The organism is Collinsella sp. TM06-3 (assembly GCF_003436395.1).
Taxonomy (GTDB): Bacteria; Actinomycetota; Coriobacteriia; order Coriobacteriales; family Coriobacteriaceae; genus Collinsella.
Genome location: NZ_QSPG01000009.1, coordinates 1 through 57,671, shown reverse-complemented (window position 1 = coordinate 57,671; position 57,671 = coordinate 1). Strand labels below are relative to the sequence as shown.

39 protein-coding genes, 1 tRNA gene and 1 other RNA gene are annotated in these 57,671 nt (G+C 60.2%); 29 read left to right on the top strand and 12 right to left on the bottom strand.

Annotation, left to right across the window (positions count from 1 at the left end; translation table 11 throughout):
• Window positions 1–148: 148 nt before the first annotated feature.
• Window positions 149–367: a helix-turn-helix domain-containing protein gene (locus tag DXD56_RS05425; protein ID WP_117640451.1), complete on the bottom strand. Its 219-nt coding sequence runs from the start codon at window positions 365–367 to the stop codon at window positions 149–151.
• An 89-nt stretch (window positions 368–456) separates the two neighbouring features.
• On the opposite strand from DXD56_RS05425, the gene DXD56_RS05420 reads away from it, so the two are divergent.
• Window positions 457–1,116: a hypothetical protein gene (locus DXD56_RS05420; RefSeq protein ID WP_117640450.1), complete on the top strand. Its 660-nt coding sequence runs from the start codon at window positions 457–459 to the stop codon at window positions 1,114–1,116.
• Window positions 1,117–1,301: 185 nt separating this feature from the next.
• On the opposite strand, the gene DXD56_RS05415 is transcribed toward DXD56_RS05420, so the two are convergent.
• Entirely contained in the window at window positions 1,302–2,003 is a 702-nt protein-coding gene (locus DXD56_RS05415; RefSeq protein WP_117640449.1) for a GntR family transcriptional regulator, read from the bottom strand.
• A gap of 193 nt (window positions 2,004–2,196) precedes the next feature.
• On the opposite strand from DXD56_RS05415, the gene DXD56_RS05410 reads away from it, so the two are divergent.
• The 3 genes from DXD56_RS05410 to DXD56_RS05400 all read left to right on the top strand — a co-directional run bounded on the left by DXD56_RS05410 (window position 2,197) and on the right by DXD56_RS05400 (window position 5,382).
• Complete coding sequence (locus DXD56_RS05410) at window positions 2,197–3,231, top strand: YeiH family protein (protein WP_117640448.1); 1,035 nt, start codon at window positions 2,197–2,199, stop codon at window positions 3,229–3,231.
• A gap of 273 nt (window positions 3,232–3,504) precedes the next feature.
• Complete coding sequence (locus DXD56_RS05405) at window positions 3,505–4,722, top strand: helix-turn-helix domain-containing protein (RefSeq protein ID WP_117640447.1); 1,218 nt, start codon at window positions 3,505–3,507, stop codon at window positions 4,720–4,722.
• A gap of 84 nt (window positions 4,723–4,806) precedes the next feature.
• Entirely contained in the window at window positions 4,807–5,382 is a 576-nt protein-coding gene (locus DXD56_RS05400) for a hypothetical protein (protein ID WP_147325183.1), read from the top strand.
• Window positions 5,383–5,603: 221 nt separating this feature from the next.
• On the opposite strand, the gene DXD56_RS05395 is transcribed toward DXD56_RS05400, so the two are convergent.
• Complete coding sequence (locus DXD56_RS05395; protein WP_117640445.1) at window positions 5,604–6,131, bottom strand: nitroreductase; 528 nt, start codon at window positions 6,129–6,131, stop codon at window positions 5,604–5,606.
• A gap of 295 nt (window positions 6,132–6,426) precedes the next feature.
• Here DXD56_RS05395 and DXD56_RS05390 point away from each other — a divergent pair, with 295 nt between their 5' ends.
• The 4 genes from DXD56_RS05390 to DXD56_RS05375 all read left to right on the top strand — a co-directional run bounded on the left by DXD56_RS05390 (window position 6,427) and on the right by DXD56_RS05375 (window position 11,130).
• Entirely contained in the window at window positions 6,427–6,717 is a 291-nt protein-coding gene (locus tag DXD56_RS05390) for a CDP-alcohol phosphatidyltransferase (protein ID WP_199409023.1), read from the top strand.
• Between the two features lie 180 nt (window positions 6,718–6,897).
• Complete coding sequence (locus DXD56_RS05385) at window positions 6,898–7,398, top strand: MarR family winged helix-turn-helix transcriptional regulator (RefSeq protein ID WP_117640444.1); 501 nt, start codon at window positions 6,898–6,900, stop codon at window positions 7,396–7,398.
• Window positions 7,398–9,122 carry an ABC transporter ATP-binding protein gene (locus DXD56_RS05380; RefSeq protein WP_117640443.1) on the top strand — a complete coding sequence of 575 codons (1,725 nt, stop codon included), beginning with the start codon at window positions 7,398–7,400 and terminating at the stop codon, window positions 9,120–9,122. Before DXD56_RS05385 ends, DXD56_RS05380 begins: the two co-directional genes overlap by 1 nt.
• A gap of 1 nt (window position 9,123) precedes the next feature.
• The gene (locus DXD56_RS05375) at window positions 9,124–11,130 is read left to right on the top strand and encodes an ABC transporter ATP-binding protein (protein ID WP_117640442.1); all 2,007 of its coding nucleotides are present in this window, start codon (window positions 9,124–9,126) and stop codon (window positions 11,128–11,130) included.
• Window positions 11,131–11,238: 108 nt separating this feature from the next.
• Here DXD56_RS05375 and cysE read toward each other — a convergent pair whose 3' ends face one another.
• Window positions 11,239–11,943 (bottom strand): serine O-acetyltransferase, encoded by a 705-nt coding sequence (gene cysE / locus DXD56_RS05370; protein ID WP_117640441.1) that lies wholly within the window; start codon window positions 11,941–11,943, stop codon window positions 11,239–11,241.
• 224 nt (window positions 11,944–12,167) lie between these two features.
• Here cysE and DXD56_RS05365 point away from each other — a divergent pair, with 224 nt between their 5' ends.
• Both DXD56_RS05365 and DXD56_RS05360 read left to right on the top strand, forming a co-directional pair.
• Window positions 12,168–12,806, top strand: a complete 639-nt coding sequence (locus DXD56_RS05365) for a VTT domain-containing protein (protein ID WP_117640440.1) — start codon at window positions 12,168–12,170, stop codon at window positions 12,804–12,806.
• A gap of 298 nt (window positions 12,807–13,104) precedes the next feature.
• Window positions 13,105–14,157 (top strand): branched-chain amino acid aminotransferase, encoded by a 1,053-nt coding sequence (locus tag DXD56_RS05360; protein WP_117640439.1) that lies wholly within the window; start codon window positions 13,105–13,107, stop codon window positions 14,155–14,157.
• Between the two features lie 628 nt (window positions 14,158–14,785).
• On the opposite strand, the gene DXD56_RS05355 is transcribed toward DXD56_RS05360, so the two are convergent.
• Entirely contained in the window at window positions 14,786–15,337 is a 552-nt protein-coding gene (locus DXD56_RS05355; RefSeq protein ID WP_199411166.1) for a LemA family protein, read from the bottom strand.
• Between the two features lie 211 nt (window positions 15,338–15,548).
• Here DXD56_RS05355 and DXD56_RS05350 point away from each other — a divergent pair, with 211 nt between their 5' ends.
• Window positions 15,549–16,133: a TetR/AcrR family transcriptional regulator gene (locus tag DXD56_RS05350; RefSeq protein ID WP_158549345.1), complete on the top strand. Its 585-nt coding sequence runs from the start codon at window positions 15,549–15,551 to the stop codon at window positions 16,131–16,133.
• A gap of 3 nt (window positions 16,134–16,136) precedes the next feature.
• Here DXD56_RS05350 and DXD56_RS05345 read toward each other — a convergent pair.
• A tRNA-Ser gene (locus DXD56_RS05345) sits at window positions 16,137–16,226 on the bottom strand.
• A 51-nt stretch (window positions 16,227–16,277) separates the two neighbouring features.
• Between DXD56_RS05345 and tadA the strand changes: the two genes are divergently transcribed.
• The 3 genes from tadA (at window position 16,278) to ffs (ending at window position 26,220) form a co-directional block, all read left to right on the top strand.
• Complete coding sequence (gene tadA / locus DXD56_RS05340; RefSeq protein ID WP_117640437.1) at window positions 16,278–18,059, top strand: tRNA adenosine(34) deaminase TadA; 1,782 nt, start codon at window positions 16,278–16,280, stop codon at window positions 18,057–18,059.
• Window positions 18,060–18,461: 402 nt separating this feature from the next.
• Complete coding sequence (locus DXD56_RS05335; protein ID WP_117640436.1) at window positions 18,462–26,030, top strand: Spy0128 family protein; 7,569 nt, start codon at window positions 18,462–18,464, stop codon at window positions 26,028–26,030.
• A 94-nt stretch (window positions 26,031–26,124) separates the two neighbouring features.
• An RNA gene (gene ffs, locus DXD56_RS05330) (signal recognition particle sRNA small type) lies at window positions 26,125–26,220 on the top strand.
• Between the two features lie 348 nt (window positions 26,221–26,568).
• Here the strand turns inward: ffs and DXD56_RS05325 are convergent.
• Both DXD56_RS05325 and DXD56_RS05320 read right to left on the bottom strand, forming a co-directional pair.
• Window positions 26,569–27,537: an LPXTG cell wall anchor domain-containing protein gene (locus DXD56_RS05325; RefSeq protein ID WP_117640435.1), complete on the bottom strand. Its 969-nt coding sequence runs from the start codon at window positions 27,535–27,537 to the stop codon at window positions 26,569–26,571.
• Window positions 27,538–27,840: 303 nt separating this feature from the next.
• The gene (locus DXD56_RS05320; RefSeq protein ID WP_117640434.1) at window positions 27,841–28,827 is read right to left on the bottom strand and encodes an LPXTG cell wall anchor domain-containing protein; all 987 of its coding nucleotides are present in this window, start codon (window positions 28,825–28,827) and stop codon (window positions 27,841–27,843) included.
• Between the two features lie 210 nt (window positions 28,828–29,037).
• Between DXD56_RS05320 and DXD56_RS05315 the strand changes: the two genes are divergently transcribed.
• From DXD56_RS05315 to DXD56_RS05275, 9 genes are all read left to right on the top strand, one after another.
• Window positions 29,038–30,900 (top strand): ABC transporter ATP-binding protein, encoded by a 1,863-nt coding sequence (locus DXD56_RS05315; RefSeq protein ID WP_117640433.1) that lies wholly within the window; start codon window positions 29,038–29,040, stop codon window positions 30,898–30,900.
• Window positions 30,901–32,760: an ABC transporter ATP-binding protein gene (locus DXD56_RS05310; protein WP_117640432.1), complete on the top strand. Its 1,860-nt coding sequence runs from the start codon at window positions 30,901–30,903 to the stop codon at window positions 32,758–32,760.
• Between the two features lie 127 nt (window positions 32,761–32,887).
• Window positions 32,888–33,439, top strand: coding sequence for a flavodoxin family protein BilS (bilS, locus tag DXD56_RS05305; protein ID WP_117640431.1), 552 nt, complete (start codon window positions 32,888–32,890; stop codon window positions 33,437–33,439).
• A gap of 808 nt (window positions 33,440–34,247) precedes the next feature.
• Window positions 34,248–34,805: a signal peptidase I gene (locus DXD56_RS05300; protein ID WP_370446007.1), complete on the top strand. Its 558-nt coding sequence runs from the start codon at window positions 34,248–34,250 to the stop codon at window positions 34,803–34,805.
• 70 nt (window positions 34,806–34,875) lie between these two features.
• Window positions 34,876–35,589, top strand: coding sequence for a SipW-dependent-type signal peptide-containing protein (locus tag DXD56_RS05295; protein ID WP_117640429.1), 714 nt, complete (start codon window positions 34,876–34,878; stop codon window positions 35,587–35,589).
• 90 nt (window positions 35,590–35,679) lie between these two features.
• Window positions 35,680–36,327, top strand: a complete 648-nt coding sequence (locus DXD56_RS05290) for a hypothetical protein (RefSeq protein ID WP_117640428.1) — start codon at window positions 35,680–35,682, stop codon at window positions 36,325–36,327.
• A 3-nt stretch (window positions 36,328–36,330) separates the two neighbouring features.
• A complete protein-coding gene (locus DXD56_RS05285; protein ID WP_117640427.1) occupies window positions 36,331–41,826 on the top strand; it encodes a hypothetical protein in 5,496 nt (1,831 codons plus the stop codon).
• A 1-nt stretch (window position 41,827) separates the two neighbouring features.
• Window positions 41,828–42,409, top strand: a complete 582-nt coding sequence (locus tag DXD56_RS05280) for a hypothetical protein (RefSeq protein WP_117640426.1) — start codon at window positions 41,828–41,830, stop codon at window positions 42,407–42,409.
• 2 nt (window positions 42,410–42,411) lie between these two features.
• A complete protein-coding gene (locus tag DXD56_RS05275; protein WP_117564342.1) occupies window positions 42,412–43,110 on the top strand; it encodes a hypothetical protein in 699 nt (232 codons plus the stop codon).
• Between the two features lie 704 nt (window positions 43,111–43,814).
• Here DXD56_RS05275 and DXD56_RS05270 read toward each other — a convergent pair.
• Entirely contained in the window at window positions 43,815–46,115 is a 2,301-nt protein-coding gene (locus DXD56_RS05270) for an LTA synthase family protein (protein ID WP_117640425.1), read from the bottom strand.
• Between the two features lie 214 nt (window positions 46,116–46,329).
• On the opposite strand from DXD56_RS05270, the gene DXD56_RS05265 reads away from it, so the two are divergent.
• From DXD56_RS05265 to DXD56_RS05250, 4 genes are all read left to right on the top strand, one after another.
• Complete coding sequence (locus tag DXD56_RS05265) at window positions 46,330–47,202, top strand: nitroreductase family protein (RefSeq protein ID WP_117640424.1); 873 nt, start codon at window positions 46,330–46,332, stop codon at window positions 47,200–47,202.
• A 159-nt stretch (window positions 47,203–47,361) separates the two neighbouring features.
• Complete coding sequence (locus tag DXD56_RS05260; protein ID WP_117640423.1) at window positions 47,362–49,389, top strand: KUP/HAK/KT family potassium transporter; 2,028 nt, start codon at window positions 47,362–47,364, stop codon at window positions 49,387–49,389.
• A 136-nt stretch (window positions 49,390–49,525) separates the two neighbouring features.
• Window positions 49,526–51,151 carry an ATP-binding protein gene (locus DXD56_RS05255; RefSeq protein ID WP_089573157.1) on the top strand — a complete coding sequence of 542 codons (1,626 nt, stop codon included), beginning with the start codon at window positions 49,526–49,528 and terminating at the stop codon, window positions 51,149–51,151.
• Window positions 51,152–51,155: 4 nt separating this feature from the next.
• On the top strand, window positions 51,156–51,869 hold the full coding sequence (locus DXD56_RS05250; RefSeq protein WP_197032188.1) for a response regulator: 714 nt from the start codon (window positions 51,156–51,158) through the stop codon (window positions 51,867–51,869).
• A 94-nt stretch (window positions 51,870–51,963) separates the two neighbouring features.
• On the opposite strand, the gene rlmKL is transcribed toward DXD56_RS05250, so the two are convergent.
• Window positions 51,964–54,531: a bifunctional 23S rRNA (guanine(2069)-N(7))-methyltransferase RlmK/23S rRNA (guanine(2445)-N(2))-methyltransferase RlmL gene (rlmKL, locus tag DXD56_RS05245; protein ID WP_117640422.1), complete on the bottom strand. Its 2,568-nt coding sequence runs from the start codon at window positions 54,529–54,531 to the stop codon at window positions 51,964–51,966.
• A 251-nt stretch (window positions 54,532–54,782) separates the two neighbouring features.
• Between rlmKL and DXD56_RS10040 the strand changes: the two genes are divergently transcribed.
• Window positions 54,783–54,932, top strand: a complete 150-nt coding sequence (locus DXD56_RS10040; RefSeq protein ID WP_158549343.1) for a hypothetical protein — start codon at window positions 54,783–54,785, stop codon at window positions 54,930–54,932.
• A 52-nt stretch (window positions 54,933–54,984) separates the two neighbouring features.
• On the opposite strand, the gene DXD56_RS05240 is transcribed toward DXD56_RS10040, so the two are convergent.
• Both DXD56_RS05240 and DXD56_RS05235 read right to left on the bottom strand, forming a co-directional pair.
• On the bottom strand, window positions 54,985–55,812 hold the full coding sequence (locus tag DXD56_RS05240; RefSeq protein WP_117640421.1) for an HAD hydrolase family protein: 828 nt from the start codon (window positions 55,810–55,812) through the stop codon (window positions 54,985–54,987).
• Window positions 55,813–55,861: 49 nt separating this feature from the next.
• On the bottom strand, window positions 55,862–56,725 hold the full coding sequence (locus DXD56_RS05235; protein ID WP_117640420.1) for a MurR/RpiR family transcriptional regulator: 864 nt from the start codon (window positions 56,723–56,725) through the stop codon (window positions 55,862–55,864).
• A 327-nt stretch (window positions 56,726–57,052) separates the two neighbouring features.
• Between DXD56_RS05235 and DXD56_RS05230 the strand changes: the two genes are divergently transcribed.
• Entirely contained in the window at window positions 57,053–57,643 is a 591-nt protein-coding gene (locus DXD56_RS05230; protein WP_158549341.1) for an MFS transporter, read from the top strand.
• Window positions 57,644–57,671: the final 28 nt, after the last annotated feature.

Genomic DNA, 57,671 nt, shown 5'->3' with positions numbered 1-57,671 from the left:
GTCTGTCCGCGCATCTTAAACGCGCCTTCCACGCATTGTCTCGTGCGTTGACATAAGCGGGAAAAGGGCCCGTCTATTTGCTATTTCAAATGATTAATTAATCAATTATTTGCTGGATGAATACTAATCGTTAGCTAATCGACACTATTTACATATCGGAGAAAAACTCTTCGAAGGTAATTCCAAACCCTTCAACGATTTTCGTTAATGTATCGACCCCAAAGTTTCGATTGCCCATTTCGATATCAGCTAAATAGCTGCGGTTGAGATTAATCATGGTGGCAAAACGGCTTTGCGTGATGCCTTGGTTATGCCGGAGGGCTTTAATGCGTAGCCCAATTTTGTTTCTGATATCAGTCTTTTCCATTTGCCTAGCGTAGGGAGCGCGCTAGACTTACATGTATGCTATCAGAAACATTCTGAGCTGATTTCATGGTCAGGAGGGAGACGCGCAAAATGAAACAGGAAACGCAGAAGGTGAAATACTCCATTAGCATGTTTATACACATTGCGGGGATATTATCAGTGCTGTATTTTGCCTTCCAGCTGAATATGGACTCCGATGCCAGAGAGCTATTTGCTACCGCGTTGTGGGCCGGCAATTCAGCCCTTGATGCTGAAACCCAAGGTATATGGGCCGTAATTAGCTATCTGCTCTTCAATGGCTTGCCTATTGTGCTTCCTCTGCTCGTAGTTGGCATTTGTCCGCTTTCGCATATCTGGTCCTCCGCACAAGTGTTGCTATTTATTATTCAATGGGTCGTTATTCTGACCTGCAACGTGTCTGTCGAACCAGGAGTTATGTGCCGATATGCTGGCTGGTTTCTCTATATTCCCATAGGGATTGGAGAACTTCTTCCAGCATCCTTTGCTATGAATATCGTTAAACTAATAATCGTTTTGATTTTCTGGGGAATGGTAATTACTGCTGCTGCGGATCCTGCTGGCTACTTTGAAGGTGCTTTCTCGTCCTCTTCTGGTTCTACCCACGGGTTTAGTGGTGGAGATATTCAAGATGACCTTGATCGTATTGAACAGAGGTCACAGCATAAGCAGGTCATGGATGAGTTGAACAGTATCCATACCGATGCGTTAAATGGTAGGTTCCGAAAATAGATTTGAGCGGCAGATTGGCCGAATGGCGTTCGCTCGCTGACTGCGCCAAGTATGCGGTGTTGCCGTTATTGGTGCAATTTAAACCATTTAACAATCAAGGCCCGGCTCCGCATCAAACGGAGCCGGGCCTTGTTGCGTTTGCCCAGATAAAACCTGCCAAAATAAACCTGTCCCTTTTTGGCAGGTTAGCGGAGCTTGCTGGTCTCGAAGTACTTGGGATATTGGTCCAGGACCTCGGTCTGGTTGCGGAACATCATATGCAGGTGCTTGCTCACCAAGAAGCTCGCCTCGATGGGGTCGCGACCGGCGATGGCGCGGCGGATTTTCTTGTGCTCGTTAACAATCTCCTGATTGTCGAGCCTCTGCGTGGCGGCGCGCAGCCAGCGGAAGCGCTCCAGGTCGGCATTGGTCGCCTCGAGCCACGACCACACGGTGCTGCGGCACGCGATGCTAAAGATCATGCGGTGCATGAGGTTGTCGCTTAAAAAGAAGCCGATGCGATCCTCCTCGGCCATGGTCTTTTCCTGCAGCGCGATGGCTCGGTCGAGCTGCTCAATGCCTGCCGAGGTGGCACGGGCGCAGCACTCCACAATTACCTGCTTTTCCAGGTGCTCGCGAATGTAGCAGGCGCTCTCGGCAAGAGTGAGGTTGATGGGCGAGACATAGGTGCCGCTTTGGGGCACGGTACGCACCAGGCCCTCTTGCGCCAGACGCACCAGCGCCTCGCGCACAGGGGTGCGCCCCATATCCAGGTCGTCACAAAGCTGCTTGACGCCTAGCTTTTCGCCCGGCTTGTAGTCCAGGTAGACGATTTTGCGTCGAATGGTGTGGTAGGACTGGTCCTGTAGGCTTGTTTCCTGCTCGCCGATGTGCATCGATTCTTCCATAGTGCCTCGCAACCATTCTATCACACTGATATGTCAGCTGTTAATTATGCCGCGAATCGGCTCTCCGCGGTGGGTAATTCGGCTGTTGTCCAAGAACTATTGCGGCATCTTAGTCTGTATTTGCGCAAGGCTGTGCTCAATGTTGCCGTATCATAAGCCGTCGCAAACGTGAAATAGAAAGAAGGAATCCCATATGCAACTGGCGAATATCGTACGCGAGCGCTGGAAGGGCGTATTGTTCTGCCTGATCGTCGCCATCCCCGCGACGTTGCTCGGCAAACAGGTTGAGGTGGTCGGCGGGCCGGTGTTTGCCATCCTCTTTGGCATGGTCCTGGCGCTCGTCTTTCCCAAGAATCGTCGCGAACAGCTCGCCGCCGGTGTCACCTATACGTCTAAAAAAGTCTTGCAGTACGCGGTAATCCTGCTTGGCTTTGGCATGAACCTCTCGCAGATTCTGTCCAAAGGCGCTCAGTCGCTGCCGATTATCGTGGCGACGATTTCGACCTCGCTTGTCATCGCCTTCGTGCTCTGCCGCGTTATGAACGTGCCGGGCAAGATCGCGACGCTTGTGGGTGTGGGTTCGTCGATTTGCGGCGGTTCTGCCATTGCCGCGACCGCGCCCGTCATTGATGCCGACGATCGCGAGATTGCCCAGGCTATTTCGGTCATCTTCCTGTTTAACGTTATCGCGGCGCTCGTGTTTCCGACGCTCGGCGGCATGCTCGGGCTGACCAACGAGGGCTTTGGCCTGTTTGCCGGCACCGCCATCAACGACACCTCGTCGGTAACGGCTGCGGCGAGCGCCTGGGACAGCATGCATCCCGGCGCCAATGTGCTCGAGAGCGCCACGGTGGTCAAGCTCACTAGGACGCTGGCCATTATTCCCATTACGTTGGTTCTCGCATGCTGGCAGATGCATCTGGCGCGCAAGGCCGGCGGCGACGCCAAAAGCACGTTCTCGCTTAAACGCGCGTTTCCCATGTTTGTGCTGTTTTTTGTGCTGGCGAGCGTGATCACTACGGTGCTTCAGCTTCCTGCATCCATTACGGCGCCCATCAAGGAGCTGTCGAAGTTCTTTATTGTGATGGCCATGGCGGCTATTGGTTTTAATACCGATATCGTCGAGCTGGTCAAAAAGGGCGGCAAGCCCATCGCGCTGGGCTTTTGCTGCTGGATTGGCATTGCGTGCATGAGTTTGGGGATGCAGCACGTGCTGGGAATCTGGTAGAGAAGTAGCTTATTTGCGTGCTGCGTGCTGCGTGCTGGTGAGCGCATTCTCACGGTGGAGCGATAGGAGCTCTTGCGGGTATGGCTTGTCCGCAGGTTTATAAGTCCCGAAGAGCTCTTATCGCCCCGCCAGGATGGCGATGCGGGGCAACACCTATACTCGCAGGACGGCGCTTTCTGCCCTATAGTGTTTGGTGAGCAATATCGTTCAATTTTGAAACACTCGGTCGTGCGACCGTCGGCGGCTGCACGTCGCCGCGGACAGGGGCAAATCATGGATAGCGATGCCAAGCTGAACATCTTGACCGAGGCCCTGGCTGCTGCTGGGGCCTCGGCATTGGCAATCGATGCGCGTGGGGACGTCGCGATCTCGACCATGAATGACGCGGCGCTTGAGCGGGGTGTGGCGACTTTTGTCGCTGAGCGCCTCGACCGTTTAGGAGACGGCGCGCGTCTGGTTATGGGGCATGCGGGTACGCGCCTGAGCCTGACCGTTCGCCCCACCGACAAAGAGGGCGGGGGCCTTTGGGTCGTCGTGGTCCGCGAGGTGCGCGGCGCCGCGGCGCATGCGGGCATCGAGTGGCTCAACGCCGACGAAGTTGAGGCCCGCTACGAATCGAGCGCGTACGGCATCGTTGAAGGCGCCGCTGCGGTAGCCGCACCGGTTGCCGAGAGCTATGCGCGCGGGGTGCCCCTTATGCTCGAGGGCGAGCTGGGAGCGGGTCAGGTCGAGATTGCCAAGCGCCTTTATCTGGACGGTCCTTTTGCCGATCAACCCTTTGTTGCCGTTGCGCTCGATGAGCTCACCGATCGCGGTTGGCGCCACGTGCTCAAAAGCGCCGAATCGCCGTTGTTCCAAACGGGGCTGACCCTTTGCATTGAGGGCTGGAATGCGGTTGGCCCTCAGCGCCTCCGCGAGCTCGTTTCCACGATGGCCGACACCGCGTTGGCGACGCGCTGCCATGTGGTGCTGACGGCGAATGACATGCCGGGCGGCAGCGAAAGCGATCAGGCTGCTTTTGTGACCGAGCGCTTCGCCTGTGCGGTGAGCGTGGCGCCGGCAATCGCCGAGCAGGGAGCCGCGTCGACGAAGGTCGCGCGCTATTTGGAATATCTCGCTGATGCATTTGGGACGGCAGCGCCCACGCTGTCTGCCGCGGCGACGAAGGCGCTCGATGCTTACCGCTGGCCGCGCAATTATCTGCAGCTCCGCGAGGTCTCGGAACGACTGTATATATTGGTGGGGGCGGGCACGGTGGACCGCGCTGTGGCGGAGGAAGTACTCGCCCAAGAGGACGTGATTAAGACCGCAACCTTTGGCGCCCCGACGCTCGAAAGTGACCTGTATATCCTGCGACCGCTGGCCGATACCGAGCGAGATATCGCGCATTTGGTTGTAGACCATCTCCACGGCAACCGAACCCGTGCGGCGGAGGTGCTGGGCATAAGCCGTACAACGCTGTGGCGCTTGCTGAAGGACGATGACCGTTGAGCGAGGCGCCCGTGACCGCGCGCGACGCGTGTGCTACAGTCCAAAGCGTTATTGTTTCGATTTGGTTACGGCGTGCGAGGGCATATGGCTGAGACTTCAAAACCGAGCCGCAGAAGGCGGAGCGCCGCGCCGGTCAACCGACGCACGACATCGGTGACGTGGGGCAAACACGCCTCGGGGTTTGATGGCTCGTTCAAGCGCACTAAATATGGCTATCCTTCGGCAAGCGCCCGCTTGGCAATGCAGGCAGAGTCCTCACTGTGGCGCCGCAAACGCGTGGTGGGCTCAAAACTCAAGCACGACGGAACGCTCGGTTACATCAGCCGCGGGGCGGCTCGCCGCAGCGGACTCAACCCGGCTGGTTGGCATCGTTATGTGCCGATCGTGGCCGTCGTTGCAGTGATCGTCATCGCACTCGCCGCGCTCGGATATGCCGGCGGTGGCGCCAACTTGGACGCAATGTTTAAATCGCCCGAGCTCGCGCATGCAGGCACAGAAGTTGTCGAGGGCGCTCAGGTCCAGACGGGCGTTGCGCCCCAACGCGGTATCGTCGCGGCAGCTTCCACCATCGCCGACGCGCAAAAGGACGAGGACGAACAAGGCAGCGAAGCCGAAACGACTCACACGAACGAAACGACGACAACGGCGACGTCAATATAAGTTGCGAGTGGGACAGCAAATTTTGGACGGGGCCTTTCAGCTGCCCAAGTGCCGAATGCCAGCAGTGGCGCACCCGATGTCAGTCACCAACAGCGAGCGAGCCGCATTTGCGCCAAGGTGACGTGAAATGAGAGGGCGCTGACCTTCTGGTCGCGCCCTCGAAATTGAACGTCAGATTGGCGTGAATGCGGCCCGCGCAGCGTCAACGGGTCCGCCGTTCGTTAGAACGGCGGAACATACACCACGTTGTCGCGGCGCGGCTTTGCCTCGGGTAGCGTGTCCTCGGCGTAGCCCAGAATGCAGTGACCGACACCGCGCAGGCTGCCGTCGGCGGGCAGGCCCCAGCTTGCCAGCAGTTCCAAGCCTTCGGGCGAGTCGAAGACCTCGTGTGCGCGATGAATCCAGCACGAATCAACGCCCAGCGCATAGGCAGCATTGAGCAGGTTGCCCATGGCGAGCGAACCGTCTTCCAGATGCGTTGGCATGCTGCGGTCAACCAGCACCACCACAACGGTCTTGGCGCCATAGAAGGGGTCACCGTTGCTGCCCATGACCTGGGCGTTGAGCTGTGAGAGACGCTCAACGGTTGCGGGGTCGGTGACGGCGACAAATGTCACCGGCTGGCGGCCCATGCCGCTCGGTGCATATTGGCCGGCTTCGATAATACGTGCAAGCTTTTCGGCCTCGACGGGACGATCGCTGTATTTGCGGCAGCTGCGGCGGTGAATGAGCGCTTCGATAGTCTCCATGGTGTCTCCTTGCGGTGGCGTTGCAGATGCCCCGTTCATACCCGTCGGGCTCAAACGATAGACGGTCAATTGCCCGGCCAAAAGGATAGATTCCAATTGGGAAAGTAGGTTTGCATAAAAGTGCCTTCAGAATGTGACAAACAAATGGGATGGTTAAACGTTTTATCCCGTCTACCCTGCGGTTTTTTACCACTTGCCTAAATGACGAACGCATAACCTCTGATAAAGGTTTTACTAAAGGAGTACCAACGTTTATCAACGCGCCGTGGTGGCGCCGGGCCAGGAGGTAACTATCATGTTCCAGGCTGGAGATGTCATCGAGACCGATTTCGAAGGATTTCTGAAGCTGCTGCGTTCCAAGACGCGCGCTTTCGTGTCGATCAACGATCACGAGTACTACATCACGCACACCGATGGCTATTGGCGTGTTCAGGATTGCGAGGCCCTCAACGACAAGGGCCACTTTACTGACTGCTCCGAGCTGGTCAACACGGTCTGCGAGGTTGTCGAGCTGCCGTGGATTGCCGGCAAGAGCCTGCATGACAGCTTCTCGGGCGCTACGGTCTATGAGGCCGTCGCCGCTTAACAGGCAATAAAACCCGATTTTCACGTGACCGCTGGCGCTGCCCCCGCGCCGGCGGTCTTTTTCTGCCGATAGGCCATAAAAGTGCAAACATTTGCGGAGCGCCTGTTGACGATAGTCAAAACTCGGACTAATCTAGAGGCATAAATTGGTCAAAAATCGGACAATCGAATGGTGGGATAGATGAATAGTGCGGTTACACTGGTCGACTTCGACCGGTTGCTCAATGGACTCGACCATATCTATTCGGAGTTCTCGCGCGCCTGCGGTCTTTCGGACTGCGCTTACTGGATGCTCGTCGATACCAGCACGGCGGGCGGCAGTGTTGCCGTAAGCCGTCTGACAAGCGAATGGTTCTACAGCAAGCAGACTATCAACTCGGCAATTAAAACCTTGACGGCGCGGGGCTTCGCAACGTTGGGGTTTGCCGAAGGCAGCCGTAAGAACAAGGTTGTGAGCCTGACCGAAGAGGGCAGGCGATTTGCCGAGCGTTATGCGCTGCCGGCACTCAAGGCCGAGCAGCGAGCCTTTGGCGCGCTTGAGCCGTGTGAGCAGCGCGAAATCATGCGCTTGATCGGCAAATTCTCTCAGGTGCTCGGCGAGGAGTGCGATGTCTTTAAGCAGCATATCGCTGCCGAGAGCCAGGCCGAGAATCAAGGTGAGGGGGAGTCGTGCGACTGCTAATGAGGTTTTTGAAGCCCTATCGAGGGCTTGTCGCAGTGACGCTGCTGGTGCTGCTGGTGGATAACGTCGGTACGCTGTTGGTTCCCACGATGCTGGCGAACATGGTCAACACCGGTATTACCACGGGCGATGTCGACTACATCCTGCGCAACGGTCTGTACATGCTCATCGCGACCGGCATGGCCAGCGGCGGCGCGGTGCTGGGCTGCTACCTTTCGGCGCGTCTGGCGGCTAACGTGGCTTGCGATATCCGCAATGCCGTGTACGACAAATCGCTCGAGCTCGCGGCCAGCGATTTTGAGCGCTTTGGCACCGGATCGATGGTCACACGCTCGCTCAATGACATCAACGTGATTCAGCAGGCTATCCTGCAGACGATTCAGCTGGTGCTGCCCGTGCCGTTTTTGGCGGTGGCGGGCATCATCTTCGCTTGGTTTATCGATCCTGCCATGGGCACGCTTCTGGGCGTAGTCGTTGCGATTGTGCTGGTGGCGGCGGTCTTTACGGTTGCCAACGCGGCTCCGATCTTTATGCGCTTGCAGAGCTTTATCGACCGCATGAACGTGGTGCTGCGCGAGAACATCGTGGGCGTGCGCGTCATCCGTGCTTTCAATAAGGAGCGCCACGAGGAGCAGCGCCTGGACGAGGTATTTAGCGATTACGCAGCCAACGCCATCAAGGTTAACCACCTGTTTGTGGGTCTCGACAGCTCCACCTTCTTTTTGATGAACATCGCCGAGGTGGCGGTGCTGTGGGTTGGCGGCAACCGCGTGGGCGCCCACGCCATGCAGATCGCGAGCATCTCGGCGGTGCTGGAGTACGCGCTTCTGATCCTGTTCTTTGTGATGATGGCGCAGATGGTGGTGCTGACGCTTCCGCGTGCCGCGGCATGCCTAAGCCGTGCACAGCAAGTGCTGGAGATTGAGCCGAGCATCGTCGATGGCCAGCGTACGCTTGATGCGGCCGCGTCCGACTCAAAGGACGGAGCCGATGCGGTCGCCGTGTTCGATCACATGTCGTTTCGCTTTGACGATGCCGACGAGGACACCCTGTACGACCTGAGCTTTGCCTGTCGCCGCGGTCAGACGACTGCGATCGTCGGCTCGACCGGTTCGGGTAAGTCGACGGTGGCAAAGCTTTTGCTGCGCTTCCACGATGCCACCAAGGGCGCCATTCGCCTGGACGGCGTTGATCTGCACGACCTTTCGCAAGACGAGATTCGCGGGCATATCGCTTACGTGCCGCAGAAGGCGTGGCTGTTCTCGGGCACCGTGGCAAGCAATTTGCGCTTTGGCAACGAAGACGCGACTGAGGCCGACATGCTTCATGCGCTGCAGGTTGCCCAGAGCACCTTTGTGCTCGATCAGCCGCAGGGGCTCGATACCCCGGTGGCGCAGGGCGGCACGAACTTTTCGGGCGGCCAGCGCCAGCGTCTGGCCATCGCCCGTGCACTCATGAAGCATGCCGATCTATATATCTTCGATGACAGTTTCTCGGCCCTGGACTTTAAGACCGATGCCGCCCTGCGCCATGCGTTGCAAGACGAGACGCGTGACGCTGCGGTGCTCATCATCGCGCAGCGCATCTCGACGATCTTGCACGCCGACCAGATTGTCGTGCTCAAGGATGGTGAGGTCGTGGGCCTGGGCACGCATGACGAGCTTATGGAAACATGCGAGGTGTACCGCGCCATCGCGGAATCGCAAATGAAGGGAGGTGAGTAGCATGGCCGATGAGCTCAAGAAGCAGGCCAGCGTTGATGACGCCGTTGCCGCGGGGCTGGTCGAGGAAACGGCTGCCGCGGCACCCGAGCTGGACGAGGCCGCCAAGGCTGCAGCCGAGCGCGAGGCTCGCCGCCAAGCGCTCTACGAGGAAAACGAACGCGCCGAGGACGAGCGCGCCCGCGCCGAGGCAGAGCGCATGCGCGACGTGGACGACGAAGACGAGGACGAGACGCCCCGTGATACCTGGGCGACGGTGCGCCGCCTGTGGAGCGAGGCTGCCGGCGACCATTGGCGCTTCTATATCGTGTTCGCGAGCATTGTGCTCTATGTCATCTTTAACACCGCCGCGCCGGCATATAGCGCCCGCGTGATTGATGAGCTGTGGGGCCACATTCAGGTGGCGTTTGCCAACGGAACCACCTTCAACATCACTTGGGAGAACTGCGGCAAGACCATCTTCGTCTACTTTATGATCTGGACGGCCGCCGGATCGTTCTATGCGCTGCAGAGTTTTTTGATGTCGAGTGTTGCTGAGCGCCTCAACCTGCGCCTGCGCAACCGCATCGCGCAAAAGCTCAGCCGTCTGCCGCTCGCTTACTTTGATGCGCATCGCCCCGGTGAGGTAGTCAGCCGCGCGACCAACGACCTGGACAAGATGTCCGAGAGCATGCAGCGCGGACTGCTGCAGCTGCTGGTGTCGATCGGCACCGTGACGGGCGCCATCATCATGATGTTCGTCTATAGCGTTAGGCTCACGTTGGTCTTTTTGGGTTTTGCGGCGGTATCGCTGCTGGTGACCAAGGTGGTCTCGCGCCGCACGCATGTCGTAACCGGTGAGCGCCAGGAATGGGTCTCCAAGATTACGAGCGCGGTCGAGGAGGGCTACTCGGGCCGTCTGGTGATTCGCGCGTTTAACCGCGAACGCCAGAGTTCTGCCGAGGTGCACGAAGCCTCGGGCGAGTTGGCGCGCGTGAGTGCCAGGGCCGACTTTATGATCAATGCCGTCGGTCCCGCGGTGCGCTTTATCGGCCGTTTGGCGCAGATCGTGATCGCGCTGGTGGGCTGCAGCATGCTGGTCGCCGGTCACATGACCGTCGGCGTGTTCCAGGCGTTCTTCCAGTTTATCTACGAGGCGTCCGAACCCATGACGCAGCTGTCATTTACTTTTAACTCGCTGCAGAGCGCGCTGGCGAGCGCAGAGCGCGTGTTCGACCTGCTCGATGAGCCCGAGATGGAGGCCGATCCGCTGCCGGACGAGGCCGCCAAGCTGCCGGGTCGCGTTGAGGGCCGCGTTGCTTTTGAGCATGTGCGCTTTGGCTATTCGCCCGACAAGCCGCTTATGCGCGACGTGTCGTTTACCGCCGAGCCGGGCCAGAAGATCGCCGTGGTGGGAACCACGGGCGCGGGTAAGACCACGCTCATCAACCTGCTCATGCGCTTTTACGAGATCGACGGTGGCCGCATTACGCTCGACGGCGTGGACACGAGCCGCATGGATCGCGGCGAGCTACGTCAGCAGTTTGGCATGGTGCTGCAAGACGCCTGGCTGTTCGACGGCACGATTGCCGAGAACATCGCCTACGGCTGTCCCGAGGCGACGCGCGACGAGATCGTGGCGGCTGCGCGCGCCGCGCAGGTCGACTTCTTTGTGCGCACCATGCCGCAGGGTTATGACACGCGGGTGGCCAACGATGCCGAGAGCATTAGTCAGGGCCAGCGCCAGCTGCTGACCATTGCGCGCGTGCTGCTCAACAACCCGGCGATTCTCATCCTGGACGAGGCGACCTCAAGCGTGGACACGCGCACCGAGCTTGCCATCGGCCGTGCCATGGACGCGCTCATGCGCGGGCGCACGAGCTTTGTAATCGCGCACCGTCTGTCGACGATCGTTGATGCCGACTTGATATTGGTCATGGATCACGGCAACATTATCGAGCAGGGCACACATGAGGAGCTGCTCGCAGCCGAGGGCGCTTACGCCGACCTCTACCTGAGCCAGTTTGCTTAATGTGGCAAAGGGACAGTCCCGCATGTCACATCGAAAAGAAGGCGCGCCGGGGGATTGATTCCCCGGCGCGCCTTCTTGCGTTGATGCGGGTCTGTACCGTTCGCAGCCCTAGCGTTCGTCCACGAGCTTGACGACGAGGGCCTTGAGCTCGGCCACCTCTCGCTCGAGTTCTTTGACGCGGCGGGCATTTTCGGTGATGCCCTGGCGGTTGAGGGCGCTCTGCTCGGCGGCATCGTCGGGCATGTATTCGCGGTGCTGCTTGGCGTCGAAGCTTTCCTCGAACACACGGCAGCCGTTGCGCTTGATGATGCGGCCGGGCACGCCCACGACGGTGCAGTTGTCGGGGACGTCTTTGACGACGACCGAGTTGCCGCCGATTTTGACGTTGTTGCCGATGCGGATGTTGCCGAGCACCTTGGCACCGGTGCCCACGGTGACGTTGTTGCCAAGCGTTGGGTGGCGTTTGCCGGTCTCGTTGCCGGTACCGCCGAGTGTGACGCCCTGATAGAGCACGCAGTTGTCGCCCACGATGGTGGTCTCGCCAATAACGACGCCCATGGCGTGGTCGATAAAGAAATGTTTGCCGATCTGCGCGGCAGGGTGAATCTCGACGCCGGTGATATGGCGGGTGATTTGCGAGAGCACGCGGGCGAGCGAGCGATGGCCATGTTCCCACAGCCAGTGCTCGGGTACGTGGTTCCACTTGGCGTGAAGACCGGGGTACGAAAGGAAAATGACCAGACCGTTTTGCGCGGCGGGGTCCTGCGCCTGGACGGTCTTGATGTCCTCGCGAATGGTATTGATAAAGCTCACTGACCGCCCTCCCTTAGCGCCATGGCAATGCGATTCAATAAAGTATAGCGATTCGCTAGGGATTAGGAAGAGCAATCTTTCACGGCTTAGCGTGACAGGTGTCAGTTATGCATACTTGCTGGTAATGGAGTCATGCTTTTGTGGGGTTGCGCACGAGGGGGTGCCGCAACCGTATACTGGTCAACTTGGACGTATCCGCGCCCACAACTGAGAGGTTTTACTTCATGGGTTTCATTAATTTTATCGCCGAGTTGCTCAAAGACCCGCGCACCGCGATCGCCAGTTGGATCGCCGCCGGCCCGCTTATGGCCTACGGCTGCGTGTTCCTGATCATCTTTATCGAGACGGGCGTGGTGTTCTTCCCGTTCCTTCCCGGCGATTCGCTGCTGTTCGCCTCGGGCTTCTTTGCCCACAACGGCGGCTTTAACATCGTGGCCCTGCTGGCCGTCGCATGGGCTGCTGCTATCCTGGGCGACCAGTGCAACTTTATGATCGGTCACTTCTTTGGCAAAAAGATCATCGCTTCGGGCAAGGTAAAGGCCATGACGCCCGAGCGTATTAAAAAGTCCGAGGACTTCCTGGACAAGTGGGGTCACCTGGCCATTTTCCTGGGTCGCTTCTTCCCGTTTATCCGCACCTTTGTGCCCTTTATCGCCGGTATGGGCGGTATGCACTGGCGCAACTTTGTGATCTTTAACGTGCTGGGCGGCATTACCTGGTCGACGGTCTTCACGCTGCTGGGCTACTTCTTTGGCGGCATTCCCTTTGTGCAGGAGCACTTTGAGCTGCTGATTATCGGCATTGTTGCCGTGTCGATCATCCCGACTGTGGTCGGCATCGTCAAGGCCAAGCTGGGCAAATAGAGCGCTTAGCCTGAATCGGCGCGCAAACCGTGTAGTTGAGGCCCGTCATCGCTTGCGGTGGCGGGCCTCTTTAGTGCCGTTCAAATGAGAATACTTTAGTTAGTTAAAGAAAAACGTTTTATCCAACGCGTGCGGGGAGTACAATCTCGTGCATGCGAATCGACGTGCCATCGGCTTTGATGCTGTTCGCGTGTCCCGTCCGGCTCTACGCTCCGGATGTGCGACGTTGCGACGCGGTCGGCCTCGGTCCTTGCGTGCGGGTTCGCGAGTATGCAACTGTGTATGTAAGGAGCGACATATGACTGTCGAGAAGAAGGATATCGATTGGGGTAGCCTCGGCTTTGGCTACATGAAGACCGATTACAGCTACGAGGCTCATTGGAAGGATGGCGAGTGGGACGAGGGTGGCCTGACCACCGACCACACCCTGCATGTCTCCGAGTGCGCTGGCATCTTCCATTACTGCCAGGAGGTCTTTGAGGGCCTGAAAGCCTACACCGCCGAGGACGGCAGCATCGTCTGTTTCCGTCCCGACATGAACGCTGAGCGTATGTACAACTCTGCGCAGCGCCTCGAGATGCCCCCGTTCCCCAAGGACAAGTTCGTTGAGGCCGTCAAGCAGGTCGTTTCTGCCAACGCCGCCTGGGTTCCGCCCTTCGGCTCCGGTGCAACCCTGTACGTGCGTCCGTTTATGATCGGCTCCGGTGACGTGATCGGCGTGGCTCCCGCTCCTGAGTACACGTTCCGCATTCTCGTGACCCCGGTCGGTCCGTACTTTAAGGGTGGCCTCAAGCCCGTCAAGCTGCGCGTTTCCGAGTACGACCGCGCCGCACCGCACGGCACCGGCAACATCAAGGCTGGCCTGAACTACGCCATGTCCCTCAAGCCCACGATGGAGGCCCATCGCGAGGGTTATGCCGAGAACCTGTATCTCGACTCTGAGTCCCGCACCTATGTCGAGGAGACCGGCGGCGCGAACGTTCTGTTCGTGAAGGAGGACGGCACGCTCGTCGTTCCGCAGTCGCACACCGACTCCATCTTGCCCTCCATCACCCGTCGTTCGCTTGTTCAGGTTGCCGAGGACCTGGGCATGACCGTTGACCAGCGTCCCGTCGAGTGGGCTGAGGTCAAGTCCGGCACCTTTGTTGAGTGCGGCCTGTGCGGCACCGCTGCCGTCATTTCCCCGGTGGGCGAGATCGACAACAAGGTCTATGGTGCCGATGAGACCGTGACCTTCCCGGCTGGCTACACCGAGATTGGCCCTGTGATGAAGAAGCTTCGCGAGACCCTGACTGGTATCCAGTCTGGTGCTGTTGAAGATAAGCACAACTGGGTTTACACCGTGGCGTAACCTGGCTTCGTAATTCCCATCAAGCCCTGACCGAGGCGGACCGGCCTATCTCCCGGCGCGTCCTCGGACATGAAAGAACCTCCGCTGCGCACTACGTGCGGCGGAGGTTCTTTCGTCCTGTGGAATGCGCCGGGAGATAGGCCGGTCCGCCTCGGTCGAGTGCTCTGCATTCCTTGCCAGGAGGTTACTGGGCTGTAGGGGAGAAGGTGCGCGGCCTATTGGCCGCGCCTTTTATTTGGCTGTTAGGGCTTTGCCGTAGTTGCAGCCGAAGAGGGGACGTGCACGTTTTTTCGGTTGCCGCTCGCCTGGGGTGGGGCGGGGCGTGCATTTTTGGGAGTTTTCAGCAGTCGAGGGTGCCTGCATACTGGTTTTTGGACAAAAGTCAGGCGCCATGAGCCGCATCCTGTAAAAAAATGAGCGATCTCTGAGGCGCTGAGGGCTCAGAATCAGGGTTTTCAACGCGGTTCTGTGGGCACGTTCCTGCCCTGTGGGTTCCGGGATGCTGAAAACTCCAAAATTTGCACGCCGCCCCTGGGGGTACCTTCGGGCAAAAAGCAACCGCCCCGTCGAAGTATGCATTCGACGGGGCGGTTTATGCAAAAACGGTTGTGGATGCGTCAACGGCTCACTAGAACTTGACGGTTGGTGCCTGGCGGGCGGCCTCGGCGGCCTCGAAGCCCTGGCGCTCCTTAAACTGGAAGATGCCGGCAAAGATAACAGCCGGGAACGTCTGGATGGCGTTGTTGTAGCTGAGCACGCAATCGTTGTAGCTCTGGCGTGCGTAGCTCACCTTGTTCTCGGTATCCTCGAGCGATGCCTGGAGCTGCGTAAAGTTGGTGTTCGCCTTAAGGTCGGGGTAGGCCTCGGCGACGGCAAAGAGCTGGCGCAGCGCACCGGTCAGCACGTTGTCGGCTTCCATCTTGGCCTCGGGCGTAGTGGCCTTGACGGCGGTGTTACGCGCGCTGATCACGGCGGAGAGCGTCTCCTGCTCGTGCTTGGCGTAGCCCTTGACGGTCTCGACCAGGTTGGGGATCAGGTCGTTGCGGCGCTGCAGCTGCGTATCGATGTTCTGCCAGGCGTTATCGATGCGGTTACGCTTGGTGACCATGTTGTTGTAGATGCCGGCGATGGCGCAGACAATCACAATGACAACAACGATGCCGATGATGACGGTAATCATGATGTCTCCGTTTCGAATGGCCGCGGCGGCATGCGCCAGCTGCCGTTGGTATAACGCTACTAGTATACCCGCAACGTTTTGCCGTGCCGAACTTTCCGGTAAGCGTTATGTTTTCGGTGGGGTTGGCACTGGGGCAAAGCGCGCGAGGTACAGGTGTAAGATATGCGACAGATTGACGAGTGTTGTCTTTGCCCTGAGGATGGCGATACCAGTGGACCTTCGCATCAAGAAAACCTACCGCGCCCTGTTCGATGCCTTCACTGAACTTCTCGAGGAGCATCGTTTTGAGGACCTGACGGTTGCCATGCTGTGCGACCGCGCCATGATTCGCCGTACGACGTTCTACAAGCACTTTCGCGACAAGAACGATTACTTTGCCTTTTATATCGATGAGCTTATGTCGGGCTTGCCGCAAAAACAGCCCGATGAGGCCGGCGCAGTGTCTGCCGAGGACGTGCGCGCGCTTCGGCACGCGATTTTGGACGATGCCATGGATTTGATTCTGGCGCACGAGCAGCTCATGGATAACATTTTGGCAAGCAGCATGTCGGGCATGCTGACCAACGTTATTTGCGACCGCATTGCCCGCTCCATCCGCGAGCGTGTGATGAACGTGCTTGCCGAGGATGCCCTGGCCCCCGTGTCACTCGAGACGACGTCTGAGTTTGTCGCCGGCGGTATTATTCGACTTTTCACGATATGGTGGGAATCGGGCCACGATCTTGAACGTCGACCTGAGATAGCCGACGTGGTCGATGCACTGTTCGAGCGAACCATGACGCCGGTGCATCACTAAAAGTGGCGGAGAGAGGGGGATTCGAACCCCCGGAACGCTCTCGCGCTCAACGGTTTTCAAGACCGCCGCATTCAACCGCTCTGCCATCTCTCCGTGAGTCGTAATGATAGCATCGTTTTGAATTTGCAACAGGGAAGGCGAACGATGACGATCACCGAAATCGACGAGAAGTTCATGCGTGAGGCGCTGGCGGAGGCGCGCGCCGCCGCGGCGGTGGGCGAGGTGCCCATCGGAGCCGTAGTGGTGCGCGCGGGCGAGATTGTCGCGCGGGCGCATAATCGTCGCGAGCTCGATCAGGATCCTTCGGCTCATGCCGAGTTTGCGGCCCTGTGCGCTGCCGCTCGGTCGCTCGGTCGCTGGCGCCTTTCCGATTGCACGGTCTACGTGACGCTCGAGCCCTGCTGCATGTGTGCGGGGCTTATGGTTAACGCGCGCGTGGGGCGCTGCGTGTATGGCGCGAGTGATGCCAAGGCGGGCGCGCTGGGTTCGCTGTATGACCTGAATGCCGATTCGCGCCTGAATCATCGGTTTAACGTGACGGCTGGGGTCCTGGCGGATGAATGCCGCGAGCTGCTGAGTAGCTATTTTGGCGGTCTGCGCGGAGCGGGCGGCACTGATTGCGGTTGTGGGGCCGATCTTGAGGCGCATGCCGCTCACGCCGCAGCGCTTGCAGGTGCCGGTGAGGATGCTGACACGGCGGTTGACTTTGGTCCTGCGTGCCGCCGGCCCCGCCGCGTGCTGCTGGCAATTGACTCCTTTAAGGGCAGCGTTTCGAGCGCGCAGGCGGAGGCAGCGGTTGCCGAGGGCGTGCGCCGCGTTTGGCCCGATGCCGAGCTGAACGCTTTGCCGCTGGCAGATGGTGGCGAGGGAACGCTCGACGCCGTTGCCGCGCGTGGTGGCGAGCTCTCGACCTGCGAGGTGGCAGGTCCCTTTGGTGAACCCGTGTCTGCCCGGATGCTGGTAGATGCCGAGCGCGAGTCCGCGGTCATCGAGATGGCCGAGGCGGCTGGCATTGGGTATTCGCCTTGCACGGAGTCGTCGGCGCTGGCTGCTACAACCTATGGCGTGGGCGAGCTGATGCTCCGTGCGGTTCGTGCCGGGGCAAAGACTATCTATATTGGCTTGGGCGGCAGCGCCACCAACGATGGTGGCGCCGGTATGCTGCAGGCGCTGGGCGCGCGTGTGGTCGATGATCGGGGCTGCGATATCGCCCCCGGTCTTGCCGGCCTTGAGCGGGTGGCGAGCGTTGATTTGGCGCCAGCGCTGCAGGCTTTGGATGGCGCTCGTATCGTTGTGCTTTCGGATGTCGAGAATCCGCTCGTGGGGCGTCGGGGCGCATTAGCGGTGTTTGGCGGGCAGAAAGGCTTGCCGACGGGTGACGCCGAGGCGCTGAGCAGGTGCGACAGCTGGATGGTCGGCTACGGTCGTCTACTCGATACGGCAATTGTCGAGGCTCGGGCCCAGGGGTTGTTGCGCACACCCGAGGGCGCACGGACATTTGGCTCGGTGCTCGGCGTGCCCGGCGCGGGCGCTGCCGGTGGCTTGGGCGCGGCGTTGCTGGCACTCGGTGCGGAGCTACACTCGGGTGTGGAGACGGTGCTCGATCTCGTGGGGTTTGACGAGCGCGTGCGCGATGTCGACCTGGTCATAACGGGCGAGGGCAATATGGATGAGCAGTCCGCCGCCGGTAAGGCGCCGGTGGGCGTGGCCCGTCGTGCGAAGCGATATGGCAAGCCGGTGGTTGCCGTCGTGGGCGGTCGCGCTGACAACCTGGATGCGGTATATGGGCAGGGTATTGACTTGGTTTTGCCGATCTGCCGCAAGCCCATGGACCTGGAGCGGGCACTCGATTCGCAAGAAGCCACAACCAACCTCATCTGTGCCGGCGAGTCTGTTGCGCGAGCCTACGACCTCGGCCGCATCTAGAAAAGTAGTCTTTTTGCACTTCAGGTGTTGACGCCGCCATTTATGTGCCATTAGTAGATTGCTCTTCGTTCAGTTGTTCGCCAATTAATCATGCCAATTAATTACCATTTCGGGCGAAGACGTGGATTATCTCCATGATGGGCCTCTTTGGTCATAATGTTGTCTTTAACTGTCCTTAATCAATAGATCGCTCGTGGGAAGAGAAGGCGACACCAGAGGGGGAGAAGGGAATTGGAGAGGAAAGTTTTCGGCGGGGGGGGGCAGAGAGTCGCTGCTCTCTGCCTTGCGCTGGTTCTCGGCTTCGGATGTTTATCCGTTGGCGCGACGGCCGGTGTCGCATATGCGGCCACGGAATCGCGGACCGCGTATACTGCGGAGGAGTTTGAGATCACCCAGGACGGCGTGACCTATTCGTGCGAGACCACGGATAAGGGCACGGCGGAAATCACAGGTATTGTTGCCGACGACAGTGTGACCGCGGTGAGTGTGCCCAGCTCCATCGAGCATGGTGGCCAGACCTACAAAGTCACCAAACTTTATTTCTCGTCTGGTATCGTGGCCAAGAACGTTGAGCAGCTGACGCTTCCCGACACGCTCGAAAAAATGTACGGAGGGAATTTCCGGAGGTTCGCAAAGGTCAAGGAGCTCCATATCCCTGGCTCCATCAAGAACTTCGCTTGCTCGCTGCAAAACGCTGGCTCGCTCGAAAAGCTCTATTTCGATGAGGGCGTCGAGGAGATTAGCGCCAACATGATGGTCTATGGCTGCAGCAACCTTTCGGAGATCGATCTCCCCTCAACCCTCAAAATGATTTCGGGCTCGGGCGCCTTCGAGGGGGCTACGGCCCTCACAGGCATCGAGTTTCCAAAAGATGTCGCCTTCTCCGACACCATAACGGGCGTGTTCGAAGACTGCACGTCTCTGACAAGCGTGTCGTTGCCCGCTTCGGTTACCAAGATCCCCTCGCACATGTTTGACGGATGCACCTCTCTCACGTCCGTCACCGCGCTGAGCGAAATCGAGTCCATCGGGGATGGGGCGTTTCGGACTTGCTCGAGTTTGACTGGGATCGATTTCCCAGGCACATTGAAGAGCATCGGATCCTCTGCTTTCCAGGGGTGCGCCAGCCTGGTGAGCGTGCCCAATCTAAGCAAGGTGACAAAGATGGGCTGGGGGGCTTTTTACGAGTGCAAAAATCTGCAGGCGTCCGTGGATCTGTCCTCGCTTCAGAACATTCCGGACAATGCGTTCTGCTACACACCGGTTAAGATCGTGGGGCTTTGCGACAGCCTGAAGAGTATCGGTGAGTGGGCCTTTATCCAGAGCAACGTCGCCGTCCAGCTTCCCAGGACACTTGAGACAATTGGCAACTACGCCTTCTATTACGGCACGTTGCCGGAGCAGCTTTCCATTCCGGATTCCGTGACTTCCGTTGGCACGGCGGCCTTCTCGGGCGTAGGTGGCGTGAAGGATGTGACGATCGGGCGCGGCCTCACCGAAATACCCTCGGGTATGTTTGAAGGCAGCACGGTTAAAAAGATCACAATCGAAAACAGCATGGACGACATCAAAGGCTCGGAGAACCTCCCGTTCTTTGGCGTCGATATCGTCTACACGCGCGAGTCCATCGATGACGGCGTCGGCGGTACCGTGAGCGATGACAGCACCAAGACCCTTCAGGATCTGGTCGACGAGGCCCCCTATGACAAGGAAACCGTCATCACCCTGAAAAAGCACGTGAAGCTTGGCTCCACGCTCACGATTCCTGCCGGGAAGATGATTAAGATCACGTCGGATGAGCCCTATACCATCTTGGCAAAGAAAAGCGGCTTCTCCGTACTGGTCAATGTTGCCGAGGGGGCATCCCTCGAGCTGTCGGGGAAAGTGTCCCTGAGTGGTCGCTACAACAAGGGCGCCATTATTTCTAGCAGGGGAGCGGTTGTGCTCTCTGACGAGGCCGTTGTGTGCGACGGCGCTGCGAACACCGTCAATACGGGTGTCATCGACGTGTCGGGAGACAAGGCTTCGCTTACCATGACGGGCGGCGTTATCGAGCAGTGCGAACTTAAGGACGCGTATTGCGGCGCTGTCCACGCGAAAGACGGCGCTCATGTTGTCATGAAGGGCGGCGTTATCCGTAAGAATCACGTGTCTTTCTCCGCAGACGGCGATGGTAATTACCTTTCGTCTACCGGCATCATGCTGATGGGCGATGCCCACCTTGAGATGAGTAACGGCAGTATCGAGGATAACGCCGGCTATCAGGGCGGCGCGGTGGTCATGTACAGCGAGGCTCGTAACCAGAGAGCCTCCTTTGAGATGACCGGTGGTCAGCTTGTGCGCAACAGAGGCTATAAGCTTGGGAATCGAACTCCCTCCGGCGCAGTGCACGTCGAAGGGAATGCCGAGTTTACCCTCAAGGGCGGCAAGATCGAGGACAATATTGCGTATTCTGATGGCAAAGGCGGCGGAGTGTGCGTGGTCGATCGCGGCCTGCAGCAGGGTGGTAGGGACCATACCGCTTTCACTATGAAAGGTGGCTCCGTATCGGGTAACTCCGCTTCCGCCGGCGGAGGCATCTATACCTATTCAGATGACGTCAAGCTCAGTGCGGGCGAGATCAAGGACAATACTGCTCGGAATATGGGTGGCGGCGTATATAGCGAAGGCAACGAGTATCTCGTCTATAGCACGCTCCATATCGAAAACGCTCTCGTTGTTGATAACCATGCGAAAAAGCAGGGCGGCGGCATGTGGTTCTGCCCGACCGGAGATGCCAAGGTCTACGTCCAGAACGGTGGCCTGATCGCCAGGAACTCGGCCGATGAGGCGGGAGACGACCTCGTCTTCACCGGCTTCAAAGACGCCAAATACAAACTGACCTTGGCCAACCGCGCTCCGGGCGGCGGAAAGGTCAGCTGGTACAGAGACGGTGGGCTGTTTAACCCCGAAGGCACTTATGCGGAAACAAACACCGAAATCCCGCGATTCTCTCCCGACGGTGGCAACGGCGAGCCCCTGTCCTTTACCGACGCCACGCCGAACGTCGCGCTTAAATCTGTGATGAGCGAGGATGTGTATAACCTCGGCCGCGGTCAGACGTCGCTGACGATCTCTGGCAATACGGCCGAGCGGGGAGGCGGCATCGGCGCCAACGGCGGTGTCATCATCGGCAAGTCCGAGAACATCGACATTCCCATCAAAAAGGTCTGGGAGAACCCCAGGATTCCCCATCCTAATAAGGTCAAAGTAAATCTCAAGAACGGCGATACCGTCATCGATTCGATCACCCTGAGCGAGTCCAACGACTGGAAGGGCGTCTTCTCCAACCTGCCCGCGGGCGCGCACTACACCGTGTCCGAGGACCCCGTCGAGGGCTACAGCTCGAAGGTCACCGGCGACGCCGAGCGCGGCTTCACCGTGACCAACACCTCCACGGCCAAGGTCTCGGTGCCCGTCGAGAAGAAGTGGGTCGGCCCGGCGGCCGAGAAGGCCACCGTGCGCCTGCTCGCCGACGGGAAGGACACCGGCGAGTCGGCCGAGCTGTCGAAGTCCAATAGCTGGAGGCACACCTTCGGGGGCCTGCCCAAGTACTCCAAGTCCGGCTCCGTGATCGGCTACGCCGTGGCCGAGGACCCCGTCGAGGGCTACAGCTCGAAGGTCACCGGCGACGCCGAGCGCGGCTTCACCGTGACCAACACTGTGAAGACGGGCGAGCTCGACGTCTCCAAGACCGTCGTTGCGCGCGAGGGCCTGGCGGTCGACGCGGACAAGATATTTAAGTTTGTGGTTGAGGCCACCGATGCCATGGGCCGCAAAGTATCCGGCACCTACGGTGACGCGACGTTCGAGGACGGCAAGGCGACCCTCAAGCTCAAAGATGGCCAAACGGCGAGGATCACGGGGCTGCCCGAGGGAACTGCCTACACGGTGACCGAACGTGCCGCCGAGGGCTACACGACCGCGGTGAACGGAGCCGAGGGATCCAGGGCCGATGGCTCCATCTCGGCCGATCAGGTCGCCTCCGCCGCCTTCACCAACACCTTCGACCCCGCCCCCGCCACGGCGTCCGTCCCCGAGCTCACCAAGGTGCTCGCTGGAGGCCGCAAGCCCGGCCTCCAGGAGGGGGAATTCACCTTCGAGCTCTCCCTCACCGATGGCGCGGGCAATGTCCTCGAGGGCTACCCAATCGAGGCGAAGAATGACAAGGACGGCAAGGTTTCCTTTGGCGAGCTCAGCTTCACCAATCTGGGCACCTACCACGCGACCGTGACCGAGAAAGCAAGCGGCGATGTCCTGATTGAGGACGATGCGCATGCCTTCACCTTCGACATCGCAGTGACTCAGACTGGTGCCGGCCTTAAGGCCGAGATCTTCAACGAGCGGGGCAAGAAGACCTTCACCAACACCTTCACGCCGCACGACAACACCAAGACCGTCACCAAGGCGGACGCCTCGGGTGCCAAGGTCAATGTGGATGGCAGGCTGGTGGGCGTGGGCGATACCCTCACCTATACCATCGGCTGGGCCAATAACAGCGTCGACGACAGGGGCGCCGCGCAGGCGGCTGACGTGACGGTGACCGATGTCCTGCCCAAGGGCGTTAACTATGTTGAGGGTTCTGCCGACGGTGCCGCCTACGACGCCGCGACGCGCACCCTTACCTGGTCGCTCGGCGAGCAGGCTGCGGGCGCCACGGGCACGCTCAGCTTTGACGTGAAGGTCTCCGCCGAAGCCGCCGTGGTCGACGACATCTCCAACACCGCCACGGTCAAGGTGGGGGAGAACGAATCCCAGACCAACACGACCCACAACAGCGTGTCCCGCGAGGGCAGCCTCACCGTCAAGAAGACGGTCGTCGGCGGCGACAGCCAGCGAGAGTTCGGCTTTACGGTCGCGCTGACCGACGGGGACGGCGAGCCCGTCTCCGGCACCTTCGGCAAGGGCGAGCACGCCGTGACGTTCGCGGGCGGCAAGGCGAACTTCACGCTTAAGGATGGCGGGGAGAAGATCATCTCCGGCCTACCCGTGGGCGCGCACTATACCGTGACCGAGGATGCCGCCGAGGGCTACGCGACCACGGCCGAGGGGGCCGAAGGCGCCGTGACCGAGGACGGCGCGACTGTCGCGTTCACCAACACGTACGGAACGGCCACCGAGGGCAGGGACGTCTCCACCGCGGGGCTCTTCACCAAGACGCTCGAGGGCCGCGACTGGGCGGAGGGCGACAGCTTCCAGTTCACGCTCGCGGGCGAGGACGGCGCCCCCATGCCCGAGGGCTCTGCCGACGGCTCCAAGACCGTCAGCGTGACGGCCGGCGCCGGCACCAAGGCGGGCGATAGGGTCGCCTTCGACTTCGGCCCCATCCGCTACACGCTCGATGACATCAAGGACGCCGGGTTCGCCGAGATCGGCGGCAAGCGCGTGCGCGCCAAGACCTTCACCTACACGGTGCGCGAGGTCAGGCCCGATGACGGCTCCGCCATCGCTGGTGTGGCCTACGACGGCCACACCGCCACGATGACGGTGACCGTGACCGACGACGGCTCCGGCAACCTCACGGCCACGACGCCCGCAATCGCGCAGGCGAGCGGCGGCGACTTCGTCAACACCTACACGACCGAGCTCGACTACTCGGCCCGCGCGGGAGTGCGCCTGTCCAAGACGCTCTCCGGCCGCGCCATGGAGGCGGGGCAGTTCGCCTTCACCGTGACCGCGGACGCCGAGACGGCCGCCAAGCTCGGCCTCAAGACCGGCAAGGACGCCTACGCCGTGGCCGCGGCCGATGACGGTGCGGCCGGCCTGGTCGACCTCATCGGCGGGACCGCGGAGAGCGACGTGAAGTTCACCGACGCCGACGCGGGCAAGGTCTATCGCTTCACCGTCACCGAGACCAAGCTCGGCGGCGAGGGCTACACCAACGACACCGCGCCGCGCACGGTGACCATCGCGCCCGCCTACGATGCCGCGACGGGCAAGCTTACGGTCACGACCACAGTTGCCAAGGACGGTGTCGAGGTCGCACGCAGCGAGGTCTCCACAGCGGATGGCGCCACGGCGGCGCCCGCGCCCGTGACGGTCGCGTTCGAGAACTCCTACGAGGCCACCGGAAAGCTCGGCGGCGAGGGCAACGTGGCAATTAATGCCACCAAGACGCTGACGGGCCGCGCCGCGAAGGCGGGCGAGTTCTCGTTCTCCGTCCGCAATGCCCAGGGTAATGTGGTCGCGATCGCGACCAACCAGGCCTCCGGCGACGGCGAGGCCGCGGGACTTGCGTTCTCGTCCATCGCCTACACCACCGACGCTCTCGAGCAGATGGTGGCGGACGGCACCGCCACCAGGGCCGCCGACGGCTCCTGGGTCATTCCCTATACCGTTTCCGAGGACGGCACGGGCCGGCTGCCCGCGGGCGTGACGGCGGCCGCATCGAGCTTCGGCATTACGGTCAAGGTGACCGATGACGGCAAGGGCAGGCTGGATGTGGCCGTGGTCTACCCCGAGGGCTCCGACGGCACGCTGTCGTTCGTGAACGGCTATAGCGCCGGCGAGGCGACGGTCGACCTCGCGGGCACCAAGACGCTGGCGCTCGGCCAGGCTGGACTCGGCCTCACGCAGGCCGACATCGAGGGCAAGTACGCCTTTAAGATTGAGCCGCTGGATGGCGCGCCCGCACCGGTCGACGCCTCCGGCAAGACGGTGACCGAGGCGACCAACGACGCCGTCGGCAATGTCGTGCTGGGCCACGTCACGTTCAGGCAGCCGAGCGATCTCGATGACGTCGAGATCGACGGCGACGGCCTGCGCACCAAGACGTTCGCCTACCGGGTGAGCGAGTCCGGCTCGGTCGACGGCGTGGTCAATGACGCGACGGCGACCAGGACCTTCACGGTCAGGGTCGTCGAGGACACCAATGCGGGCACGCTCGCCGCGGAGGTCCTGCCCGCAGAGGGCACGCCCGAGGGCAGGGGTGCGTTCGAGTTCACCAACACCTACGGCGTGAACCCGACGCCGAGCTCCGTCACCGACCAGATCAAGGTGAACAAGAAGCTTAAGGGCCGTGACCTGGCCGAGGGCGAGTTCGAGTTCCAGCTGGTCGAGCTTGCCGCCGACGGCAGCGAGAGCGTCGCGGCGACGGGCAAGAACGCCGCCGACGGCACGGTCGCGCTTAGCCCCGTCACCTACACCGCGCCCGGCACGCACAGCTACGAGCTGCGCGAGGTCGCCGGCACGGCGGGCGGCGTGACGTACGACAAGACGACGTACTGCGTGCGCACGACGGTTGCCGATGCCAAAAACGGCACGCTTACCGTCAAGCACGAGCTCATGGATGCCGAGGGCAATCCCGCGAACGACACCTCGGTGACCTTCACCAACGGCTACCAGGCCGCACCCGTCACCCTCAAGCTGGGCGCCGCCAAGGTGCTCAAGGGCGCCGAGCTCAAGGCGGGCCAGTTTAGCTTTGAGCTCAAGGGCCGGGACGGCAAGGTCATGTCGACCGCCAAGAATGCCGTGGACGGCAGCGTCACGTTCGATGCGCTGACGTTCAAGCAGGCTGGCACCTACACCTTCACGGTGAGCGAGGTCGACGACGGCCAGGCGCACGTGACCTACGACAAGGCGGTGCACAAGATCGTCGTCACGGTGAGCGACGAGGCGGCAGATGGCACCAAGACGGGCTATCTGTCGGCGAAGGTCTCCTACGAGGGCGACGCCAACCTGCCGCCAGTCTTCACCAACAGCTACGCCGAGAATCCCGGGACCCCCGGCACCCCCGAGAACCCCGGCACGCCGGGCGGTGGCTCGGATGGCGGTTCCGATAGCGGTTCCGGCGGCAGCTCCGGCGACGGCTCCAAGGGCGGCATGCCCGGCACCGGCGACCGCAGCCTGCCGGTTGAGGCACTCGGCGCCATGGCCGGCATCGGTGCGCTGGCCGTCGCGGGCGGCGCGGTCCTGTACCGCAAGCGCCGCTAACGATATGGACGAGTGGGGCGAATCCATCCGATGGGTTCGCCCCACTTGCCGTGGCGGGCGGGAGCAGGTAAGATATACCGAGCGCCTAGCGCGTTCGATGGGTTCGGATGACGACATGTTCCGAATCTGGTCAGGTCCGGAAGGAAGCAGCCATAAGGAGCCTCTGTCGGGCATCCGAATCCATCGAGTGCGCAGGCGCTTTTTGGTGCCGCGGCTACCCGCGAGTGCCGGCAGGGCGCTTGGTGTCTCGCTGGTCCTCGGCTTTGCCTGCGGGATCGCTCGACTACCAAGCGCCCTGCCGGCACTCGCGGGTAGCCGACCAAAACTGCCTGAAGGGTCACATTTATCTGAATAATTTAATCCCGTGCCTTTTGCTGCTCGCTGGCGTTGTCTGGAGCGCGGTGGCTACGTGGTTCAAGAGGCGGCGGTGCTGTTGCTTGGATTTTGCAGTTAAAGAGGTCCGTTTCCCTGGGTTGGGGAAACGGACCTCTTTTTGTCTCTTGGCTTGTGGGTTGGCGAAGACAATAACCGCTGGCAGCTATTTTGAGTTCTTGATGCGGCGCACGCCCGCGGTGGCTATTCCGAACCCTGCGGCGGCGATTCCTGCGAGTGTGATTGCGCTCGGCGCTGTGTCGCCCGTGTTCGCGAGCTTGCCGGTGGTCGTATTTGCTTGCTTGGTGGAGCTCGATGGAGCGTCTTTGCCGGTCGCGGGCGAGCTGGCGGGCTGCGCCGTCTCGGCCGGTTGCGTTGAGCTGGAGGGTTTTGTCGTCTCGGCGGGTTTCGTTATCTCGGGTGAGGTGGTCTTATCTGCCGCGGCTTTCGCCTCTTCGTATGCCTTGCAGGCATCGTCATAGGCCGCTTGCGCCTTTTCCAAATCGCCGAGGAGTGCATTTCGCTTGGCTATGTCCTCATCGATGTGGGCTTTGGCTTCCTCTGCCTCACTTTCGAAATACTGAACCTGTTTTTCCTGGCTTTCGAGCCGGCGTTGGCAGTGGTGAAGATCATCTTCACAAGATTTTTCTCGCCTTTCTGCCGACATGATCTCACTTCGCAACTGCTTAATAGTTTCGTTAGAAGCTCCGTCGTCGATTGCCTTATTTAATTCTGCCTGAAGGCCGCTTGTCCGGTTGTGGGCCTCTTCGTATTTGGCTTGGGCTGCATCGACGTTCGCTTGCATGGCGGGAAGGCGTTCCCTCCGTTTGGCGGCTTCCGTCACCACCATGTCGTAGATCTCTTGAAAAGCGGCAATGTCATCATCGATTTCCGCAAGTTTCTCGAGACTTGCGGCGTCTTTTGCGGCCTCGAGGTTTTTGAGTGCTTCCTGCATGGCTGCATATGCTTTGTCTTTTGCGGCGGCCGCATCTTCCGTCTGCAAGGCAACTGCACCGGTGGGGGAACTGGTTTCTGCCGCGATCGCCGTTACGGGGGCGATTCCCGCGACAAGTGCCGCGGAAAGGGCGATGCCCAAGGTTGCTCGTCTTGCTCTTCTTGTGAGAATGTCGTTCATCTCGGCACCCCATTTCAAGGGTCGGCGACTAACTTGGTAGTACTAATGTAAGTATATCAGGCGGTTTGCCCGCCATTGATCGGGCGTGCGCGTATACCCCTTGATTAACAGCCATTAAATCTATCCCTTAAGGAACGCGGCTTGCTAGTGTTGTCTGGGCATTGATGGCTGCGCGGTTCAAGAGACGGTGGCATTACCATTTGTTTTTACAAATAAAGAGGCCCGTTTCCCTGGTTTTGCTTGGGGAAACGGGCCTCTTTGTCTATGGGCTTGTAGATTGGTGGGAGCGATATGCTCTGGCAGCTACCTTGAGTTCTTGATACGGCGTACGCCCGCGGCGGTTATTCCGAGGCCTGCGGCGGCAATTCCTGCGAGTGCGATTGCGCTTGGCGTTGTGTCGCCTGTGTTTGCGAGCTTGCCGGCGGTCGTATTCGCTTGCTTGCTGTTGCTTGTGTTCGCTTGCTTGGCGGAGCTCGGTGCGGCGTCTTTGCCGGTCACGGGCGAGCTGGCGGGCTGTGCCGTCTCGGCCGGTTGCGCCGAGCCGGAGGGAGGCGTTGTCTCGGTGGGTTTCGTTATCTCGGGCGAGGTGGCCGTATCTGCTGCGGCTTTTGCCTCTTCGTATGCCTTGCAGGCGTCGTCATAGGCCGCTTGCGCCTTTTTCAAATTATCGAGGAGCGCATCTCGCTTGGCTGTTTCTCCGTCGAGGTGGGTTTTATTAAACTCTACTTCGCTTTCTAAGAAATAAATCAGGCTTTTCTGACTTTCGAGGCGCATTCGGCAGTGCTCAAGCTTATCTTCACAGCGAGATTCTTGCTCTTGTGCATCCATGATCGCCAGTTCCAACTGCCATCTAGTTTCGTAATCCGTGTGGGGGATTTTATTTAATTCTGCCTCAAGGTCTCTTGTTCGGTTGTGGGCCTTATCGCATTCGGATTGGGCTGCATCGATGTCCGCTTGCATGGTAGGAAGGGATTCCTTATATATGGCAGCTCGCGCCAAATTAGTGTCGTAGTTCTTTTGAAAAATGGCAATTTTAGTATCGATTTCCGCAATTTTCTCGGGACTTGCGGCGTCTTTTGCGGCCTCGAGGTTTTTGAGCGCTTCCTGCATGGCTGCATACGCTTTTTCTTTTGCGGCGGCCGCGTCTTCCGTCTGCAAGGCAACTGCACCGGTGGGGGCGCTGGTTTCTGCCGCGATCGCCGTTGCGGGGGCGATTCCCGCGACAAGTGCCGCGGAAAGGGCGATGCCCACAGTTGCTCGTCTTGCTCTTCTTGCGAGAATGTCGTTCATCTCGGCACCTCATTTCAAGGGTCGGCGACTAACTTGGTAGCACTAATGTAAATATACCATGCTAGTTGACCCGACACTGGCTGGGTGTGCGCGTATACCCCTCTGAAAACTGAATCCCGTTAGAAATGACGAGTTGTTTACGCTTCTTTTGGGGTGGCGGTACTATCATGGTTCGAATTGAGTGTGGATGATGATAGGGAGCGCCTATACATGATTGAGCTGCTCAGGCGTTTTGGTGGTAAGTTTCGCCGCTATATGGTGATTGGCCCTGCGTGCAAGTTGATCGAAGTGATTTTCGACCTGCTTACGCCGCTGGTGATTGCCCAGATGATCGATAAAGGTATCGGTGCGCACGACGTGAGTGCCGTCGTCCACTATGGCATGGTACTTGGCGCCATGGCTGTGATCGGTATCTCGTTTACGCTCGTCTGCCAAAAGATGGCGGCGCTCACCTCGCAGGGCATGGGTACTGATATCCGCGGTGCGCTCTACGAGCACATCAACAAGCTGAGCTATGCCGAACTCGACCGCTTCGGCACGCCGTCGCTCATCACGCGCATTACCAACGACGTCAACCAGGTGCAGCTTGCCGTGGCGCTCGGTGTGCGTATGCTCATCCGTTGGCCCTTCCTAGCAGTGGGATCCATGTGCGCGGCCCTTGCCATCGACCTTAAGCTCGGCATGATCTTTTTGATTTGCACGCCCGCCATCGGCCTGGTGTTTTGGTTTGTCATGGCGCGCTGCATCCCGTACTACAAGCAGCTGCAGGCAAAGCTCGATCGCATCGCGCTCATTTGCCGTGAGGGTCTTTCGGGCGCCCGCGTGGTTCGCGCCTTTGTACGCGAAGATCACGAGCGTGAGCGTTTTGCCCAAGCCGCCGATGACCAGGCCAATACTGCCATCGCGGTGGGCAAGCTCTCGTCGGTGCTCAACCCCGTCACGTTTCTTGTGATGAACCTGGGCGTGTGCGCCATCCTGTGGGTGGGCGGCATCCAGGTCAACGTGGGCGAGCTTACGCAGGGCCAGGTTATGGCGTTTGTGAACTACATGACGCAGACCCTGACCTCCATCGTGTACGTTGCCAACCTGGTCGTGGTCTTTACCAAGGCGAGCGCCAGCGCGTCGCGTATCAACGAGGTGCTCAATTGCGTGCCGAGCATCACCGACGAGGGCAACCAGCCGGTCGCGCTGCCCAAGCCGGGCAATGCCGCCCCAGTTCCCGCGCTGAGCTTTGACCATGCGAGCTTCTCCTTTGGCGCGGGCGCGGCAAATGCCGTCAACGATGTGACGCTGGAGCTCCCGCTGGGCAAGACGCTCGGTATTATCGGCGGCACGGGTAGCGGCAAGTCCACGCTCGTTTCGCTTATTCTGCGCCTCTACGATGCGAGCACCGGCAGCGTGAGCGTGATGGGTGCCGACGTGCGCACCTGGCCGCTCGACCAGCTGCGCCACGTGGTCGCGACCGTACCGCAGCGCGCGTCGCTGGTGAGCGGCACGATCCGCAGCAACCTGACCTGGCGTGACGAGTCGGCAACCGACGAGGAGCTCTGGGCGGCGCTCGACATGGCGCAGGCGAGCGAGTTCGTGCGCAACAAACCGCAGGGGCTCGATGCCCCGGTCGAGGCGGGCGGCAAGAACTTTAGCGGTGGCCAGCGCCAGCGCCTGACCATCGCGCGCGCCTTGGTGGGTTCGCCTCGGATATTGATCATGGACGATTCTGCCTCGGCGCTCGACTTTAAGACCGACGCGGCGCTTCGCCATGCCATTCGCGAGCGCAGCGTGCGCGGTGCCGCCGAGGGCGGGCTGCCGCTGACCACGGTGATTGTGAGCCAGCGCGTCTCGACCGTGCGCGATGCCGACATGATCTGCGTGCTCGACCACGGATCGGTTGCGGGCCTGGGCACGCATGACGAGCTGTATGCAAGCTGCCAGCTCTATCGCGAGATTTGCCAGTCGCAGCTGCGCCGCGAGGAGCTCGAGGGCCAGCAGGGGAGTGCGGCGCCCGCGCCCACCCCAGGGCCCGCGTCCGCCCTAGGCGCCCCTGTATCTGTCTGCGCAAAGGAGGGCTGCTAAATGAATCCGTACACTTCTTCCGGTTCGGTCGCCACGATGACGGCAAACGTGTCCGGCAACGATAGCCTCAATGACCTGGGCGACGGCCCGCGCCAGCCCGGCGACCCCGAGCGCTATCCCGTGGGCGCGGTGACCCGCCGCCTGATGGGGTACGTCCGTCCGCACCGTATTTCGTTTACGGCGTCGTTTGTGAGCGCCGCCATCTCGGTGATTCTGCAGCTCTACACGCCCATCCTCATCGGCGAGGGCATCGACCTCATCGTTGCCGCCGGGCAGGTGGACTTTGACGAGCTGTTGCCGCTCGTTACCAAGCTCGCGATTGTCGTGGTGGGCGCGGCGGCCTTCCAGTGGCTGCAGGGCTACTGCGTCAACCGTCTGTCCTACGAGACGGTGCGCGACATGCGCGTGGAGGCGAGCGACAAGCTCAGCCGCATGCCACTCAGCTTTATCGACGGCCATGCCCACGGCGATCTCATGAGCCGCGTGGTCAACGACGTCGACCAGGTGGGCGACGGTCTGTTGCAGGGCTTTACGCAGCTCTTTACCGGCATCATCACCATCGTTGGCACGCTTGCGTTTATGCTCTCCATTAACCTGACCATGACGCTCGTGGTGGTGCTCGTCACGCCGCTTTCCATCTTTGCGGCCGGCGCCATTGCCAAGCTTTCCAATAAGAGCTTCACTGCTCAACAGCGCATCCAAGGCCAGCTCGGTGGCCATATCGAGGAGTATGTGGGTGAGCAAAAGCTGGTTGATGCGTTTGCCTACGGCCCGAACGCCCAAGCGCGCTTTGACGCGCTCAACGCCGAGCTCTACACCGCGGGCGAGCGCGCGCAGTTTATGGGTTCGCTCTCCAACCCCGGCACGCGCTTTATCAACAACATCATCTATGCCGTGGTCGCTGTGATCGGCTGCGTGGGCGTGATCACGGGCGTGCCCGCAGCGCTTACGGTGGGCGGCGTGCAGATCTTCCTGTCCTATGCCAACCAGTACACCAAGCCGTTCAACGAGGTCACCAACGTTATTACGCAAATCCAGACGGCGTATGCCTCGGCACGTCGTATGTTTGCACTGCTCGATGCCCGCGAGCAGGAGCCCGATGCGTCGGACGCCGTAGAGCTTGCCGCCCCGCAGGGCGAGGTTTCGTTTGAGCATGTGGACTTTAGCTATGTGCCCGACCGCAAGCTGCTGCAGGACATTTGCATCGACGCCAAGCCCGGCATGCGCTTTGCCCTTGTCGGTCCTACGGGCTGTGGCAAGACAACGCTCATCAATTTGCTGCTGCGTTTTTACGATATCGATGCCGGGTGCATCTTGGTGGACGGTCGCTCGTCGCGCGACTACGCACGCGCAAGCCTGCGCCGCGCCTTTGGTATGGTGCTGCAGGACACCTGGCTGTTCGAGGGCACGGTGGCGGATAACATCGCGTACGGTTGTCCCGACGCCACGCGCGAACAGATCATCGAGGCTGCCAAGCGCGCGCATGCGCACAAGTTTATCGTGCAGCTGCCGAAAGGCTACGATACGGTGATCGGCGAGGACGGCGGCACGTTTAGCCAAGGTCAAAAACAGCTGCTGTGCATCGCGCGCGTCATGCTCACCGACCCGGCGATCTTGCTGCTGGACGAGGCGACGTCGAGCATCGATACCCGCACCGAGCTGCAGGTTCAGGCGGCATTCGACGAGCTCATGGCAGGTCGCACAAGCTTTGTCGTGGCGCACCGCCTGAGCACCATCCGCAACGCCGATTGCATCCTGGTCATGCGCGACGGCGAGATTATCGAGCGCGGCACGCACGACGAGCTGCTAGCGGCAGGCGGCTTCTACGCCGAGCTCTACCGCAGCCAGTTCGCCCAGTAAGCAAGCCCGTGGGGCTAATTAATCAATCGACAGACGGTGGTTTACATCTGTCACGTTAGTACTAAGATATTCATCTAATAAATTGCATTAGTGGCTTTAGTTTTGGGGGAAACGAGGCAACGTGACTATGACGTGCTCTTTGGTGGTTAACAGCAAGAGCGGTAATACCAGGATGGTTTCGGGTGCGATCAAGCGCACTCTGCAGGCTGCGGGCGTTGAGTTTGTCCACGCCGCGGCGTTGAGCGACGATGCGGACGCAGATCAGGTTGCGCTCGAGGCACAGGGCGCCTGCGCGGCCGACACGGTGCTCGTCGGTTTTTGGTGCGACAAGGGCGCGTGCACGCCTTCGGTCGCGGCGTTGCTCTCCGCCTTGCACGGCAAGCGCGTCTTCCTGTTTGGCACCTGCGGCTTTGGGGCCGACCAGAGCTATTACCAGCAGATTATTGATCGCGTAACTTCCAATTTGGCTGGGGATGCCGAGCTTGCGGGCTGGGTGATGTGCCAGGGCAAGATGGGCCCCGCGGTCAAGCAGCGCTACGAGGCCATGCTCGAGCAAGATCCCGATAACGCCCGATTTAAGATGCTGCTCGACAACTGGGTCGCCGCAAAGGATCACCCCACCAAGGAGGACCTGGACAACATGGCCGCAGCCGCCAAGAAGGTCGTGCTGGGCGAGTAGCTTCGCTGTTCGCGGTGCCGTGCATTCAATCGTACAAACGTGAAAGCCTCGAGATTCTCGAGGCTTTTTCGTGACACGAGGGCGCCCCTTTATTGATGGAAGGCCTAATAAGCTGATTGTTCTATGCCCTGATGTAGGCGGGGTGGGACGGACTTTCCGAATGGGTGGGGTTGCGGAAGCTGCGTCCCGGAATTTGCCTTTGGAATGGGATGCGGTTTCCCGTTGAGGGGCTCTGTGGAAACCGCATCCCAGTTTTCGGCCGAGAAATGGGATGTAGTTTCCGGTTGAGGGTCTTGGCGGAAAGTGCGACCCGGAATTTGTGATCGAAGCGGGATACGGCTTCCCAACGGGGCCACAAGCGGAAGCCGCATCCCACTCCGGACGGGAATTCTGGGACACGGTTTTCAGAGGGTTATGGGCTGCGAACTAGATGGGGCTGTCATAAAACTCCAGTAAAAGGGGTCGGAAATAAAGGGCACTTCCAGCAATTTGTTTTAATGTGGGGGGGGGTACCATTATTTTAGTTCCGCAAAAAATCGATCCCTCTATGGGGAAGTTGCGTAGGGGGTTAGTCACAGATATTGGATAAAGCAGACCAATTTGGGGATAAATGACCACTTACGCCAAAATAAGTAGCATTTAGCGATAAAACATTGAAAAATGTGTAGCACATCGCTATGTTTTTATTACGAAAAGATTCCAAATTGGCTTATTTCGGACTCACTTTTCAAGCGCCTTGCGGTTCCTGTTGAAACTTGCTGACCTTTGGATGGGTCGAATAGGTCCTCAAGGGGGATGAATTATCACTTTGACGGCGCGTAGACTCAAACGATTTATTACGCTTTTGAGTAGCTTGGCGTTCGCGCTTGTCATAGCCCTTGCCGTTGTTTCTTTTGTGCCTCGCGCATTTGGATACATGTCCTTTGCTGTGCTTTCGGGCTCTATGGAACCCGAGCTCCCCGTCGGCTCCATGGTGTTTGTTCACCAGGTTGATCCAACGGATATTGTCGTGGGTGACAATGCAACTTTTTACCGATCGGACGGTGCCGTGGTGACTCACCAGGTGTACGAGGTCGACCCTGTGGCGCAGACGATCAGCACGCAGGGAATCGCAAACAAAAATGCAGATGGAACCATCATGCACGACGCCGAGCAGACGCCTTTTTCGCGCGTGATCGGTGTCGTTTCTTTTTGTGTCCCTTACCTGGGCTTCGTTAACGCATATTGCACGACGATGCCCGGTTTGCTTGTTGTGGTGGCCGTTCTGGCGCTGCTGATCGCAGCGCCGATTGTGCTCGATCGGATGGTTCCCGATGAGCCTGCGGGCAAGCATGCCCGCGCGCATGCGAGGGAGCGGCGTTCATAGCGGCAGGGAGAAGTGTCGGCGGCGGTAAAGGCCGTTGCCGGGGAAGACGATTCTCGAAAGGAAGAGAACTATGGAAAACAAGAAGAAAAAGCGCTACGGCATCGTTGCCGCCTTGCTGCTGCTGGTGCTGGCCGCCGGCGTGGGCACCTACGCCTGGCTGACAGCCACGCAGACGCTGAACAACGTGTTTACGGTGGGCAGCATCAACACTCCCGAAAAGAAGCCCGATCCCGACCAGCCCGATAAGCCTGGCCGCGATAATAATGATAGCAAGGCCTATCTGTTCGAGACCAAGTGGAAAGACGACTCCAAGATCGTTCCCGGCTCCAGCGCAGACAAGAACCCTAACGTCGGCATCGCGAAGGGCTCCGACGACGCCTACGTGTTCATCTATGTGAAGAACGCCATGGTCAAGGATGACACCGCTGCCGCGAACACCCCGTACTTCAGCCTCAACGACAACTGGAAGCCGGTCGATGGACAGGTGACCACCTCTGCCGAAGGCAAGTACCTGAGCGGTCTGTTCATGTACGCCAAGGGTGCTACCGATGACAAACCTGTTGCCCTCCCCGCCAAGAGCGCTACTGAGGACGTCTACACCGGCGAGCTCTTTAGCAAGGTTGTGTTCCCGGGCTCCCTGGATGGCTCCATGGTCGCCACGAAACCCACGATGAAGGTTTCCGCCTACATCTTCGGCGCCGACCAGAAGGACGGCAACACCAGCGCTGCTGACAACGCCGTCGCTCAGGCCAAGATTTGGGCTAATGACGTTAAGAACCAGTAGTAGCCCCACTCCCATCGAGATCCCGGCCCGCTCCCACCCCTATATTCGGGCCGGGATCTCGGTCCCCCTTATTGACGATTGGCGAACGTAATGCTCAACAATCTTTCCGACAATCAGAAACGCACCTTGGCGCTTGCCGCGATGGCGCTGTTGGCCCTGGCGTGCCTGTGCGGCACGCTGGCTTTTACCGTTGATATGGCTCCGGCGAACAACGTTCTATCGTTTGGCAGCGTGAAGGTACGAGTCTGCGAATACACCCTCAACGAGCAGGGCGAGGAGATTCCGTTTGAGCCCAACGAGCACGGGGACTATCCCGACACCAAAGCCGGGGGTTCTGACATCAGCCGCATTGTGCGCGTGGAGAACGTCGGCGCGCAGCCTGAGTACGTTCGCGCGCGCCTGCGCATGACGTCAGTGGCACCCGACGGCTCGTGCGCGGATGCCTCGGGCAACGTTGCGTTTCATGTGGACGCGGGCGAGGGGTCCCCGTGGATCGATGGCGGCGATGGGTGGTACTACTACCGTGGATTGGCCGGGCGTGGCGGCACGCTCGGCCCCGGCGCCATGACGGAAAGCCTCATGGACTCGCTGCGCTTTGTGGGCGACTACCACGATGCCGCGCGCGGCGGCTCATTCAGGCTCGATATCGATGTTCAGGCCGTGCAGGCCAAAAACCAGCAGGCAAGCGATACCGTCCTCGACGTGCTTGACGTCGCGGGCTGGCCGGAGGCGAACTAGCCTATGAAGATCAAGAACATGAACCGGGGCATGCTTAGCAGGCTGGTTGCCGTCGCAGCGATTGCCCTTTGCTGCGTCATGGCGCTGCCGATGGCGGTGCATGCCGAGGATGTGCCCGAGGCCAAAACCGAATTCCACATCAAAAACGAGGCTGACTTTTTGTCGTGTGTGGCGCTGTCGCGCGAGCGCGATACGTCCGGCTGGCACGTTTATCTCGATAACGACATTGAGCTCGACAGCGACGACATGAAAGACATCGTTGCAAACACCGTTAAGCATCTGTCGTTTGGCAACAAGGAGCATCCGTTTAAGGGCGTGTTCGATGGTCAAAACCACACCGTTGAGGGCCTGAACTACGATAAAGACGCTTTTGACCCCGAGCGCGATACGGGATTTTTTGCCGAGACCAACGGTGCCACCATCAAAAACTTCCTGGTCAAGGACGCCAACGTGTGGGCGGACTTCCGCGGTGGCATTATCGTGGGCAAGGCCGTCAATACGCGCTTCGAAAACGTTATGGTCATGGAGAGCACGCTGCACGTGACCTGCGCCAACAATGCTCTCAACCTCATTACCAACGCAGGCTTTGAGGGCGGTCTCATCGCCGGCGAGCTCGACGGCTGCACCCTTTATAACTGCGAGGTCCGTGGTGGCCGTGCCGTTAACAACACGACTTCGGGCGTACAGGCAATTGGTGGCGAGGGTCTGTATATGGCGGCGTTTGCCGGCTACGTTACAAATTCGACGATTGAGTACTGCCGCGTTACGCCTACGCGCAAAGACGATGGCTCGATTGCCGAGAAGGGCATGACCGACGTCACCAATAAGTACGACGTGGCTATTGGCGCCCTGGGCGGCAACAACGTGTACGCCTCGGGTTTTGTGGGCTGCATGGCGGGCGAGGCCAAGATTATCGACTGCTTCTCGACGGCGCAGTGCTACAGCTATGCCGCGTCATATGTGGGCGTCGTCGCTGTGACGCGTGCGTGGACAGGCGGCCTGGCGGGCCGAATTTTGACCGCCGAGGGCAACGAGCTCGTCCGCAGCCATTTTGCGGGCGATTTGAGTTCGCGCCAGTACAATCCCATCGCCGTGATCCCCATCATTCAAAACGATGTGAACCTGGGCGGTATTGGCGCGCGCGCCAACAAGGATGATGCCAAAGTTACCGAGTGCTACTTTAAGCCAAGCGTGAGCCTTACTGGCAACAGCCAGGGCAACCCTGCCAAAAAGAAAATCCCCTCGTTTGGCGGCGACGGTACCACTAAGGGCGACGGCTATGGCCCGTGGGACGACGAGCGCTATACCACGCGTGAGCTGTGGGAAGAGCATGACTATGATTTCTGTGCCGGTACTAAACGCTCGACTGCTAACGATGAGGCCCTGGGTGGCACGCACGCCAATGAGTGGGCGATGGATTACAAACTGAATATTCCCGTGCATGGCCAGAGCGTTAAGGCAACGACCGATTTTCCCGGCGCGGGCACCGCGACCATCGAGGCAACCAAGCTTGGTATTGATCAGGCGACCTCGGACCCCTACACCTTTGCCGTGAGCGCTGTGCTGGCGGGAACGGCTCAGGGCTTGGCCCAGGGCGATACGTCGGTAACGTTTGAGCAAGAGACCTCCGCAAAGCCTGAAGGCCTGACCGAGGCAAACGAGGGATACCGCTTTACGGGCTGGTTCCGCGAGCCCGGGGTCAACGTGAACCACATCGAGGCCGATAACACCTGGTTTGACGGCAAGACCGATGCCGATGCCGTGACTGCCGGCAAACAGGTCAAGAAGAGTGAGGCGCACGAGCATACGTCGACCTATACCGCCGATAATGCCAAGGGGGTCGACGGTTTTAAGGGCAATGACCTGTTTATCGCTTCGTACGAGGCGCAGGTACTGTTCTATAACGTCAAGGGCGAGACGCTCGCGTGGCAGAGCGGCGAGGAGCACGACAAGTCGACGGACTGGTACCGCTATGGCGTCGGTTTAACGCCGGCTGCCCCTGCGGACCGCGGCACTCTTTCTGCCAGCGCCACCTTTATCGGTTGGACGACGCAGCCGAGTGGCGAGGCCGGGATGCATGGCGGTTACGCGGCCATCACCTCGCCTGAGCTTGCCGAGTTAAAAAACGCCGGTGCGTTCTATCCTGCCGGCACCGAGATCACTGTGCTTGGCCCTACCGATTTTTATCCGGTGTACACCGACTATGTGTCGAACATCATGACGGTGTTTGAGGGCAATGAGCAGGATGCAACCGACGATCAGACTCGGCGCGACGGTGTGGGCAAAACTGACGTTAAGGTTGAGACTGCAGAAGATGGCACAAGCGCGTATACCGTACAGGTGCTCGACGTATCCGGTAAAGCTATATCCGAGGAGGGCCAGCTGCCCGACGGCTATCGTTTCCTGGGTTGGTATGAAAACAAGCAGGCTGCCGATGGATCCCCGGTTGATGTTCGCGTGAGCCGCGATCCGAGCTACAAGCTTCCCGGCAATGTGGACCTGACCGTTCCGCATACCTATACCGCACGCTTTGAGTACCGCGTGGATTACTACATCCGGGCATTCACAAATAGCGGTCTAACGGACAGCAAGCTCCTCTGCTCGGTTTGGAATAAGTACAAGTCGCCCTTTGAGGAAAACGTTGGCGCGACATATGTTCGTGAAAACATTGTCCATTGGGGTGCTGGTACGGATGATTCCGCTCACGTGTTACACGATGATAAGAATCCAGCGGATAAGTGCACTACGGTTCTCTCTGATGCGACGCGAATCGTTGCGCCTATTAACGCCTACTCGCATAATGTGCGTAACGACACTGGCGCAAATACTATCAAGGATATGATTGCCGACACTGATTTTCCAGGAGCCGGTAAACTGAGTGATGAGTGGAAAGCGTCAAGTATTAAAGTTCAATTTTCCCCCGCACATGATAGGTACCACTTCAGTTTTTGGACGCTCGAAAGACCCGACGACGGTTCTTGGACGTATATAGAGAATCCTTTTTCGAGTGCTGTTTTAACGACAGAGCAATATTATGTCCGCGCCATGGTGACCACGGACGTCAACTTCTATGACAAGGATGGCAACGTAAAGCAGGCTGCTACTCGACGCTATGAAAGCAACTTGCTTCAGCAGAAAACGGCGGAAGGTAAAGATCCGACGTTCCTGTATTGCTATCCGCATCTCTATAAGGATAGGACGGTTAATACAAGGCCCTACGACGGAAAGGATGGTGACGTCAATCCCAGTCTGACACTCGAAGCCTCTCCGACCGATGCCGACATGGCCGTGCCTGGCTATAAGTTCCTGGGCTGGATTTCGACCGCCGAGGTTCAGAAGGATTCTGACGTCTGGAAGTATATCTACGACGTCGCCGGCGACTCCTATGTGACGAGTGATCCGGATAAGGCAGAGCCGTATCTGGCGACCGACGAGTCCAAGGTCACCCAGTGGCAGGATGCCTATCCCGTCTACGCAAAGTACGACGTCAGCTACACCACCAACCTGCATCGCGCAGGTTTTGAGGGTACGGACAAGGTCAATGTGCCTAGCTACAACATCGCTCCCGTTATCAACGCGGACACCAATCCTGCTACGGCAACGGTGACCCCTGACGTTACGACGCCGGTTTATAAAGCAGGCGGTGAGCTGTATAAGTTGCAGAAGGTTGAGATCGAGCTTCCGAACGGCGAGATCAAGACGCTTCCCTACGATGTGGAGCATGGTACTTGCTCTTATCCGGTGGAACCTGGCGGAGCCTATACATTCGTGGCGTACTATTCGCCGTTGGCGGTTGTGTACCACCTCAATGCCACGGATGTGGACGGCAAAGTTGCTCAGCAAGACGATATGCTCGGCAACCTTAATGGCGGCATCCCGAAGCCTACTTATGACGTCAGCACTATCGATGCGGATACAGGCAAGTTCAACGTCTTCGTGGGCTGGACGGAAGCCGAGCCGGCACCTGGCAAGGGCTATGTCGCTTGGTCAGAGGGCATCCGTATGGTGAGTGCTTCTACCGTGGTCAAGGCCCCCATGGAGCTGTACCCGGTCTACCGTCCCAGCCTGGTTACCGTTCAATCGAACATTGACTCTAAACTTGCGAATCCCGATCTTGTCCGTAGCCTCGGCCGCACTGATTCCGGCGACCAGATTTCTCTTGAGGTCAAGGCCGCCGAGGAGGTTGAGGGCACTGACGGCACCAAGTACGACTTTGTCGGCTGGTCGCGCGATTATGTCAATGACGGGCAGTACACCCTGATGACTGACGATGAGAAGTATCCCCTCGAGGGCAGCGAGCCCTTTGAGAGCGTGACCTACACTGCGGTGTACAAGAAGACGCCGCTTAAAGTGCGCTATCACGACACCGAAGGCAACGTCATCTACACCGCTACGGTAGACCCGAACGATACGAGTGTTCTGCGTGGCCAGGATGGCAATGCCGGCTTTGTTCAGACAGTTAAGGTGCCCAAGATGGACGAGAACGGCAACCCGGTCTATGACGACAAGGGTGAACCCGTCATGGAGCCAAAGGAAGTGGCCTACGATCCCGAAGCCTACTCCGCAATCGTCGCATTCCTGGGCGAGCGAGCGGATAGCAGCTTGAAGGAGTTGTTCTTGGAGTGGCAGTGGGTTAATGGCGACAAAGCTGTGGCGTGGAGCGACTTCAAGGGTAAACCGGTTACAGCCAACATGGATTTGTATCCGGTGACGTATAAGGTCGTCGCTAACGACACATCGGACGATGCGAGCCCTAAGAATGTGACCGGGCAGCTCAAGTGGTTGCTTGATCCCAATGCCGCGAACACGATAGATGACAAGAGCGATAAGGCGCCGTTCAAGGCTTGCTTTGCAAAGCCCTTCATGGGCACGCAACTGACGGTGCACGTTGACCGCGTGGGCTATGGTCTTCCTGGCCAGACTCCTGCGCCTGTCAACGGGAAGTATGTCTCGCTTTACAGTTCGGGTTCAGGCGAGGGCTCGTTTGAGCTGACGAATCGTTTGGACTACAAGCTCACGGGCGACGGCACTCAGAGCGATGGCAATGCGGTGTTCGATTTCGCCGCTACGCATACGCTCAAGATCGTCAAGCAAACCCAGGATAGCTGGGCGAAGGGCAAGACGTTCCGCTTCAAGGTTTCCCGGGCCGGCATGGACGGCAACGCCTTGGAGGAGCGCACGGTTGAGGTAACGGTGTCATCGGATGCGCAGCTGAAGGACGGTTCCGCCTGGTACTCCGGCGCTATCGAGCTTGCGGTCCCGGCGGGTATCTACACCGTCGAGGAGGATTCAGCGTGGGCATGGCGCTACAGCAGCCAGATCGGCGTCCCTGGCAAGCAGCCGGGCGATAAGGCGCAGGCGACTATCTCCGCTGCATCGAGCGCGAACGATGCCACGTTCACCTGCACGAACACGCGTGTGAACGACAAATGGATCGACGGCAGCAATCGTGCCCATAACGTTTGGAGCAACGGCAACGTAGCAAAGAAGGAGGATTAGCATGTCCAAGCGCAAGCGCATCATCGCCTTGCTGGTGGGGGTTATCCTCCTGGCCGGTACGGCAGGCACGTTGGCCTGGCTTTCGGTTACGGGCGTGCTGGTCAACCAGTTCGGCATCGGGTCGGTGACGCCATCGGTTCAGGAAACGCTCAACGGCAAAGTGAAAAGCGATGTCAAGGCGAAGAACACGGGTACCGCGCCCGCCTATATTCGTGCTGCAGTGGATATCTACTGGCAGGACCAGGATGGCGCACGCCTGTGGGATGAGCCGAAGGAGGAGCCGAAGGGTGAGGCGGATTACGAGATTGCGTGGAGCGTGGCTGATGCCTCGGGCGCGAACTCGGCTTATAACTGGGTTAAGGCGAGCGACGGGTTCTATTACTGGACGTCGCCCGTCGCTCCCGGCGCGGAAACCGGCGTGCTCATTAATAGGGTTACCGAGCTCAAGGCAACCGAAGGTCGCAATCTTGTCGTGGATATCTCCACTCAGGCGGTCCAGGCGACGCCCGATGAGGCCGTGCACGACGCATGGGGTTGCTCGGTCGAGAATGACGTGCTGGTGCCGCCGCATGGAGGTGCGTAAGTATGGCGTTCCCGATTCGTAAAGGTGTTGCGCGCTCCTTGCGTTGCATGGTCGCGGCCATTTTCTGCGTGGTCGCGCTCGCTGTTCCCGCCCGTGCGTTTGCCGATACTCCCGCGATTGCCTATGACGGAAATGCGCGTCAGCTGACGGTCTCGGGGGCGACGGACTCCTCGGGGGAGCCCGATCTGTTTTTGGCCTTTAAAGATCTGATGCCTGGCGATGTGCGTGATCAGCAGATAGAGATTCGTGCCACGGGCGTAAAGTCCCAGGTGCGCGTGTTTGTGCGTGCCGTTGTCGATCACGAGACGGCACGCCTGCTGTCGCCCATTACCCTAACGGCGTCGGCGGGCGATGGCTCTGCAGGTTGGCTCCAGACAGGAACACCGGGCAGCGCGTTCGCTTATCCCACGCAAATCGCCACGTTTACGAGCGATGGCAGCACGGTGCTTAATTTGCAGCTAAACGTTCCGACATCGGTGGGCAACGAGGTTGCCGACGCAAACAAGACCATTCGCTGGGAGATTACCGCCGAGGACGATGGCGAGAAGATTCCCGTGCAGTCTGCTGACAGCAAGAAGCCCGGCTTGCTTGGTCTGGCGGCAACGGGCGACAACACGCTCACGTTGCTTTTGGTGTTGCTGACGCTTGCAATCATCGCATTTATAGCCGCACTTCTTTTGTCCCGGAGGGATAAGCGCTAGGTTCATCTTCTAAACGCAACGCCCTCCCGGGCGGCGGGCACGAAGTTCCCTGCTCTACAGTCCTGCGCAAGACGAAGGCCACATTAAGTGGCCTTCTTTGCGTGCGGAACTCGCGATGAACTTCGAGCCCGCCGCTCGGGAGGGCGCCCCTTTATTGACGGAAGGCCTAATAAGCGGATATTCCATGCCCGGATGTATTCAGAGCGGGACGGGCTTTCCGGATGGGCGGTGTTTCGGAAAGTGTGTCCCAGAATCGGCGCTCAGAGTGGTCCCCACTTTCCGGTTGATGTCTTGTCCGGAAACTATGTCCCGGAATTAAGGCTTGGAATGGGATGCACTTTCCGGTTGAGAGCCTTAGCGGAAAGTGCGACCCGGAATTTACTCTTGAAGTGGGATGCGCTTTCCCAACAGGCCCTCAAGCGGAAACTGCGTCCCATTCCGAAGGCAGATTCCGGGACACACTTTCCGAATACAAAGAAGGCCACTTAATGTGGCCTTCAACTTATATATGTTCAGCGGATACCCCCATGACAAGCCGTGCTCCAACAACAAGGCGTCTGTCCGGGCGGAGGCATATAAGGTTCATCGCGAGTTCCGCACGCAAAGGAGGCCACTTAATGTGGCCTCCGTCTTGCGCAGGACTGTCCGAGCAGGGAACCTTATATGCCTCCGCCCGGACAGACGTTTCAGTTATGAGCGACCCGCTACTTGATCTTCGTCGTGCCCGGTGCCAGGTTGGGGTCGGTCTCGTTGGCCTCGGTCTGGAAGTGTTCGGTGTACACGTTCTTGCCGTCGCGGAACATCTCGTAGTACTGCATCTTCGCGTAATCCTCGCGCGCCTTGGTGGCGGCTGCTGCTGCGGCGTCGTCACCGGTGACGTTGGAGGAGAGCGCCCAGCGCAGGCTGGCGTCCTCGTAGCCCACGGAGTTGATAGCGGGCAGCGACTCGCGCAGCGTCATGTGCGCCTTCTGGTAGTCGGTCAGCGGTGCGCCGATCAGCTGCATGAGCTGGGTGGACAGATAGTTGGTGGACAGGTCGTCGACCTCACTCGTCTGGTTGCAACCGGCAACGTCGTAGTTAGCCCAGATGATGTAGTCGGTCTGCCACAAGCGCTCCTGGTGCGTGGCGTCGTCCTCGCCGGTAAACCACTTGTCGTTGAACTTGGACGGGAAGAACGGCTGATGGTCGCCCCAGAACACCACGACCACCTTGCGGTCAAGTTTGCTCAGAGCGTTGAGGAAGTAGCGCAGCGCCTGGTCGGACTGCTCGATGCACGAGACGTACTCGTCGACATCGGAGAGCGTGCCGTCCTCGATGGTCTTAGCGTCCAGGTCGGTCGTGTCGATGTTGAGATGCATCTGCTTGTCGACCGGCAGCAGGCCCGTATCGTAGCCCGAGTGGTTCTGCATGGTCACGTCGAAGATAAACTGCGGATCGGCGTTCTGGTCGAGCAGCTCAAGAATCTTGTCGTAGGTAGCCTGGTCGGTCACCATGCCGCGCAGGGTGTCGGCTCCCTGGAAGTCGTTGATGGACAGGAACTGGTCAAAGCCAAAGTCCTTGTAGACGTTCTCGCGGTTCCAGTTGGTGGCGTGGTTGGGGTGCATGGCCGTGGTGGAATATCCGAGCGATTTGAACTGCTCTGCCAGGTTCCCGGTCGTCTCCATGTTGTAGATGGTGTAGGGGTACACGCCCGAGCCCAGGTTGGCCATGGAGTTGCCGGTCATAAACTCAAACTCGGTATTGGCGGTACCGCCGCCGTAGGCGCTCACATAGAGCTTGCCGCGGCTGAGGCAGTTGGACAGGTTCTTAAAGTACTGCGGGCCCTCGTAGCCGGCGCGCATGTTCTGGTAGATGGACAGGTCCGAGAAGGTCTCGTTCATGATGGCGATGACCGTGGGCTTCTCGCTGCCGAATTGCTCCTTTGCGGCGGTGCGCTCGCCACTCTTGGCGGCGTCGGACTTGTCGTAGGCCTTGGCGTACTTTTTGAGCGTGGCCTTGGCGTCATCGACGGAGTAGTCGGCGGGTTTGGGCGGCTTGATGGACTGCGCTGCACTAATAAAGGCGGGCAGGTAGCCCTCGCGCCAGTAGCTCTCGAGCGGGCGCCAGGTGTAGACGGTGATGCCGAGGGTGTTGTAGTAGTCGATGAGCGTGACATGCGCGGTCACGCCGCCCAGGCACAGCACCGCCACGAGCAGGTTGGTGAGCAGCATGCGCTTGGCGTTGGCGGCACCCTTCTGACGGTGCGGTGCCACCAGGCCGGCGTACTCGCACAGCAGCATGGCGATGGCGGTAAAGCCCATGGACAGCACGCAGAACAGCGAGATCGAGAAGGTGTAGCCGTTGCCGGCGACCGCGGCGGCGGTGGAGATGGCCGAAAGGTCGCCCGGCTGGATCGGCATGGATTTAAACGTGATGACGAAGAACTCGGCAATGCCCAGGACAAAGAGGGCAAAGGCCAGGACCGCGGGAGCTGCGCCGTGGCGCTGGAATAGGAAGAACAAGCCGGTCATGAGCACGGTGATGATGGCCCACTCGAGCAGGATGCACAGGGGGTAGACCCAGGTAAAGTCGTGGTTGGACGAGACCTCCATGCCCAGCAGCGCAAAGACGCCGGCGAGCAGCAGGCATAAGACGGCGGCGACGAGCGGTTTGCCCACAAAGGCGCCGCGCAGGCGGGCGAGCTTACCGGTGGGGGCGGGCGCATCGGGCCCGGCGAACGCAAAGACGCGCGGTGCGATGCGGTCGCGGGCGATGCTGGCCCAGGCGCATCCGGTGAGGATGGCATTGGTCAGGATGAGCATCACAAAGGCGAGCGGCTCGTTTTGAGCGACGAGGCCCACGGCGCCCCAAATGGTCAAAAAGAGCTGGAACAGGCCGAAGGCGACGCTCCACCCAAGAGCGCTTTTGGCAACGGTGCCCGACTGTGCGCGAATGGCCTTGGCCTCGCGCAGGACAAGGTAGACGGTCGCCGCAAGACCGACGAGCGAGATGGCGGCAGCGAACATGCTGAGACTCCTCACAAACTTAAAACCTACGAAAGCGGGGGTTTACCCGATTGTTACCAAGATATGCGCAGCATTTGACGGCTACGCACAACAACCAGCCATAATAACGCGCGTGAGTGGCGGTGTTGCGCAATGGAGCGCCCACCTGCGCGATAATGGACGGGAATTACACGGAAACGTAAAGGCTTCTTAAAGAAATGGCGAGGGTAGGGCGATGAGCGAGCAGGTTTGCAAGGCGGACATGGGCGGCGACGGAGCTGCGGTCGTGGATACGTACGGCTATCCGGTCGAGACTACGGGCAACGCGGTGCTGGACATTTTGGAGCATCGTTCGTCCACGCGCGCTTTTGCGCGCGATGACAACGACCGTCCCGTAGCGGTGACTGACGAGCAGCGGGCGGCGATTTTGCATGCGGCGAGTCGCGCGCCGTCGGCGGGCGCCATGATGATGTATTCCATCGTGAGCATTCGCGAGCAGGCTACGCTGGACCGTCTGGCCGACCTGTGCGACCATCAGCCTATGATTGCCAAGGCGCCCTGGGCACTTATATTTGTGGTCGACTATGCCAAGTGGATCGATCTGTTTGAGCATGTGGGCTGCTTTGAGCCCGAGTTTGTAGAGCGCACGGGCAAGTCGCCCCGTCGTGCACCGGGTTTGGGCGACTTTGCCATCGCGGCCCAGGATGCCGTGATCGCTGCGCAAAATGCCGTGGTCGCTGCCGAGGCCCTGGGGCTGGGAAGTTGCTACATCGGCGACATCGTCGAGAATGCCGAGGAAGTGGCCGAGCTGCTGGATCTGCCTCCGTATACCATGCCGCTGTCGATGCTCATCATCGGCACGCCTCGCAAAGAGCGCCCGGCGATCGCGCATCCCGTGGTGAACCTGGTGCACGAGGAGCGCTACCGCCGTGCGGACGACGCGACTATGGATGCGCAGGTAGCCGAGATGGACGCGATGTTTCGCCCGCATGCCCACGAGGTGGGGGAGCGCGTCGTGGACATCTATACCCGCAAGCACACGAGCCCCTTTATGGCCGAGATGAGCCGCTCCATGGAGTGGTGGTTCAAAAACTGGCTCGGCAAGTAGCTAATGTGACAAAGGGACAGTCCCTTTGTCACGTTCCATATCGCCGCGGTGGCCTAAAGACTGTATAAATCTTTATCTAGCTGGGAAAACGGTGCCGTGCAAGCGCAGGCCGATTGCCTATAATCCCTTCGAACATTAAAGTTGGGAGGAAACCGGCTTATGGAACAAAAGGCCAAGGAGGCAGCCTCGCACGCTGCGATTCCTGTGAGCATCTCGGCGATGCTCGTCACGCTGGGCGTGGTGTACGGCGATATCGGCACCAGCCCTATGTATGTAACCAAGGCGCTCGTTGCCGGCAACGGCGGCATCGGAAGCGTCACGCAAGAGTTCGTACTCGGCGCGCTCTCCCTTGTTGTGTGGACGGTCACGCTGCTGACGACCGTCAAGTACGTGCTGATCTCGCTGCGCGCCGACAACCACGGCGAGGGCGGTATCTTTGCCCTGTACAGCCTGGTTAAGCGCTGCGGCAAATGGCTCATCATCCCCGCCATGCTGGGCGGCGCGGCACTGCTCGCCGATGGCATCCTCACGCCTGCCGTTACCGTGACTACGGCTATCGAGGGCTTGCGCACCATTCCGGCAGTCCATGCTGTGTTGGGCGACGATCAGGCCCGCGTCGTGGCCATCACGCTTGCCATCATCATTGTGCTCTTCTTGGTGCAGCGCATCGGTACGGCAAAGATCGGCCGTGCCTTTGGCCCCATCATGACGCTGTGGTTTCTGTTCCTGGGCGGTACGGGCCTGTTCTTTGTCTGCCAGTATCCCGCGGTGCTGCTGTGCCTCAACCCGGTGCGTGGCATCGCTTTTCTGCTGAGCCCCAACAACCATGCGGGCATCATGATTTTGGGCAGCTGCTTCCTCGCTACCACCGGTGCCGAGGCGCTCTATTCCGACATGGGCCATGTGGGCCGCGGCAACATCTATGCCACCTGGCCGTTCGTTAAGTGCTGCCTGCTGCTGTCCTACATGGGCCAGGGCGCGTGGCTTATCAACAACGCCGGCAACCCGGAGCTCATGGGTATCGCCGACCTCAACCCCTTCTACCAGATGCTCGCCCCGGGTCTGCGCCCCTTTGCCGTCGGCCTTTCCACCGTCGCGGCCATCATTGCCTCGCAGGCGCTCATCACCGGCGCATTCTCGCTGGTGTCCGAGGCCAGCCGCCTGGACCTCATGCCGCATATGCAGGTCTTTTATCCTGCCGAGACCAAGGGCCAGCTCTACATCCCCATGGTCAACAACGTTATGCTCGTGGGCTGCGTCGTCGTGGTGCTGCTGTTCCAGAACTCGGCGCACATGGAGGCCGCGTACGGCCTGGCCATTACCCTGACCATGATGTGCACGACAATGCTGCTCTTCTTCTATCTGCACGTGGAGCGCAATCTCAAGGTCGCGCCGTGGATCTTTGCCGCCTTCTTCCTTTTGCTCGAGGGTTTCTTCTTTGTGAGCTCGCTCACCAAGTTCTTCCACGGCGGCTACTTCACCATCCTCATGGCTGCACTCATCATGGGCATTATGGTGTGCTGGTACAACGGCACGGCGGTCGAGCAACGTCAGTTTACGCTGCTGCCGCTGCGCAGCTATCTGCCGCAGCTCAAACGCCTGCGCGACGACGATCGCTACGAGCTCATGAGCGACAACATCGTGTACCTGACCAAGGACACCAACACCGACTATATCGACCGCGATATCGTCTACTCGATTTTGGATAAGCACCCCAAGCGCGCTCGCGCCTGGTGGTTCGTGAATGTCGAGACCATGGAGGAGCCGCATACCTTTGCCTACTCGGTCGAGACGTTCGGCACCGACTACGTATTCCGCGTGCATCTGTACCTGGGCTATAAGATCAACCAGCGCGTCAATGCTTACCTGCGCCAGGTTGTTCAGGACCTGGCTGCCAGCGGCGAGCTGCCGGCGCAGACGCATGACTACTCGGTCTACAAGGACCCGGGCAACATCGGTACGTTTAAGTTCGTCATGATCCGCAAGCTGCTGGCGCCCGAAAGCGACGTGGAGCCCAGCGAGCGTACGGCCATCACGCTCAAGTACATCATCCGCCGCGCCGCCGGCACGCCTGCGCGCTGGTACGGCCTGGAGAACTCCAACGTGAGCTTTGAGTACGTGCCGCTGTTCACCAAGTTTAAGGCCGTGAGCAAGATGCAGCGCCTGGCTCCCGACGAGCGTCCGTAGTCGACGTCTGCTGTTTGTCTAGCGACCGCAGGCTGCAAAGGCTATACACTTGAAACCACCACAAGGAGGCCACCACCGCAAAGGTGCCAGTCCCCTTTGTGGTGGTTTTTGTTTTTGAGAGAGGGGCGGGGCGCTGATGGACGTCCGTGCGGACGGCGATATTGCCGAGAACTTTTGGTGGCGGCGTACAACGCTGACGCGTCGCAGCCCTCTGTATGACGCCTGCGTATCGGCGGGGCTGCTAGCCGCGGCGACGATTGTGGGCGCGCTGCTCGACCATCCGGGGCTCGCGCCGAGCATCATGATCGTCTATGTGTTCGCCGTGCAGCTGTGCGCTTTCTTTACCTGGAGCCGCCTGTACTGTCTGCTGAGCTCGGCTGCCGCCGTGGCGCTCTACAACTTCTTGTTTGTCGACCCGCGCTACGCGCTGTCGTTTATCGACCGCGTCTATCCCGGCATGTTCTTTATCATGTTTGCGGTCTCGCTCGTATCGAGCTCGATCGCGCTGGCCCTGCGCCGCGCCTTGGCGCAGGCTGCCGCCAGCGACCGTCGCACGCAGATGGTGCTCGAGACCAACCGCATGCTGCAGCGGTGTGGCGATCAGCAACAGATTGTGCACGCTATGGCAACGCAGCTGGCGCGTCTTTCGGACTGTCCGGTCGTGTGGTATAGCGCCGATGCCGATAACGATGACCTGCTGCCGCGCACGACGTACACGGCCGTGGGCGATGCCGCGCCGGTACACCAGCTGGCGCCGCAGATGCCGCCGCGGCTCTCGGCGTCCGCCTATGTGGGAACGCCGCTCGATGCCACCTATGGCGCCTCGGCGTTCTACGGCATATACCTGACCGTGCGCTCGGGCGACACCATGGTGCGCGCGGGCGATCCCGCCTCGGTGGTGGGGGTGTTCGCCATTGTCGCCGAGCCCGATGCGCTGACGCCCGAGGAGCGGACGCTTGCCGATGCCATCGTGAGCGAAGGCGAGCTGGCGCTCGATCGCGCCCGCGCCATGGAGGCCCGCGAGGAGGCGGCGGTGCTCGCCAAAAACGAACAGCTGCGTGCCAACTTGCTGCGCTCCATCTCGCACGACCTGCGCACGCCGCTTACCAGTATTTCGGGTAATGCCGATGTGCTGCTCGACCAGGGCTCGACCGGCACGGCCGTGCTCGACGACCAGACACGCCGCGGCATGCTCCTATCCATTCGCTCGGACGCGCAATGGCTCAACGCCACTGTCGAGAATCTGCTCGCCATCACCAAGCTCGAGGGCGGCGGTATGCACCTGTCGACCACGCTCGAGCTCATGGACGATATCGTCGAGGAGGCGCTGCGCCACGTAAACCCGGCCGTGCGCGAGCACGACCTTAAGGTGGTGGCGTGCGATGAGCCGGCGCTTGTCAACGTCGACGCGCGCCTGATGGTGCAGCTGGTGGTCAATCTGGTGAACAACGCCATCGCCTATACGCCTGCGGGCTCGCATATCGTGATCTCGATTGGCGTCCATGATGGATGCGTGGCGTGCTCGGTGGCCGATGACGGCCCGGGCATCGCGCCCGAGGACCGCGAGCGGATCTTTGAGTCGTTCTACACCGCCAACCATGGCCTGGCCGACAGCTGCCGCAGTGTGGGCTTGGGGCTTTCGCTCTGCCGCTCCATTGCGCTGGCACATGGCGGTAGCATAGAGGTTACCGCGGCGGACCCGCACGGTTCGGTCTTTACGATTGAGCTTCCCGCCGCCGACGTTTCGTTTGATAAGGAGTAGCGCTGTGCCGAACTCTGCCGTGAAACCGCTCATCTTGGTCGTTGAGGACGATCCCGCCGTCCGCAACCTTATCGTCGCCGCGCTCGAGGCGCACGGTTTGCGCCATATGGCTGTGGAGACCGCCCACGCCGCCATCGCCGCCGCTTCGTCGCAGGCGCCGAGCATTGTGCTGCTCGATCTGGGCCTGCCCGATATGGACGGCGTCAAGGTGGTGGAGTCGGTGCGCGCGTGGTCGGGCATGCCGATCATCGTGGTTTCGGCGCGCAGCGAGGACGCGGACAAGATCCGAGCGCTCGATGCCGGCGCCGATGACTACCTGACTAAGCCGTTTTCGGTCGAGGAGCTGCTCGCGCGCATTCGCACCACGCTCAGGCGCCTTTCGTATGCGCAGGCGGGCGGTGTTGTCTCCGAGGGCTCGTTCGATACCGGCGAGTTGCATATCGATTTTGATGCCGGCATCGCCACGATGGATGGCGAGGAACTGCATCTGACGCCGATCGAGTACAAGCTCTTGTGCCTGCTGGCACACAACGCCGACAAGGTGCTGACGCACCAGTTTATCCTGCACGAGATTTGGGGCACGGCGACCAAGAGTGACCTGGCGAGCCTGCGTGTCTTTATGGGTACGCTGCGCAAGAAGATCGAGTCCGACCCCGCGCACCCGCGCTATATCCAGACGCACGTGGGCATTGGCTACCGGCTGGTCACCCAAGGCTAGGACGGCACCCGCCATCCCAATATGAGTTGCGGTGAAATACGGTCTAAATTTGCCTAATTCCAGGCAAAACAGTCCGTATTCCACCGCAACTTTGTTATTTGCCCTTGGGCTTGCTGGCGTAGAACTTCTTCTTTTTTGGCTTGCCGGCAGGGGAGGGTTTGGCGGCAAAGTTCGACTTGCCGTTGCCGGCCTGCGCGTGCGCGGGCGATGCTGCGCGAGGCTTGCGGGCTTCGGGGTTGCGCAGCTCCTCGGTTCGCTCGGCAATCTCCTCGGCGCTAAAGCCGGCTTCGGCCATGGCGTCCTCGATGGGCAGGCGGCGCACGATATAGCAATGGTGCACCTTCTGGTTGCGCGCGAAGTCCTCGGGGATGGTCTGCGCCGTAATGTCCTCCAGCACGACGCCCGCGCGCGCGAGCTTGCGCGTTTCGGGGCGGAAGCCGCGCAGATTGCAGCTAAAGATGGCATGACCGCCCTGTGCGAGCAGGCGCGACACGCCGGCCAAAAGCTCAACATGGTCGCGTTGAACATCCCAGGTGCGGCGGCCCATCTTGGACGAGTTCGAAAACGTGGGCGGGTCGACAAAGATCAGGTCCCAGCGGTTGCGCGTCTGACGCTGGTCGCGAATCCAGGCGAGCACGTCGTCGCGCACAAAGTGATGCTGCGGGCCCACAAAGCCGTTCTGACGCATATTGCGCTCGGCCCAGTCCAGATAGGTATTGGAGAGGTCGACCGTCACGGTCTCCTCGACGCCGCCGTCTGCCGCATAGCAGGTGGCAGTGCCGGTGTAGGCAAACAGGTTGAGGAAGCGGCGCGCCTGCTTGGCGTGCTCGCGCACTAGGTTGCGGGTGACGCGGTGGTCCAGGAAGATGCCCACATCCAGATAGTCGTCAAAGTTGACGGCAAAGGTGAGCCCGCCCTCTTCGATGAGCGGGAGGCGACGGCGCGCGATGTTGGCGCGCTCGCCCGAGCCGCCCTTGCCGGCGCCCTGCTTGCCGTACTGCGAGCCGCCGCGCGAACGCATGCGGGCCTTGGCGTGCACGTGCTCGGCCGGAACATCCAGGATGCGCGGCGCGATGGCCAAGATATCGAGCATGCGGGCCTGGGCCAGCGCCGGGTCGATGGTCTTGGGCGCCGCGTATTCGGCGATGACGAGCCAGCGGCCTGGAGTCTGTGGGCAACCCTCGTACAGGTCGATGGCGGCGGAGTAGTCGGGCAGGTCGGCATCGTAGACGCGGTAGCAGCTTACGCCCTCGCGGCGCGCCCACTTGCGACGCAGGCGGGCGTTCTTGCGCAGGCGGTTGGCGAACTGCTCAGATTCAGGGATGAGCACGGGCAGCGGCTTGCCGTCGCCCAGGTCGAGCGTGGCGGCGGGCTCGGGCATGACGGAAGCGGTGGCTTCGTCGCTGACTTCGTTGGCATCCGCAACTTCGGCCTCGGCATCCGCGCTGGTCGCAGCCTCAAATGCTGCGGCGGCGTGGTCGAGAGAGGGCCAGACTTCGATGGTCGCCTCCTCGTTGTTGGGCATGACGGCGATTGAGCGCTCGGGCTCGGCGTGGAGTGCGCGGGCCAGCAATCCGTCGCGGGTGAGCGCGGCGACCGGCGCCGCGGCAAGCTCGGGCGCGCGGCGCAGCTCGCCGATGAGCGTCATGGTGTCATGCATGAGCGAAAGCGGTGTCTCGGTCGCATCCGCGACCACGGCGGCACCGGCAACGGCGCCCGCATGGTCCAGTACGGTGGCGGACTTGGCGGCGCAAAATTCGACAAAGCGCTTGTAGCCGGCACACTTGACCATGCGCTCAGCGGTCTTGCGGGCGGCAGGGTCAATGTCCACGGCGACGATGCGTGCCTGGCGCTCGCGCGCTGCCGCCTCGCGCTCGCGTGCCTCGGCAAGTAGCTGCTTCCACAGAGCGGCGTCGTGCAGCTGCCAGCCTTCAAAGCCCCAGCGCTCGCGTGCAGCGCCCGGGGCGCGGTCGGTCAGAATGTTCACGGCCTCTAGCAGCAGACCGCCGCCGGCGCATGAGGCGTCGACCAGCGTGGGCAGAGCCTCGTTCTCGTAATCGTCGGCCGTCAGCTCGCGCTCGCATAGCGCGGTCCAGCCGACCTGCGAAAGCACCAGGGCGGCGTAGTCGGGGCGCAGCACGTGCGTACCCTCGCCGGCGCGGGTCGCGGCAGGCGGCAGGCGTTTGAATAACGGATCGCCCGAAAGGTCCAGGCTTATGCTCGCACGGCGCTGACGCAGCGAAAGCAGCAGGTGAACGTCGGGATCGGCGGCGTCGACATCGGCGCGACGTCCTGTGGTCTCGGCCAGACGGTCGCACAGCGCGTCCTTGGCGCGCAGGGCCGAGAAGCGCGTGTTGCGCAGCTGCTCGGTCACGCCGCGGGCGGTAATGGCGATGGTGGCGCCGGGGCGGATGATGGTCTCCCAGGCGATGTCGTAAACGCTATCGTACAGCTCGTCGGCATCCTGCGCCTCAAAGCGCTCGAGTACCACGAACACGCGGCTCGCCAGGCGCGACCACAGGCACGCGCGATAGCCCTGCTCAAGCTCGCCCTCAAACGTAGCGCGGCCCTTCAGGCGGCGGACATGCGAAAGCCCGAGGCGTTTAAGCTCATCGGCGAGTGCGGACTCAAAGCCCTCGGGGCAGCTTGCATAAAATTCCATGGGTGACCTCTCTGGTTGCGTCGCTCCATTATATGATGGATGCTTCGTTTGCCATCGCCCTCGAAAGGAACCCATATGATTGATGCGTGCCCCTTGATTCCCATTTTCATTGCAACGGCCTCAGGACTCGGGGCCTCGCACAGGCTCCCGCCGCCTTACAGAACTGAAAGCTGGGCGTAGGGCAAATCTATGGCACGTGACCTGCGATTGCTCGGCCATAGATGGCGTAATCGAGGCTAAGGGAGTGCATCATGCGCAAGGGAAACGAGAGCTGGTTCTGGCACGCGAACGACATGGTGGTGACGGGCGACATGAACCCCGTGGTCCGCGTCCTGTGGGCCGCGCTCATCGTAGGCATCGGCGTCGCGACGATGGCCACGCTCTGGATCGTCACGAGGTAGCGCGCCACGAACGGATGACGAGGCACGCGGCGCATGCCACGCTGGCGGAACCCTAGCCTCGCTGCTGGACAATCTGTTCGATGAGCTTCGCGACGGAGTCCTCGGCTGCGTTCCCGATCAGGTGATGGGCCGCGGCCTTCGCCTCTGGCATCGCGCCCGCGACTGCGTAGGAGTTCGGCACCTTTTCGAGGAGCGTCACGTCGTTTTCCGAGTCTCCGATAAAAGCGACCTCGTCCAGCGTGACCCCAAGGCTGCCGAGAAGCGCGTCGAGTCCGTTTACCTTGCTCCAGCCAGCCGGAACAACATCGAGGAAGAATGGGACGGGCGAGGGGAAATCAAGTTCTGGGCAGGCTTCCTTGCATCGACTCCGAACGACTTCCGTCGGGGCGGAGCTGACGTTGACGAAGATGCCGGCGGTTATGACGTCACGGTTCGTGGGCACGTCTCCGAGCGCCATGTCTCTTCCGGAGTCCTTAACGACTTCCAGGGCGAATTCGTCGCCAGGCTCGACGGCGCAGAGGAACTGCTCGCAGCGTTTGCCTGTCTCATCGACATCGGCGACTAGCCAGAGTGACGTCCCCGCGTAGGGGCGTACGGCGCTATCGAGCTTGACGAGGGCCTCCGTCGAGAGCGTCTTTTTGAACACGAGTTCGCCGCTGGAGAAGACCTTCTTTCCGTTGGCCATGATGCCGGTCGAGAAACAGCGCGCGTCGCCGTCAAAGGCATCGGCCAGGTCGGCGTAGTCGCGGCCGCTTGCGGGGCCGAACGCGATGCCCGCATCAAGCGCCGAAAGAATCGCGCTGTGCGTGCGCTCCGATACGACCCTTGAGCCAAACGGCAGCAGGGTCCCGTCCATGTCTGCGAGGATGAGCTTTATCAAGGGGTCCTCCCGTTTCGGTCTGGGCGTCGGTGCGCCGGTGTGCGTCGTCCTAGCTGTATTGCCTGTCTCCCAAGAGATTCTTCGAGATGATCCTGTTAAACTCTACCGGGTCATCCCAGCAAGAGGTCAGGAAGAGGAACAGCAGCTCGATGACGAAGTTGATCGAGCTGTGCGAGAAGGCGACCTCGGTTCCGGTGATGGCCTGATCTCGCGAGATGGCTCGGATGATATACGTGGCACGCTTCGCGAGCGGCGTATCTGGGTTGTCTGTGATCATGATGATGGGGGTGTTCGAATCCTCGGCAGAGTCGAATATGTTGACGAGGCGCTTCGAGTATCCGGACGTCGAAATGACGAGCAGGATGTCATTCTCCTTGAGGCTGGTTGCGGCGGAGACCATGGCATCGGTGGTACTGGGGCAAAACGCCCTGACTCCAACCTGTGAGAGCTTGAACGCCGCGTTTACGCCCATGCTAATCGAGTTGCCGACGCCCGCAATCAGGACGAGGTTGGCGTTGTGGAGCAGATTGACGACTGTCGAAAAGTCATCGGAGTCAATGAGCGAGGCGGTTTGGGAGAGCTCCTTGACCTTGTGAGACAGGACGTACTTAATGGAGCCCTCGACGTCGTCCAGAGTAACCTTGCCGCCCGTGGCCTTTTCCTCGCCGGAGGCCCTGCTGATGGATATGCCGAGCGCCAGACGCATGTCCGAATAGGTTCGGTAGTCAAGCGTCCTTGCGAACCTCGAAACAGACGCCGGTGACGTACCGGTTCCTGCGGCGAGTTCGCGGACGGTCATCGTTGCGACGTCCGACGGGTGGTCGAGCACATACGTTGCGATTGCCTTCTCCGAGGGGGATAGGCTGTTCATGACCGCGCAGATGTGGCTGAGCACATCCCCTGTCTTATCCATGGTTACTCCTTGGCCCTAGTTTGCTTCGTATCTTAGGTCAAGAGAGGTGAAAATAAAGCAAAATGTTTCATAAGCGGTGAAATAGCGTTTCACCGCTGATTTCCTACCGTTCACGGTAAATCGGTGCTTCCCCGGCGCAATCTCATCTTGAGCTGCTATCTTATGAGCCGTGAAACAACGGCACGAAAACGATGAAACAACAGAACATTGTTCCAACGCCTCACAACTTTGTTTCACGCTAGATGGCGAATCACTTCGAAGCCCAGACAGGCACCCGGCGAGCAAGAAGGGAGAAGCACGATGCACAACGCCAGGACAAACGCAAGCATGACTTCGCTGTTCTTCGCGAACGTCCTCTACTGGGTCTGCGCGGGCGTGTACTCGCCGTTCCTCTCCGCTCACTACACGAGCCTCGGCCTCAGCGCAGCCCAGACCGGCATCCTCCTCGCGGCGACCCCGGTGTGTGCGCTCGCCATCCAGCCGCTCTGGTCGACGATCGCCGACAAGCTCGGGCGCCGCCGCGCGGTCATCGTGATCCTCTGCCTTGCGGCGGCGGTACTCGCTCCGCTGTATTACCTGGCGTCGACGTTCGTCCCGGTCCTTCTCGTAACCTTTGCGTTCTCGGCGTTTTTCTCGGGGCTCCTGCCCCTGAGCGACTCCCTCGTCATCGAGCTCGCGGATCGCTCTGGCCTGGACTTTTCTCGCATTCGCATGGGTGGCACTATCGGCTATGCCATCGTCGTCCTGATCGTCGGTCGGCTGCTCGACATGGCTCCTCAAATCCAGTTCGCGGTGGTCTCTGCCGCGCTGGTGGTCTTCGCGGCTCACATGTGGCGCCTCCCCGAGGCGGGAATTCGCGCCAATGCCGCGGACGATTCCAAGGTCTCCCACGGAAAGGGCCTCCTCTCGCTCATATGACCCAATCCACTGTCAAGGGCCACAATGG

Excerpts from the sequence above, each read along its gene's own strand:
- DXD56_RS05425 (WP_117640451.1), bottom strand. The coding sequence starts at position 367 with ATGGAAAAGACTGATATCAGAAACAAAATTGGGCTACGCATTAAAGCC.
- DXD56_RS05420 (WP_117640450.1), top strand. The coding sequence starts at position 457 with ATGAAACAGGAAACGCAGAAGGTGAAATACTCCATTAGCATGTTTATA.
- DXD56_RS05415 (WP_117640449.1), bottom strand. The coding sequence starts at position 2,003 with ATGGAAGAATCGATGCACATCGGCGAGCAGGAAACAAGCCTACAGGAC.
- DXD56_RS05410 (WP_117640448.1), top strand. The coding sequence starts at position 2,197 with ATGCAACTGGCGAATATCGTACGCGAGCGCTGGAAGGGCGTATTGTTC.
- DXD56_RS05405 (WP_117640447.1), top strand. The coding sequence starts at position 3,505 with ATGGATAGCGATGCCAAGCTGAACATCTTGACCGAGGCCCTGGCTGCT.
- DXD56_RS05400 (WP_147325183.1), top strand. The coding sequence starts at position 4,807 with ATGGCTGAGACTTCAAAACCGAGCCGCAGAAGGCGGAGCGCCGCGCCG.
- DXD56_RS05395 (WP_117640445.1), bottom strand. The coding sequence starts at position 6,131 with ATGGAGACTATCGAAGCGCTCATTCACCGCCGCAGCTGCCGCAAATAC.
- DXD56_RS05390 (WP_199409023.1), top strand. The coding sequence starts at position 6,427 with ATGTTCCAGGCTGGAGATGTCATCGAGACCGATTTCGAAGGATTTCTG.
- DXD56_RS05385 (WP_117640444.1), top strand. The coding sequence starts at position 6,898 with ATGAATAGTGCGGTTACACTGGTCGACTTCGACCGGTTGCTCAATGGA.
- DXD56_RS05380 (WP_117640443.1), top strand. The coding sequence starts at position 7,398 with ATGAGGTTTTTGAAGCCCTATCGAGGGCTTGTCGCAGTGACGCTGCTG.
- DXD56_RS05375 (WP_117640442.1), top strand. The coding sequence starts at position 9,124 with ATGGCCGATGAGCTCAAGAAGCAGGCCAGCGTTGATGACGCCGTTGCC.
- DXD56_RS05365 (WP_117640440.1), top strand. The coding sequence starts at position 12,168 with ATGGGTTTCATTAATTTTATCGCCGAGTTGCTCAAAGACCCGCGCACC.
- DXD56_RS05360 (WP_117640439.1), top strand. The coding sequence starts at position 13,105 with ATGACTGTCGAGAAGAAGGATATCGATTGGGGTAGCCTCGGCTTTGGC.
- DXD56_RS05355 (WP_199411166.1), bottom strand. The coding sequence starts at position 15,337 with ATGATTACCGTCATCATCGGCATCGTTGTTGTCATTGTGATTGTCTGC.
- tadA (WP_117640437.1), top strand. The coding sequence starts at position 16,278 with ATGACGATCACCGAAATCGACGAGAAGTTCATGCGTGAGGCGCTGGCG.
- DXD56_RS05325 (WP_117640435.1), bottom strand. The coding sequence starts at position 27,537 with ATGAACGACATTCTCACAAGAAGAGCAAGACGAGCAACCTTGGGCATC.
- DXD56_RS05320 (WP_117640434.1), bottom strand. The coding sequence starts at position 28,827 with ATGAACGACATTCTCGCAAGAAGAGCAAGACGAGCAACTGTGGGCATC.
- DXD56_RS05315 (WP_117640433.1), top strand. The coding sequence starts at position 29,038 with ATGATTGAGCTGCTCAGGCGTTTTGGTGGTAAGTTTCGCCGCTATATG.
- DXD56_RS05310 (WP_117640432.1), top strand. The coding sequence starts at position 30,901 with ATGAATCCGTACACTTCTTCCGGTTCGGTCGCCACGATGACGGCAAAC.
- bilS (WP_117640431.1), top strand. The coding sequence starts at position 32,888 with ATGACGTGCTCTTTGGTGGTTAACAGCAAGAGCGGTAATACCAGGATG.
- DXD56_RS05295 (WP_117640429.1), top strand. The coding sequence starts at position 34,876 with ATGGAAAACAAGAAGAAAAAGCGCTACGGCATCGTTGCCGCCTTGCTG.
- DXD56_RS05290 (WP_117640428.1), top strand. The coding sequence starts at position 35,680 with ATGCTCAACAATCTTTCCGACAATCAGAAACGCACCTTGGCGCTTGCC.
- DXD56_RS05285 (WP_117640427.1), top strand. The coding sequence starts at position 36,331 with ATGAAGATCAAGAACATGAACCGGGGCATGCTTAGCAGGCTGGTTGCC.
- DXD56_RS05280 (WP_117640426.1), top strand. The coding sequence starts at position 41,828 with ATGTCCAAGCGCAAGCGCATCATCGCCTTGCTGGTGGGGGTTATCCTC.
- DXD56_RS05275 (WP_117564342.1), top strand. The coding sequence starts at position 42,412 with ATGGCGTTCCCGATTCGTAAAGGTGTTGCGCGCTCCTTGCGTTGCATG.
- DXD56_RS05270 (WP_117640425.1), bottom strand. The coding sequence starts at position 46,115 with ATGTTCGCTGCCGCCATCTCGCTCGTCGGTCTTGCGGCGACCGTCTAC.
- DXD56_RS05265 (WP_117640424.1), top strand. The coding sequence starts at position 46,330 with ATGAGCGAGCAGGTTTGCAAGGCGGACATGGGCGGCGACGGAGCTGCG.
- DXD56_RS05260 (WP_117640423.1), top strand. The coding sequence starts at position 47,362 with ATGGAACAAAAGGCCAAGGAGGCAGCCTCGCACGCTGCGATTCCTGTG.
- DXD56_RS05255 (WP_089573157.1), top strand. The coding sequence starts at position 49,526 with ATGGACGTCCGTGCGGACGGCGATATTGCCGAGAACTTTTGGTGGCGG.
- rlmKL (WP_117640422.1), bottom strand. The coding sequence starts at position 54,531 with ATGGAATTTTATGCAAGCTGCCCCGAGGGCTTTGAGTCCGCACTCGCC.
- DXD56_RS10040 (WP_158549343.1), top strand. The coding sequence starts at position 54,783 with ATGCGCAAGGGAAACGAGAGCTGGTTCTGGCACGCGAACGACATGGTG.
- DXD56_RS05235 (WP_117640420.1), bottom strand. The coding sequence starts at position 56,725 with ATGGATAAGACAGGGGATGTGCTCAGCCACATCTGCGCGGTCATGAAC.
- DXD56_RS05230 (WP_158549341.1), top strand. The coding sequence starts at position 57,053 with ATGACTTCGCTGTTCTTCGCGAACGTCCTCTACTGGGTCTGCGCGGGC.